The 55,748-nt window shown below is 67.5% G+C and carries 54 protein-coding genes and 2 pseudogenes (1 of these 56 running past the window's edge); 31 read left to right on the forward strand and 25 right to left on the reverse strand.

What is annotated here, in order from left to right; all coding sequences use genetic code 11:
- The 3 genes from VGU03_RS07380 to VGU03_RS07390 form a co-directional block, all read left to right on the forward strand.
- The coding region (locus VGU03_RS07380; protein ID WP_327478489.1) for an IS3 family transposase at positions 1-115 on the forward strand (115 nt) is incomplete at its 5' end.
- 121 nt (positions 116-236) lie between these two features.
- Positions 237-956, forward strand: a complete 720-nt coding sequence (locus tag VGU03_RS07385; protein WP_327479748.1) for an HNH endonuclease — start codon at positions 237-239, stop codon at positions 954-956.
- A 459-nt stretch (positions 957-1,415) separates the two neighbouring features.
- The gene (locus VGU03_RS07390) at positions 1,416-1,886 is read left to right on the forward strand and encodes a DUF1456 family protein (RefSeq protein WP_327479749.1); all 471 of its coding nucleotides are present in this window, start codon (positions 1,416-1,418) and stop codon (positions 1,884-1,886) included.
- Positions 1,887-1,898: 12 nt separating this feature from the next.
- Here VGU03_RS07390 and VGU03_RS07395 read toward each other — a convergent pair whose 3' ends face one another.
- Together VGU03_RS07395 and VGU03_RS07400 are read right to left on the reverse strand one after the other, a co-directional pair.
- Positions 1,899-2,621: an rRNA pseudouridine synthase gene (locus VGU03_RS07395; RefSeq protein ID WP_327479750.1), complete on the reverse strand. Its 723-nt coding sequence runs from the start codon at positions 2,619-2,621 to the stop codon at positions 1,899-1,901.
- A gap of 82 nt (positions 2,622-2,703) precedes the next feature.
- A pseudogene (locus VGU03_RS07400) lies at positions 2,704-2,925 on the reverse strand (IS30 family transposase); the annotation flags it as partial.
- Positions 2,926-3,193: 268 nt separating this feature from the next.
- Between VGU03_RS07400 and VGU03_RS07405 the strand changes: the two are divergent.
- Positions 3,194-5,839, forward strand: coding sequence for a hybrid sensor histidine kinase/response regulator (locus VGU03_RS07405; protein WP_327479751.1), 2,646 nt, complete (start codon positions 3,194-3,196; stop codon positions 5,837-5,839).
- A gap of 393 nt (positions 5,840-6,232) precedes the next feature.
- Here the strand turns inward: VGU03_RS07405 and VGU03_RS07410 are convergent, their stop codons facing one another.
- The 5 genes from VGU03_RS07410 to VGU03_RS07430 form a co-directional block, all read right to left on the reverse strand.
- Entirely contained in the window at positions 6,233-6,649 is a 417-nt protein-coding gene (locus VGU03_RS07410; RefSeq protein ID WP_327479752.1) for a YciI family protein, read from the reverse strand.
- A 159-nt stretch (positions 6,650-6,808) separates the two neighbouring features.
- On the reverse strand, positions 6,809-7,474 hold the full coding sequence (locus VGU03_RS07415) for a hypothetical protein (protein ID WP_327479753.1): 666 nt from the start codon (positions 7,472-7,474) through the stop codon (positions 6,809-6,811).
- 123 nt (positions 7,475-7,597) lie between these two features.
- Complete coding sequence (locus VGU03_RS07420) at positions 7,598-8,584, reverse strand: GlxA family transcriptional regulator (protein WP_327479754.1); 987 nt, start codon at positions 8,582-8,584, stop codon at positions 7,598-7,600.
- Positions 8,541-9,089, reverse strand: a complete 549-nt coding sequence (locus tag VGU03_RS07425; protein WP_327479755.1) for a cysteine hydrolase family protein — start codon at positions 9,087-9,089, stop codon at positions 8,541-8,543. Before VGU03_RS07425 ends, VGU03_RS07420 begins: the two co-directional genes overlap by 44 nt.
- A 246-nt stretch (positions 9,090-9,335) precedes the next feature.
- Positions 9,336-10,178: an energy transducer TonB gene (locus VGU03_RS07430; protein ID WP_327479756.1), complete on the reverse strand. Its 843-nt coding sequence runs from the start codon at positions 10,176-10,178 to the stop codon at positions 9,336-9,338.
- Between the two features lie 207 nt (positions 10,179-10,385).
- On the opposite strand from VGU03_RS07430, the gene VGU03_RS07435 reads away from it, so the two are divergent.
- Positions 10,386-10,826 carry a barstar family protein gene (locus VGU03_RS07435; RefSeq protein WP_327479757.1) on the forward strand — a complete coding sequence of 147 codons (441 nt, stop codon included), beginning with the start codon at positions 10,386-10,388 and terminating at the stop codon, positions 10,824-10,826.
- Positions 10,827-10,868: 42 nt separating this feature from the next.
- Here the strand turns inward: VGU03_RS07435 and VGU03_RS07440 are convergent, their stop codons facing one another.
- The gene (locus VGU03_RS07440) at positions 10,869-11,330 is read right to left on the reverse strand and encodes a hypothetical protein (RefSeq protein ID WP_327479758.1); all 462 of its coding nucleotides are present in this window, start codon (positions 11,328-11,330) and stop codon (positions 10,869-10,871) included.
- Positions 11,331-11,498: 168 nt separating this feature from the next.
- Positions 11,499-13,184 carry a winged helix-turn-helix domain-containing protein gene (locus tag VGU03_RS07445; protein WP_327479759.1) on the reverse strand — a complete coding sequence of 562 codons (1,686 nt, stop codon included), beginning with the start codon at positions 13,182-13,184 and terminating at the stop codon, positions 11,499-11,501.
- A 408-nt stretch (positions 13,185-13,592) separates the two neighbouring features.
- Here VGU03_RS07445 and VGU03_RS07450 point away from each other — a divergent pair, with 408 nt between their 5' ends.
- The 8 genes from VGU03_RS07450 (at position 13,593) to VGU03_RS07485 (ending at position 25,164) form a co-directional block, all read left to right on the forward strand.
- Positions 13,593-14,090: a hypothetical protein gene (locus VGU03_RS07450; RefSeq protein ID WP_327479760.1), complete on the forward strand. Its 498-nt coding sequence runs from the start codon at positions 13,593-13,595 to the stop codon at positions 14,088-14,090.
- 357 nt (positions 14,091-14,447) lie between these two features.
- Positions 14,448-17,474: a TonB-dependent receptor gene (locus tag VGU03_RS07455; RefSeq protein WP_327479761.1), complete on the forward strand. Its 3,027-nt coding sequence runs from the start codon at positions 14,448-14,450 to the stop codon at positions 17,472-17,474.
- Between the two features lie 124 nt (positions 17,475-17,598).
- A complete protein-coding gene (locus VGU03_RS07460) occupies positions 17,599-19,062 on the forward strand; it encodes a glucoamylase family protein (protein WP_327479762.1) in 1,464 nt (487 codons plus the stop codon).
- A gap of 357 nt (positions 19,063-19,419) precedes the next feature.
- The gene (locus VGU03_RS07465) at positions 19,420-21,693 is read left to right on the forward strand and encodes a glycoside hydrolase family 3 N-terminal domain-containing protein (protein ID WP_327479763.1); all 2,274 of its coding nucleotides are present in this window, start codon (positions 19,420-19,422) and stop codon (positions 21,691-21,693) included.
- Positions 21,694-21,996: 303 nt separating this feature from the next.
- Positions 21,997-22,773 (forward strand): hypothetical protein, encoded by a 777-nt coding sequence (locus tag VGU03_RS07470; RefSeq protein WP_327479764.1) that lies wholly within the window; start codon positions 21,997-21,999, stop codon positions 22,771-22,773.
- Positions 22,774-22,867: 94 nt separating this feature from the next.
- The gene (locus VGU03_RS07475; RefSeq protein ID WP_327479765.1) at positions 22,868-23,080 is read left to right on the forward strand and encodes a CopG family transcriptional regulator; all 213 of its coding nucleotides are present in this window, start codon (positions 22,868-22,870) and stop codon (positions 23,078-23,080) included.
- Between the two features lie 275 nt (positions 23,081-23,355).
- A complete protein-coding gene (locus VGU03_RS07480) occupies positions 23,356-23,613 on the forward strand; it encodes an XAC0095 family protein (RefSeq protein WP_327479766.1) in 258 nt (85 codons plus the stop codon).
- Between the two features lie 207 nt (positions 23,614-23,820).
- Positions 23,821-25,164 carry an MFS transporter gene (locus VGU03_RS07485; RefSeq protein ID WP_327479767.1) on the forward strand — a complete coding sequence of 448 codons (1,344 nt, stop codon included), beginning with the start codon at positions 23,821-23,823 and terminating at the stop codon, positions 25,162-25,164.
- Between the two features lie 370 nt (positions 25,165-25,534).
- Here VGU03_RS07485 and VGU03_RS07490 read toward each other — a convergent pair whose 3' ends face one another.
- The 6 genes from VGU03_RS07490 to VGU03_RS07515 all read right to left on the reverse strand — a co-directional run bounded on the left by VGU03_RS07490 (position 25,535) and on the right by VGU03_RS07515 (position 31,283).
- On the reverse strand, positions 25,535-25,717 hold the full coding sequence (locus tag VGU03_RS07490; protein ID WP_327479768.1) for a hypothetical protein: 183 nt from the start codon (positions 25,715-25,717) through the stop codon (positions 25,535-25,537).
- Positions 25,718-25,933: 216 nt separating this feature from the next.
- Complete coding sequence (locus tag VGU03_RS07495) at positions 25,934-26,137, reverse strand: hypothetical protein (protein ID WP_327479769.1); 204 nt, start codon at positions 26,135-26,137, stop codon at positions 25,934-25,936.
- Positions 26,138-26,185: 48 nt separating this feature from the next.
- The gene (locus VGU03_RS07500) at positions 26,186-26,941 is read right to left on the reverse strand and encodes a M90 family metallopeptidase (RefSeq protein WP_327479770.1); all 756 of its coding nucleotides are present in this window, start codon (positions 26,939-26,941) and stop codon (positions 26,186-26,188) included.
- Between the two features lie 175 nt (positions 26,942-27,116).
- A complete protein-coding gene (gene pyrC, locus VGU03_RS07505) occupies positions 27,117-28,157 on the reverse strand; it encodes a dihydroorotase (protein WP_327479771.1) in 1,041 nt (346 codons plus the stop codon).
- A gap of 155 nt (positions 28,158-28,312) precedes the next feature.
- The gene (locus VGU03_RS07510; protein WP_327479772.1) at positions 28,313-29,518 is read right to left on the reverse strand and encodes an HD-GYP domain-containing protein; all 1,206 of its coding nucleotides are present in this window, start codon (positions 29,516-29,518) and stop codon (positions 28,313-28,315) included.
- Positions 29,519-29,783: 265 nt separating this feature from the next.
- Positions 29,784-31,283: a catalase gene (locus VGU03_RS07515; RefSeq protein ID WP_327479773.1), complete on the reverse strand. Its 1,500-nt coding sequence runs from the start codon at positions 31,281-31,283 to the stop codon at positions 29,784-29,786.
- Between the two features lie 148 nt (positions 31,284-31,431).
- On the opposite strand from VGU03_RS07515, the gene VGU03_RS07520 reads away from it, so the two are divergent.
- The 3 genes from VGU03_RS07520 to VGU03_RS07530 all read left to right on the forward strand — a co-directional run bounded on the left by VGU03_RS07520 (position 31,432) and on the right by VGU03_RS07530 (position 33,974).
- Positions 31,432-31,989, forward strand: a complete 558-nt coding sequence (locus VGU03_RS07520) for a DUF3228 family protein (RefSeq protein WP_327479774.1) — start codon at positions 31,432-31,434, stop codon at positions 31,987-31,989.
- 108 nt (positions 31,990-32,097) lie between these two features.
- Entirely contained in the window at positions 32,098-33,402 is a 1,305-nt protein-coding gene (locus VGU03_RS07525) for a Xaa-Pro peptidase family protein (protein WP_327479775.1), read from the forward strand.
- A gap of 17 nt (positions 33,403-33,419) precedes the next feature.
- Positions 33,420-33,974 (forward strand): YdeI/OmpD-associated family protein, encoded by a 555-nt coding sequence (locus tag VGU03_RS07530; protein WP_327479776.1) that lies wholly within the window; start codon positions 33,420-33,422, stop codon positions 33,972-33,974.
- 204 nt (positions 33,975-34,178) lie between these two features.
- On the opposite strand, the gene VGU03_RS07535 is transcribed toward VGU03_RS07530, so the two are convergent.
- On the reverse strand, positions 34,179-36,122 hold the full coding sequence (locus tag VGU03_RS07535) for a CocE/NonD family hydrolase (protein WP_327479777.1): 1,944 nt from the start codon (positions 36,120-36,122) through the stop codon (positions 34,179-34,181).
- A gap of 342 nt (positions 36,123-36,464) precedes the next feature.
- On the opposite strand from VGU03_RS07535, the gene VGU03_RS07540 reads away from it, so the two are divergent.
- Positions 36,465-38,330, forward strand: a complete 1,866-nt coding sequence (locus VGU03_RS07540; protein ID WP_327479778.1) for a hypothetical protein — start codon at positions 36,465-36,467, stop codon at positions 38,328-38,330.
- A gap of 179 nt (positions 38,331-38,509) precedes the next feature.
- On the opposite strand, the gene VGU03_RS07545 is transcribed toward VGU03_RS07540, so the two are convergent.
- The 3 genes from VGU03_RS07545 to VGU03_RS07555 form a co-directional block, all read right to left on the reverse strand.
- Complete coding sequence (locus tag VGU03_RS07545) at positions 38,510-39,442, reverse strand: alpha/beta hydrolase (RefSeq protein WP_414655952.1); 933 nt, start codon at positions 39,440-39,442, stop codon at positions 38,510-38,512.
- Positions 39,443-39,899: 457 nt separating this feature from the next.
- Complete coding sequence (locus VGU03_RS07550; protein ID WP_327479779.1) at positions 39,900-40,445, reverse strand: peroxiredoxin; 546 nt, start codon at positions 40,443-40,445, stop codon at positions 39,900-39,902.
- 157 nt (positions 40,446-40,602) lie between these two features.
- Positions 40,603-41,403, reverse strand: coding sequence for a phosphatase PAP2 family protein (locus tag VGU03_RS07555; RefSeq protein ID WP_327479780.1), 801 nt, complete (start codon positions 41,401-41,403; stop codon positions 40,603-40,605).
- Positions 41,404-41,957: 554 nt separating this feature from the next.
- Between VGU03_RS07555 and VGU03_RS07560 the strand changes: the two genes are divergently transcribed.
- The 4 genes from VGU03_RS07560 to VGU03_RS07575 all read left to right on the forward strand — a co-directional run bounded on the left by VGU03_RS07560 (position 41,958) and on the right by VGU03_RS07575 (position 44,565).
- The gene (locus VGU03_RS07560; protein WP_327479781.1) at positions 41,958-42,344 is read left to right on the forward strand and encodes a PadR family transcriptional regulator; all 387 of its coding nucleotides are present in this window, start codon (positions 41,958-41,960) and stop codon (positions 42,342-42,344) included.
- Between the two features lie 3 nt (positions 42,345-42,347).
- Positions 42,348-43,715, forward strand: a complete 1,368-nt coding sequence (locus tag VGU03_RS07565) for a permease prefix domain 1-containing protein (RefSeq protein ID WP_327479782.1) — start codon at positions 42,348-42,350, stop codon at positions 43,713-43,715.
- Positions 43,716-43,882: 167 nt separating this feature from the next.
- Complete coding sequence (locus VGU03_RS07570; RefSeq protein ID WP_327479783.1) at positions 43,883-44,284, forward strand: hypothetical protein; 402 nt, start codon at positions 43,883-43,885, stop codon at positions 44,282-44,284.
- A gap of 68 nt (positions 44,285-44,352) precedes the next feature.
- The gene (locus VGU03_RS07575) at positions 44,353-44,565 is read left to right on the forward strand and encodes a DUF2945 domain-containing protein (RefSeq protein ID WP_327479784.1); all 213 of its coding nucleotides are present in this window, start codon (positions 44,353-44,355) and stop codon (positions 44,563-44,565) included.
- A 23-nt stretch (positions 44,566-44,588) separates the two neighbouring features.
- On the opposite strand, the gene VGU03_RS07580 is transcribed toward VGU03_RS07575, so the two are convergent.
- A complete protein-coding gene (locus VGU03_RS07580) occupies positions 44,589-45,431 on the reverse strand; it encodes a class I SAM-dependent methyltransferase (RefSeq protein ID WP_327479785.1) in 843 nt (280 codons plus the stop codon).
- Between the two features lie 365 nt (positions 45,432-45,796).
- Here VGU03_RS07580 and VGU03_RS07585 point away from each other — a divergent pair, with 365 nt between their 5' ends.
- Positions 45,797-45,976 (forward strand): hypothetical protein, encoded by a 180-nt coding sequence (locus tag VGU03_RS07585; RefSeq protein ID WP_327479786.1) that lies wholly within the window; start codon positions 45,797-45,799, stop codon positions 45,974-45,976.
- Positions 45,977-45,994: 18 nt separating this feature from the next.
- On the opposite strand, the gene VGU03_RS07590 is transcribed toward VGU03_RS07585, so the two are convergent.
- The gene (locus tag VGU03_RS07590; RefSeq protein ID WP_327479787.1) at positions 45,995-46,702 is read right to left on the reverse strand and encodes a DUF899 family protein; all 708 of its coding nucleotides are present in this window, start codon (positions 46,700-46,702) and stop codon (positions 45,995-45,997) included.
- Between the two features lie 21 nt (positions 46,703-46,723).
- Positions 46,724-47,380: a glutathione S-transferase family protein gene (locus tag VGU03_RS07595; RefSeq protein ID WP_327479788.1), complete on the reverse strand. Its 657-nt coding sequence runs from the start codon at positions 47,378-47,380 to the stop codon at positions 46,724-46,726.
- A 156-nt stretch (positions 47,381-47,536) separates the two neighbouring features.
- Here VGU03_RS07595 and VGU03_RS07600 point away from each other — a divergent pair, with 156 nt between their 5' ends.
- The 3 genes from VGU03_RS07600 (at position 47,537) to VGU03_RS07610 (ending at position 49,300) form a co-directional block, all read left to right on the forward strand.
- Positions 47,537-48,076, forward strand: a complete 540-nt coding sequence (locus tag VGU03_RS07600; protein ID WP_327479789.1) for a hypothetical protein — start codon at positions 47,537-47,539, stop codon at positions 48,074-48,076.
- A gap of 123 nt (positions 48,077-48,199) precedes the next feature.
- A complete protein-coding gene (locus VGU03_RS07605) occupies positions 48,200-48,592 on the forward strand; it encodes a YciI family protein (protein ID WP_327479790.1) in 393 nt (130 codons plus the stop codon).
- Positions 48,593-48,649: 57 nt separating this feature from the next.
- Entirely contained in the window at positions 48,650-49,300 is a 651-nt protein-coding gene (locus VGU03_RS07610; RefSeq protein ID WP_327479791.1) for a glutathione S-transferase N-terminal domain-containing protein, read from the forward strand.
- Between the two features lie 11 nt (positions 49,301-49,311).
- On the opposite strand, the pseudogene VGU03_RS07615 reads toward VGU03_RS07610, so the two are convergent.
- The 3 genes and pseudogenes from VGU03_RS07615 to VGU03_RS07625 all read right to left on the reverse strand — a co-directional run.
- A pseudogene (locus VGU03_RS07615) lies at positions 49,312-49,464 on the reverse strand (maltose acetyltransferase domain-containing protein); the annotation flags it as partial.
- A gap of 29 nt (positions 49,465-49,493) precedes the next feature.
- Positions 49,494-49,784, reverse strand: a complete 291-nt coding sequence (locus VGU03_RS07620) for a hypothetical protein (RefSeq protein ID WP_327479792.1) — start codon at positions 49,782-49,784, stop codon at positions 49,494-49,496.
- Positions 49,785-49,851: 67 nt separating this feature from the next.
- Complete coding sequence (locus tag VGU03_RS07625) at positions 49,852-50,355, reverse strand: hypothetical protein (protein ID WP_327479793.1); 504 nt, start codon at positions 50,353-50,355, stop codon at positions 49,852-49,854.
- 108 nt (positions 50,356-50,463) lie between these two features.
- Here VGU03_RS07625 and VGU03_RS07630 point away from each other — a divergent pair, with 108 nt between their 5' ends.
- The 6 genes from VGU03_RS07630 to VGU03_RS07655 all read left to right on the forward strand — a co-directional run.
- Complete coding sequence (locus tag VGU03_RS07630; protein ID WP_327479794.1) at positions 50,464-50,919, forward strand: SUF system Fe-S cluster assembly regulator; 456 nt, start codon at positions 50,464-50,466, stop codon at positions 50,917-50,919.
- Positions 50,916-52,394, forward strand: coding sequence for a Fe-S cluster assembly protein SufB (gene sufB, locus VGU03_RS07635; protein ID WP_327479795.1), 1,479 nt, complete (start codon positions 50,916-50,918; stop codon positions 52,392-52,394). Before VGU03_RS07630 ends, sufB begins: the two co-directional genes overlap by 4 nt.
- The gene (locus VGU03_RS07640) at positions 52,391-52,810 is read left to right on the forward strand and encodes an ACT domain-containing protein (RefSeq protein WP_327479796.1); all 420 of its coding nucleotides are present in this window, start codon (positions 52,391-52,393) and stop codon (positions 52,808-52,810) included. The genes sufB and VGU03_RS07640 overlap by 4 nt, the downstream gene beginning before the upstream one ends.
- A gap of 38 nt (positions 52,811-52,848) precedes the next feature.
- The gene (gene sufC / locus VGU03_RS07645; RefSeq protein WP_327479988.1) at positions 52,849-53,616 is read left to right on the forward strand and encodes a Fe-S cluster assembly ATPase SufC; all 768 of its coding nucleotides are present in this window, start codon (positions 52,849-52,851) and stop codon (positions 53,614-53,616) included.
- Positions 53,613-54,914, forward strand: a complete 1,302-nt coding sequence (gene sufD / locus VGU03_RS07650) for a Fe-S cluster assembly protein SufD (protein WP_327479797.1) — start codon at positions 53,613-53,615, stop codon at positions 54,912-54,914. The genes sufC and sufD overlap by 4 nt, the downstream gene beginning before the upstream one ends.
- Before the next feature lie 122 nt (positions 54,915-55,036).
- On the forward strand, positions 55,037-55,748 hold the 5' portion of the coding sequence (locus VGU03_RS07655; RefSeq protein WP_327479798.1) for a cysteine desulfurase. The gene runs 545 nt beyond the window's last position; 712 of the gene's 1,257 nt are visible here — the first part of the coding sequence; the start codon lies at positions 55,037-55,039; the stop codon falls past the right edge of the window.

Below are 55,748 nucleotides of genomic sequence, written 5' to 3' on the forward strand. Positions count from 1 at the left end.
CGCCGACGTGTTCGACTACATCGAGATGTTCTACAACCCCAAACGCCGCCACGGTTCAAACGGCGACCTGTCGCCTGTAGAGTTCGAACGGCGCTACGCGCAACGAGGGTCCTGAGTGTCTACGGAACCCTGGGCGATTCAAAGATATCCCTTTAGGCTTCTACAGTTAAGAGAGCGAAGTTAGTTTACGCGCCAAAACAACCAAGCCGTCGCTTTTTTTCGGAGGATGTTGAGCCATGACGATCACAATTTATTGGGACGCCACAGAAGAAGTTTTGGCTGTAGACCCCGGCAAAATTGAACTTCAACGGCCCATTAATTCAACCAGAGAGCTCCTGCTTGAAACTGGATTGTCCGTCAAGTATAAAACTCAAAGCAGTATTACCCGACTGAAAAGTGGCTTATATAGGCTTGTCATTCTTTACCGCAGGGATGCAAACAAGCATTTAGACCCGCAGATAGTCAGGTTCGGAAAATCAACACTTGACATAAGGTCGGCCGAAACATCTGGAAAAGCGCAATGGGACGACGCAGATGACAGCTATTACAATGGCGCCGTCAACTGGGTCTCAAATGGGCTCCAAAAATTTCTGGAGAAAGAAACTATTGAGCGTATAAAAAGGAAGCAGTCAAAATTCAAGGATGCGCTACTGAAGCTGGATAGTCGTTGCGCAATTTCAGGAGAAAGCACCTTAGATGTGCTGGAGGCAGCCCACATTATCCCGTCAAGCCGTCGAGGTGCCGAAACGCCGCGCAACGGAATTCTCTTACGAGCAGATCTTCACCGACTCTTCGACAAGGGGATTTTTAAAATCACCAATAACGGCGAGATAAGGCTAATGCGCAAAGTAAGTAAGCCTTATCAATCGTTACTGGAAGGGGCGTGTCTGGAGAGGGCAGTTACTGAGCGCATCAGCGATGCGCTAATTAAACTCAACAAAAAATCCTCAGGTTAAACAAATTAAAGGGTTCACCATTTCGCTGCCAATAAACACAAAGTTTTTTTTCCCGGCGTACGCATGGCGGGTGTGAGGAGTCCTGGGTTCTTGAGCCCGCCATCCGCTTCGGTCGATCGGCGCCAGGAGCGCGCCAGTCACCGTTCTGGTTAGGGCCGTGGCAGCGGCCTTTTTGCTGCCCAAACACTCGTCTGTTTCCGCGGTGGCCGTCAGAAAATCCGGATCAGAGTGTGCTTCCCGACAACGTGCGGCTGGCCTGACTGATAGCAAGGCATGGGGCGATAGCGCAGTCTTTGGCACTTCGCTCAAGGACGCGCTCAAGCCACCTCAGCCGAGGCTCGATCTACGAGTGTCTCTCACACCTCGCACAGCGAGGCAGCGACACGCAGCCGTGTGTTTGCTGCTTTGCGGTTTCTCCATCCATACACTTGGCGGCTTGCCCCAACCGTCCGGTGATCGATGATCAACAACGACATCCTGCGCAGCATCCGCTACATGCTCGACCTCAGCGACAACAAGGTGGGCGACATCATCGGCCTGGCCGATCCGTCGTTCGCGGTCGAAAAGGACGACGTGCGCGCCTTCCTGCTGAAGGAAGACGAGCCCGGGTACCGGCCCTGCAACGACAAGGTGCTCGCGCATTTCCTCGACGGGCTGATCCTGCACCGTCGGGGCAGGGACGAGAGCGTGCCGCCGCGGCCGGTGGAGAAGCGCGTCAGCAACAACGTGGTGCTGAAGAAGCTGCGGGTGGCCTTCGAGCTCAAGGACGTGGACATGCACGAGGTGTTCGCCGAGGCGGGGTTGCCGGTGTCCAAGCCGGAACTGTCGGCGTTGTTCCGGCAGCCCGGACACAAGAACTACCGCCCGTGCGGCGACCAGCTGCTGCGCAATTTCCTCAAGGGCCTGACGCTGCGCGTGCGCGGTTCCTGAGCCGCGGTTGTCTCAGAAGCGTTCGCCGGCGGGCAGGTAGCGCCAGGCGCCGACGGGCATCTTGGCCAGCGGCACCTTGCCGATGCGGATGCGCCGGATCGCCACCACGTCCAGGCCGACCTGCGAGCACATGTCGCGCAGTTGCCCTTCCTGCACGCCCTTGAGCGCGAAGCGCAGGCGGATCTCGTTCTGCCAGCTGACCTTGCAAGGCCGCAGCGGCCGGCCGCGGTATTGCAGGCCGTGGCCGAGCTTGAACAAGCCATAGGGCACGATCTGGCCGCTGACCTCGACCACGAACTCCTGTTCGATCTCGTCGCGGTCTTCGGTCAGCTGGCGCCGCACGCGGCCGTCCTGGGTCAGCACCATCAAGCCGCTGGCCTCGGTATCCAGCGGCATCAGCGGCACCAGGCGATGGAAGTGGCGCTCGAGCAGGCGCACGCCGGAAGGGTCATCGGGCCAGCGTGTTCCCGGCTGCACCAGACCTGCCGCGGCCTTGCGGCCCTTGATCGCGTCGTAGCCGACCGGCTTGTGCAGCAGGATCGTGGCCGGTTCGACGGTTTCCAGTTTCGCGGCGGGATCGAGCGCAACGACCTGCGTCGTTACCGGATACGCCGGATCTTCGATCACGCGCCCGTCGACCGACACATAGCCGCCCTTGACGTACTGGTCGGCCTCGATGCGCGAGCACCGGGCCAGGTCGGCCAGGTAGGTGGCCAGTCGAACCGGATCGGACATGGATCAGTGCCGGGGGATCAGGGCGGCCAGTCTAGCAATCGCAGGGGCGCTTTCCTGAGCGGCTGACCCGAAAAAGGGGGAGTCAAGTTAGAAGTGCGTCATCGATCGCCTGCGCAAGGTCATGCCGCCCCAGCGCGCGCATGACCATCTCCGCCCGGCAGTGAAACCCCAACGTGGCGCGTGGCCGAGTGTTCATGCCTTGGGCGATCGCGTCGAGTTCGGTCTGCGAATACACCGACAGATCCGTGCCCTTGGGTAGGTACTGGCGCAGCAGGCCGTTGGTGTTCTCATACAGGCCGCGCTGCCGCCATCGAAGCGCAGCTGGGGCGCCGTGCTGGTCCGGCGAAGATCGGCCGCCCAAGGAAGAGCACGGAAAGTGCACTCTGACCTGGCTTCCCCCTTCACGCATACCCAAGCCGCCGCTGCCTAAGATCCCTTCAACTACGTGCCAAGGCTGGGGGAAAACGCCCTTGACGCAGAACCGCAAGCAAGGCTCGACCACAGAGCCGCCTCGGCTGCCGGCCCTTGGGCCTGATGAGGAGAGGGTTGCTCGCGTCCAGGCCGGGCTGCGCGTGCTCGAGAGCGCGGCCGACTGCATCGAGGTGCTCGATCTGGAGGCACGCCTGGAATTCATGAACGATGGCGGCCTGGGCGCGATGGAGGTCGAGGACTTCGCCACCCTGCGCGGCGTGCGATGGACGGATTTCTGGAAGGGCGACGACCACGCCAAGGCGCTTGCGGCGGTGCAGGCCGCCAGGCAGGGCGAGACCGGTCGTTTCGAAGGCTACGCACCGACCCTCAAGGGGACGCCGCGCTGGTGGGACGTGGTCGTCACGCCCATCCGCGGCCCGGACGGGCAGCCCGAGCAGCTGTTGGTGATCTCGCGCGACGTCAGTGCGAGCAAGCAGGCCGAAGCGACCGCCAATGGGGACCAGCGCGAGTTGCAGGCGCTGGCCGATGCGTTGCCGGTGCTGGTGGCCTACGTCGACGCGGATCGCCGTTACCGCTTCACCAACCGAACCTACGAGCGCTGGTTTCCGGATCGCCCGCGCGGCATCGCGGGGCGGAGCGTGCGAGAGGTGGTGGGTGAGGATGCCTATGCCTTGTTCGCGCCGTGGATCGAGCGGGCGCTCTCGGGCGAGGCGGTGAGCTTCGAGCAACTGCTTCCCTATAGCGACGGCCCGGCCAGGCACCTGCGCATGGAGTACGTGCCGCGCATCACCGAGGACGGCGTGCAGGGGTTCTACGGACTGGCCTATGACATCAGCGAGCAGAAGCGCATCGAGGCGGAGCTGCGTGACAGCGCCACGCAACTCTCGGTGATCTTCGCGCAGGCGGCGGTCGGGCTATCGCAGGTCTCGCTCGAGGGGCGCCCGATGCGGGTCAACGACGAGCTGTGCCGGATGCTCGGTCGTGACCGGCAGGCCGTGCTCGTAGGAGGCATCGCCGGGATCACTCACCCCGATGATCTCCCCACGAGCCTGGCCGCCTTCCGGAGCGTGGTCGAGACTGGCCGGACGGTTTCGCTGGACAAGCGCTACCTGCGTCCGGACGGCACCGTGGTATGGGCCAACAGCAGCCTGACCCGGCTGAACGACGAGAATGGACGGCCGCACTCGGTACTCGTGGTCACGGTCGACCTCACCGAGCGCAAGCTCATCGAGGAGCGCCTGCGCGAACTCAACGCCACGCTCGAGGCACGGGTGGCAGCGCGCACCGCCGAGCGCGACCGTGCGTGGAAAAATTCGCGCGACCTGCTGCTGGTGACCGACATGGCCGGCGTGGTCCGCGCGGTCAACCCCGCCTGGACGGACATCCTCGGCTGGCGTGAAGAGGAATTGGTGGGCCACTCGTTCCTCGAGTTCGTCCATCCCGACGATATCGATCCCAGTTTCGACGCGCTGGAGAGGGCCGCCAGCGAGAACCTGGCCGGGTTCCAGAATCGCTACCGGCACCGGGACGGATCGTGCCGATGGATCTCGTGGGTGACCGCGCGCGAGGGGCCGCTGATCTACGCCAGCGGTCGCGACAAGACCGCCGATCGTGCCCGTGACGCGCAGCTGCAGGCGGCACAGGAAGCCTTGCGCCACTCGCAGAAGATGGAAGCGATGGGCCAGTTGACCGGTGGCGTCGCGCACGATTTCAACAACCTGCTGACGCCCATCATGGGTACGCTGGACCTGCTGCAGCACGGCGGCATGGGCACCGAGCGCGAGCAACGGTTCATCGCCGCCGCGATGCAGTCGGCCGAGCGGGCCAAATTGCTGGTGCAGCGATTGCTCGCCTTCGCCCGCCGCCAGCCGTTGCAGGCCACCGCGGTGGACGTCGCCAGCCTGATCGGCGGCATGGTCGACCTGATCGCGCGCGCCAACGGTCCCCAGATAAGCGTGGTCGTGGAAGCCGAGCCCGGCCTGCCACTGGCGCATGCCGATCCCAACGAATTGGAGATGGCGCTGCTCAACCTGGCGGTGAACGCGCGTGACGCGATGCCTCAGGGCGGCTCCCTGCGCATCGCCGCGGAGCTGGAGCAGGTCGGTTCCGGCCACCGCGCCAACCTCACCCAAGGTCGGTACATCCGGCTGTCGGTCACCGATACCGGCGTAGGCATGGACGAGGCAACGCTGGCGCGTGCGGTAGAGCCGTTCTTCTCGACCAAGGGCGTCGGCAAGGGCACCGGGTTGGGGTTGTCGTCCGCGCACGGGCTGGCCTCGCAGCTTGGCGGTGCCCTGCTCATCCAGAGCCAGCGCGGGGTGGGCACGCAGGTGGAGATGTGGCTGCCGGTCAGCTCGATGCCGGTGGAGACGGCCGGCCCGGTCGCCGAGGCCAGCGCAGGCGGGCAGCACGTCGGCTCTGCGCTGCTGGTCGATGACGAGGAGCTGGTGCGCATGAGCACGGCCGATATGCTGGTCAGCCTCGGCTACGCGGTCAGCGAATGCCCTTCAGCGGAGGCGGCGCTGGCGCTCATTCGCGGTGGCCTGCGCCCGGACGTGCTGGTCACCGACCACCTCATGCCCGGCATGACCGGCACCGAGCTGGCGAGGCGGGTGCGGAGCGAACACCCGGAGGTCGGCATCCTGCTGGTCTCCGGTTACGCCGAAGCCGAAGGTGTCGCGCCTCACCTGACAAGGCTGACCAAACCGTTCCGCAAGAATGAGCTCGCACGAGGGCTGGCCGCCGTGCGTCGGGCGGAGCCGCACACGGGGGCCACCAAAAGCTGATGCTGCGGCGGCAGGCGATTGCCCGCGCAGCCAGTGGAGCGGACGACTGCGGTAGGGTTCCGCCTGGAGGGCGGGTCTATTGGTTCCCTCCGTCCCTTGAAGTGGCCAGGCACAGCCGGTCCCAAGCAAGGCCTCGCCCAACAGAGGCAGATAGCGCCGGCGGTCAGCGTTGTCGAGAAAGCAGGGCAACCGGTTGTTGCCGCGCTGGACGACGTGAGCCGGGGTTGTCTGGCCATTACCGGAGCATCGCGTTTAGCTTCGTGGTCTGGTGGCACTCAGGACCGCTTCACGCTGTGGGATCGGCCACGCACGCCTGTCGGAAGTGAAGCCGACCCCGTTCCCGGAACGGGACTTCCCGCAAGGGCTTGCGCGGGCGCATCACCCCGACACCATTCAAGCGACGCCCAGCTTGCCACGCTCCCCGCCGCGCGGTGCCGCGAGTTCCTCGGGCGTCACGAACTGGGCCAGATCCTCCGCCTCGTAGAACGGCAGGATCTCGACCACGCTGCCGGCCGTCATCGGCGAGCGCTTCACCCAGGCCAGGGCCTCGTCCATGTCCTTGACCTGCCAGATCGAGAAGCCGGCCACCACCTCTTTGCTCTCGGAGAACGGTCCGTCGACGACCGCAAGCTCGGTGCCGTCGTAGGTCAGCCGCTTGGCTTCGGCGCCGGTCTTCAGGCCGGCGGCGGCGACGAATACGCCGGCCTCGACCAATTCCTCGGTGAACCGGTCCATCGCCGCGAACGCCTCGAGCTCCTCGGGCGTGGGAGCACTCAGATCGCCGATCTCGGCGACTTTCGCAAACACCATGACTCGCATCGTCTTTCTCCTGGTTTGAGCCCGCCCCCAGTGGCGTCTCTCATCTGAGCGACGAGCGAGCTTTTCCAAAATAGACCCTGCTCAGAAAAATTTCAGATGCTCGGCTGAAGCGGCTGTATTTATTGAAGTAAGCGTCGGCGAAGGGCCGGCTCACTTATTCCTGGACCCAGTGGCGTGCGTCTCCAGCGCTCTCTTCAAGAGAGCGTCGTAGAGCTCCAGCCGGAATCGTTGGCTCAGCAGCAGCATGCACAACCAGTAGAAGAACATGAGTCCCGCGAACAGGGCGATCTGCAACCAGCTAGGGTGTGGCGGCCACTGCATATCCTTGAACTGAACCACGAGCGCGGCCAGAACAGGCAGCGCACCGAGCTTTTCGATACCGCCGGTCATCAAGGGCAGCTTGCTACGAAAGCGCTCGAGCCGATGGTTGGCAAAGGTGCTCATGGCGGCCAGGCGCCCCTGGGGGAAGGAGCGCAGCCAGGCGATCAGGCCGTCATGGTGGGGCAGGTCGAAGTCCAGGGTTTCGGCATATTCCCGACGTTGGTGGGCAAAGGTGAGTTTGAAGCTCGGAAGCTGCGCGGTGATCACGACGATCACCCCTCCGACCTCGATCGCGAGTAGCGCCAGCATCGCGAACGCCACCCAAGGTGTGTGGGACCAAATCTTCCCCAGGAGCAGGGCCAACGTGCCCGACACAGCCACGAGGGCGTAGCCCCACCGCACGCGGTGGGTGGGCATGATTTGATAGGACGGATGCTCGGGCAGTGCTTCGATGCGGTCGTCCAACGAGACGAACGTAAGTGCTGACTCTTCCATGTCGCATGCCCGTGATTGACGTCGAGTGCCTTCCAAGCCTGCCAGAGTCGGCGGGCCAAATGCACCAGCCGATCTCGGGCGCCCGAAAACCGTTGCGCCGCGAGAAGAAGGGATCCGGCCTGCTCAGGCTCTGCGCACCGTCGCTGGCGTGCCGTCGGCGCCGGCCGACCAAAGCCTGCGCAACTGTCGCGCCGAACCCAGGCCCGCCCGCTCCGCGGCGCGTTCGACCGTGTCGCCCGCGGCCAGGGCTTGCCGCGCGAGGGCCAGCCGCAGGCGCGCGTGGTAGCTGTGGATCGACATGCCGCTGGCCTCGCGGAACCGCCGGGTCAGGCTGCGCACGCTCATGTGCCCGACCTCGGCCAGGCGCGCCAGCGGCCAGTCTTCGGCGGGCGCGTGCGCCAAGGCCTCCTGGACCCGATGGATGCGCGCGTCCATGTGGTTGCGCCCCTCCAGCCAGGGCGACAGCGCCGGATCGCCGGGTGCGCGGCGCAGATACACGGCCATCTCCCGTGCCACCACCGCGGCAAGGCGCGGTGAGCCCAGCCCGGCGATCAGGTGCAGCGCGAGGTCGATGCCGGCGGTGACGCCCGCGCTGGTGTACACGCCACGGTCCTCGACGAACACCCGGCTGTCCAGCACGTCGGCCGTGGGCTCCAGCCGCCGGAGCGCATCGAGCAGGGTGTGATGCGTGGTGCAGCAGCGGTCCTTCAGCAGGCCGGCGGCGGCCGCCAGCAACGCACCGGAGCAGACGCAGGCGACGGGCCGGCCGCTGACGCAACGTCGCAACCAGTCCACCAGCTTGCGGCTGCCCTCGTTCGACAGCACCGACCCGCCATCGCCCACCGCGCCGCACACGATGACCAGGACGTCGTCGGCCACTTGTTCGGGCAACGGCTCGACACCGGACAGGCCCACGCCCAGGCCGGTCGAAGCGGACTCGCCCTCGCGCACGGGCGCCACCATGCGCAGCCGCAAGGGCAAGCCCTGCGCGCCGGCCATGCGGAACGCATCGGCGGCGCCGGCGAGGTCCAGCAGGAGCAACGCCGGCGGCAGCACGAAACAGATTTCAGTGATCGGCGAGGACGTCATCGACGGTGCGGATGCGGGCAAAGCGGCCCTCCAGTACGAGTTCGGTGCGCTGCTTGATGTCCTGCGCATCGTAATGCCGGCCGGTGCGGGCGTGGACCATCGGGAAGGTGAGCGTGGCCTCGGTGACGTAATCGACCTCGAAGCCCAGGTCGGAGGCGACCCGCGAAGTGGTTTCGCAACATTGCTCCGAGCGGATGCCGGTGACGATCACCCGGCGGATGCCGCGTTCGCGCAGCCACGCTTCCAGTTCCGTGTCGGTAAAGGCGTTGTGCACGCGCTTGTGGAACACCGCCGCATGCTGCTCCGGCACCCAGTCCAGCGGACGGACCAGGCCAGAATCGGCGCGGAAGTTCTCATCGTCGTCCTCGTGCAGAATCCGCACGATCGGCCAGCCCCGTTCGGCGGCACCGTGGAGCAGTTGCACCAGGCGCTGGCGGAAGGCGGGCACGTCGTCCTCGCGCCAGTAGGGCGCATGCAGGAAGGACTGCTGGACGTCGATGACGAGGACGGCGGGGGTGTCTGACATGGCGCGACTCCAGTGGTTGGGAGTCGCCACTCTAGGTACCGGCCCACGCGCCCACGAGCACGACCACGGACCGCTTGCGGACGAATCGGGCCAACGTGTTCGGCAGCAGGGGCGGGCAGGTGTCAGTGGTTGCCGCCAGGCTCGGCAAGCCGGCCGCCTCGCATTTTCCTGCTTGCGTCGCTGACCGGCCGGGTATCCGCGGGCCACGATGCGCAAACCCGGGTCGGATTGCGCTTCCCTGCCAGCTCAACCGTGGTGGGGCGAAGGCAGCAGCACGGGGTCGGCGCCTTCGGTCCGAACGCCGTCGTTGGCCACGGCGTCCACGCCGCCCATGTCGGGCTTGTCGCTCCAGGGCGCCTGCGTGTAGGGGCCCGGGACATAGGTCTTCCACACGGGGTCGGTAGGCGGCGCGGGCAAGTCGTTCAGAGTGAACGTGACCGGGACGTGCGCCGTCCAGCTGTCCTGGCTGGCCAGCCGGCCCGTCGTGGGCACTTGGTAGGTCCAGCGCCTCGCCGCTTCGAGCGTGGCCTTGGCCATCAGGTCGCGGTATTGCCTGAGGATGCTGTCCCGGCCGATGTTGGCGAGGTTGACTTGCTCGGCGATGGCGTCGGTCACATGGCCGCTACGGTCGACACGCAGGGCGAGGTACACCGTTCCCTGCGCGTGAGCGCGGAGAGCATCCTGGGGATACCTTGGCGGGATGTTTTTGTTGCCTTCGGCGATGCGCAGCGCATCGGTGGACTTCCTGTCCATGTCGCCGAACGTGGCCCCCTTGATGCGTGCGCTGTAGTTGCCGTCCGCTGTCTTTTGGAGCACGACACGGACATGCATGCTGACCCTGGCAGCCACGGGTTTGCCTTCGCGTAGCACGGGGTAGAAGAGCCATTGCGACGCGGCCTTGCGCACCATGTCCGCGATCGGCTTGCCGTACTTGGGTTCGTCCTTGATCTCCGCGGCCTGCACCGTGCCGTCTTTCGCCAGCACGATGGTTCCGTCGACGACGGCGGACGATTCGAGATCCTTCGAAGTGCTGGCGTGGGCCACTACCGCAAAGGCGGCGAGAAGTACTCCGACTATGGCCTTTTTCATGCGTGCTTTCCTTGAGTCGCGATGAAATCGATCGGCTGCGTCGCTTTGGTTGAAAGCGAGCGCGCTCCCGACGCTGTGGCGGGATAACCGGCCCCACTTGAGCCCGGAACCAGAACGGAAGCTTACTTGTAGAACGGCTCCTCTTCGCTCATCCCACACGCTCCTGCGCGTATGAGGCGATGATCCCGGCCGCCCGAGCGCTCGCTCATGACCAGCAAAGTCCTGCAGATCGACCTGCACGATGCCGGACGCGATGGCATCTACCGCGTCGTGCCCGACGACCCGATGACCTTGGTGGATGACGCGGCCCGCGCCGGCCTGCGCCTGAGCCGGATCGACCTGCGCGATTGCGCGAGCCACGCGCGCGCCGTGCAATGCCTGGCCCAGGTGTTCGAGTTCCCCGTGCCAGCGGACGACTGGCCGACGGCCACGGCCGGCCTGCGCGACCTGGGCTGGCTGTCCGCGCCAGGCTACGTGCTGGTGCTCGACCATGCCGATGTCCTGCGCGCCCAGGCGCCCGAGGTCTACGCCGCCTATCGCGACCATCTGGCCGGCGTGGCCCGCGACTGGCACGCGCGGGGCGTGCCGTTCTTCGTTTTCATGGTTTTCCCGGACAACGAAACCCGCGACGCGGCGATCGACGCCTGAGCCGGAGTGCGCCCCTGGCCAGGCGACAACGAAGGCCGGTTCTCAAGCCAATGCGGACAAGGCGTCCTTGAACTCCTTGATGATGCCGCCTGCGCCACCGGCGGCTTCGACCAGCGATCCGAGAATGGCGTCGATGGCGTCGATGATCTTCTTGAGCCAGTCGCGGATCGACAGTTGCGGCTTGAGGCGGGGCCATAGACTGGCCACGGCATTGAGCACCCGCAGCTTGAATCGCAAGGGTCGCCCTTCGAGGCCGTGCGCATGCAGCGCCTCCGATGGGATTTCGTCGATGGCCTGCAGGAGCTCGGGAACCCCACGTTCCGCCACGTCCAGTGCGAAGGTCTCGCGTGCTTGCTCCCGCAGCTCCGGATGGCTCTCCCACAGGAACCCGAAGGCGTCGGTTTGCTCAAGGACGAAGGCCAGGAAATCCCGCACGCTGTAAACGAAGCCCTGCAGCTCCCGCCTGCCGGGCTCGTCGGTCGATGCAATGGAATCGAACCACATGGCCGCGTCCTCCTGGTGCATGCCAGAGGCGCCGAAGGGAGCGCACCTTGATCCCCGCTACGTCGGGCATGCGTGAATGGCGCCGAACGCTGCTCGTCCCGATGACTTCCTTGCGCTTCTCCTGCCAGCCTGGTTGTCGAGCCGGCGGCCGCGCCGTGTCGTCACGCCTCAGTTCAAGCTGGTCAGCAGCGCCTGGAACCGCGGCTTGCCGCGCAGCGACGCCAGGTCGCTGTCGTTCGCCATCCACGCCCGATCGCCCCAGCCGAGCCCTACCGCGCGTTCGAGCAAATCGATGGCCCGGTCGTGTTCGTCCAGCACCGCGAACGTGCAGGCGGCGTTGTAGAAAATCATGGGCTCGTCCTCGCTCGATCGCAGCGCCAGGTTGGCCCATTCGATCGCCTTGGCCTTCTCGCCCAGCGCCGCGAAGCTCGCGGCGCCCATGTAGCGGGCGCGCGCGTCGTCGGGATTCACGCCCAGGGTACGCTCGATCAGTTCGAGCGCCCGCAGGCGCGCTTTCTTCTCGTCATCCTTGCGGCCCATCTCGCTGTACGCCTGGGCCAGGTAGACCTGGGGCAGGTAGTCGGTGGGGCTGACTTCGGCGGCGCGCAGGTACAGCCAGGCGGCTTTCTCGAAGTTGCCCAGCGAGCTGCAGATCATGCCGTACATGAAACAGCCTTCGAGCAGGTTCGGGTTGAGCATCATCGCCGTCTCGAACTGCCGCTCGGCCTCCTTGAACCGCTGGCTGACGTACAGCGCCAGGCCGCGCGAGGCATGCGCCTCGGCCGAGTCCGGATCCATCTGCAGGGCCCGCTCGCTGGCGTCCATGGCGCGGGCGACGTGCTCGGGGTTGCGGTCCAGGAAGCGATGGCGCATGACATAGGCATCCGACAGGCCGGCCCAGGCCGCGGCATATTTCGGGTCGCGTGCGATGGCGCGCTCGTACATCTCGATGGCGCGCAGCGAATCGCGGCGGTTCCAGGCGTAGAAGTATTTGCGCCCGCGCAGGTAGTCGTCGTAGGCCTGCACGTCGGCGGTGGCCACGTACTGGATCGCGCGGCGCTCCTTCGGCGACAGCGTCACCTTCAGCGCATCGACGATGCTCTGGGCGATGTCGTCCTGGATGGCGAACACGTCGCGCAGCTCGCGGTCGTACGTCTCTGCCCAAAGGTTCGAATCGGACGCCACGTCGATCAACTGCACGTTGATGCGCACGCGGTTGCCCGCCCGGCGCACGCTGCCCTCGAGCACCGTGCCGACGTCTAGCTTGGCCGCGATCATCTGCAGGTCGGCCTCCTTGCCCTTGAAGAAGAACGAGGAGGTGCGCGAGGACACCTTGAGCTGCGGCAGCTTGGTCAGCAGGCTCAGGATTTCCTCGGCGATGCCGTCGCTGAAGTATTCGTTCTCGAGCTCGCCGCTCATGTTGACGAACGGCAGCACGGCGATGGTGAGCCGGTCGCGGTCCGTTGGGTGGGGTGGGCCGGGCGCGTCCAGCCTGTCGACGGAGGTGTCCGGTGCGTGTCCTGCCGCGACACGGGCGATCAGCCGATAGCCGAGGCCATGCACGGTCTGGATGTAATGCGGCTCGGCCGCCTCGTCGCCCAGCTTCTGGCGCAACTGCGAGATGACCCGGCTCAGCGTGGCCGCGGTGACGTACTTGTGCCCCCACACGCGATCGAGCAGGTCGTCGTGCTTGATCAGCTCGCCTGGATGGGTGAGGAACTGCAGCAGCACGGCATAGGCCTTCGGCTCCAGGTCGAGCTCGTGCCCGTCGCGCAGCACGCGGTGCGCCGTCGGCTCGACGCGGATGTCGCCGAACGCGTAGTCCACTCGAGGGCTGGTCGGTGGTGGGGCCACGGGCTGGGATTATCCAGCGGTGGGTGTTGCCTGGTGTTGTGAAAGCGTGACTTCGGAGGCGGCGAGGGGACAGGTTCCGACGGGCTAGCGTCCCCGTGTCTGGTTCCTTGTCGAGCGCCAGCGGGGCCGAAGGGCTCAGTGGCCCTCGACGGTAGGCCGCCATCGGTGCTCGTTGGGTCACTCCCTGGCGGGAGCCCTGGCGCGGGTCGGCCTTGCCCGCTCCAGCAGCAACCATCGGATGGTTGGCCCCTCGACCGTGGATGGTTCCAGCGTTTCCGGTTCCATCAGCCGGCGCATCCATGAAAACCTCATCGAATCCACGCACATCCCGCAGGATTTCCTCAAGCTCGCGCCGGGGCTGGAGTCCAGGATCGCTCCACGGACATCGGCGTCCGTCGGGAGGCCTCTGTGAAAAAGCTAATCCTTGCCATGACCAGCGCACTCGGTCTCGCCAGCGTGGGCGGCGTCAGCCTCGCCCAGAACCAGACCACCCAGCTGCAGAACGTCGTCGTCACCGGCGAACGTGCCTACGAGACCTACGTCACCCACCTGGACGCGGGCTTCCAGTTGCAGGCGCTGGTCGGCCATACCCACGGGCAATACGTGCAGGCGCGGCGGGCGGCCGACCAGCTGGAATCCCAGCGCATGCAGGGCCTCGCCCAGCAGCCGGTCGTCTCCGTGGCCATCGACAACTCCGCCGGCCCGGGCGTAGCCCGACAGTTCCAGTTGATCGACGCCAACAGCGAGACCGTGGCCATCGTGAACGTGTACTGCAAGCGGTCCATGCCGTCGGAAGGCTCGCGTTGCCGGATGGCACCCCAGGCAACGGCCAACACGCCCGAGCAGGGTTTGGCATCGGTCCAGGCGAGGGGGCTGCGGGTCGCCATGGTGAATATGCGGAGGTAGATGGGTCCCGTAAGGACGCCTAGGCTCCGCCCACCCCGTTCAAGCGAGCGCCTCATCTGCGGGGCGCTCGCCGGGGATGTCGCGAATAAGCTGATCGCACCGCTCCGCCCGACAGGGATAGAGGAACTTCCCGTGGGGCATAAAGAAGACATGACCGGCCAAGCCCGTCGCGTGCGCCGTGCGCTGCCGCCGGCCACGAGCACATGGCGGCGCCTGACGGGCGTCGGGCCCGCTCGTGGGGGCTGTGCTGGGCCGGTGACGCTTGCCTGATTCGCCCCCTGGCTTGAGGCGTCACGCCGGCTTCGTCATAACTTTGAGTTAATATTCGTCGCACCCCGATCCTCAAGGTAGGCAGCGATGAAAAAGACCTTACGTTTGGCGAAAAAAGGCCTGTTGGCGAGCCTGATCGCCGGTTCGCTCGCTACGTTGGCCACCGCCCCGGACATCGCGTGGGCACAGACGGCCAACGCCACCCTGCGCGGCACCGGCCCGGCCAACGCCCAGGTCACCGCCCGCAATGTGGCTACCGGCGAGGTGCGCCGTACACGCACCGGCGCCGACGGCAGCTATGCGCTGCCCGGCCTGCAGCCCGGCACCTACCAGGTCGACGCCGGTCCCGGCTCGGAGCGGACGGTCACCCTGACAGTGGCCTCCACCGCCACACTCAACCTGCAGGCCGCACCGGCGGCGCCCGCCGCACCCTCGGTCGCGAATGCGGCCAACCTCGGCGCCGTGTCGGTGACCGCGACCACGCTGCAGGAGGTCAAGACCTCCGAAGTGGGCAACACCATCTCGCTGCACCAGATCCAGACCATCCCGCAGGTGTCGCGCAACTTCCTCGAGTTTGCCGACACCGTGCCGGGCATGGTGTTCCAGGTGGATTCCTCCGGCCACACGCAACTTCGCGGCGGCGCGCAGAACACCAGCTCGGTCAACGTCTACATCGATGGCGTCGGCCAGAAGAGCTACGTCAAGGAAGGCGGCGTCAGCGGCCAGTTCAACAGCCAGGGCAACCCGTTCCCGCAGCTGGCGATCGGCGAGTACAAGGTCATCACCTCCAATTACAAGGCGGAGTACGACCAGATCTCCTCCGCCGCGGTGACCGCGCAGACCAAGTCCGGCACCAATGATTTCCATGGCGAGGTGTTCGGCCGCTACACCCATGATGCCTTCCGCGCGCGCACGCCCGCGGAGGACGCCGCCGATCACAAGACGCCCTCGCACGAGAAGGAATACGGCTTCGCGCTGGGCGGCCCGATCATCCGCGACCAGATGCATTTCTTCGTCACGTACGAGGCGAAGCGGTTCGACACGCCGGTCACCATCGTGCCCGGCTCGATTCCCGGTGCGGCCAGCTTCCTGCCGCCCGCCGCCGCCGCCCAGCTCGGCCCTGGCGACCTGCCGTTCAAGGAAGACCTCTATTTCGCCAAGCTCGACTGGGAGCCGACCGACCGCGACCGCTTCGAACTCACCGGCCAGGTCCGCAAGGAAAACCAGTACGACAACATCGGCAACCAGACCGCGGCCTCGGCCGGCATCGATGCGATCAACAACGACACCCGCCTGACGCTGCGCTGGCAGCACAGCGGTGAGGCGTACTTCAACGAGCTGCTGCTGACCCACGAGCGGGCCTACAACAATCCCACGCCGCTCAACTTCGGCAACGGCCAGGCGTACACCTTCGGCCCCGACAACGACGCTGCCATCCTGTTCACCGGCGCGGCCAACGCGCTGGCGACGCAGAAGAAGGGCCAGAAGGGCCCGGCGATCCAGGACGACCTGACCTTCAACGACTTCGAGTGGCACGGCGACCACGTCATCAAGCTCGGCGCCAAGTACAAGGAGGTCACGCTCAACGCGCAGGACGCCGGTCTCAACAATCCGCAGTTCTTCTACAACGTCGACCCGACCGGTACCGGCGCGACGCCGTACAAGGCGTTCTTTCCCAATCCCGTGCCGGGCCTGAACCCGGTCGCCACGTCCAAGGACAAGCAGTTCGGCGTCTACGTGCAGGACGACTGGGCCGTCAACGACAAGCTCACCCTCAACCTGGGCGTGCGCTGGGACTACGAGCGCAACCCGTCCTACCTCAACTACGTCACCCCGGCCAACGTCGTCGCGGCGCTCAACAGCCAGGACCCGAATGCCCCGGCCGGGCAGACCTACGCGCAGTCGCTGGCGGCCGGCGGCGTGAACGTCAACGACTACATCAGCACCGGCCACAACCGCAAGGCAGACAAGGGCGAGGTGCAGCCGCGCCTGGGTTTCTCCTATGACTTGAACGGCGACCAGCAGCACGTGATCTTCGGCGGCGTCGGCCGCGCCTACGACCGCGACCTGTACGACTACCTGCAGGTGGAGCAGACCAAGTCCGCGCTGCCCGAGGTGAACGTGTTCTTCCAGGATCCGGCCACCGGGCTGTGCCACAAGGGTGGCACGCCTTGTTTCGCCTGGAACCCGGCCTACCTCAACGGCCTGGCCAACCTGCAGGCGCTGCTCGCCTCCAGCAACACCGGGCAGGAAGTGGACATGGTCAACAACAAGCTGCGTGCGCCGCACTCGGACCAGTTCAGCCTGGGCATGCGCAACCAGGTCGGCGATTGGAACACCAGCGCCGCGGTCAGCCGGATCCTCAGTTACGACGGGTTCGTCTATACGCTCGGCAACCGCCGCCCGGACGGCAGCTTCTGGCAGGGCGGCAGCCAGCCGTGGGGTAACGGCATCCCCGGTTTCGGCAGCCTGATCATCGGCAACAACGGCATCGAGACGCGCACCACGCAGGTGCTGCTGTCGGCCGAGAAGCCCTACACCAAGGAATCGGGCTGGGGCGCGACCTTTGCCTACACCTACACCCACGCCAAGCAGAACCGCGACGTCAACGAGCACTATGCGTTCGACGAAGAAACCATCGGGCAGTACCCCTTCATCCTCTCCAACGCGGCGGCCAAGCATCGCTTCGTCGCCACCGGTTCGCTGGACGGCCCGTGGGGGCTCACGCTGTCGGCCAAGCTGACGCTGGCCACGCCGATCCCGGGCAACTTCATCGGCTGCTACCCGGACGTGGTCTTCCCCAACGGCAGCACCTGTTCGCCGCAGGGCGTACAGCCGCAGGGCACCGGGCGGTTCCTGATCGGCGGCAAGATATTCGGCTACCGCGATGTCGACTTCCAGGCGACCAAGGACTTCGACCTCGGCCACGGCGTCACGCTGTACGGCCGCTTCGACGTGCTCAACGTGTTCAACTGGAACAACTACACCGACATCCTCTACACCACCCGCTCGGCCAACGGCCAGCCGCTGCCGACCCTCGCGTCCTATGACCCCGTAGGCAACATCACCTACGTACCGCGCACGGTGAAACTCGAGCTCGGCCTGCGCTTCTAGCTCTCCGATGCCCACGCCGCACCGGCGGCGTGGGCGAGGCGGCCGGCCGATCCCGGGCCGGCCAACTCTTCATCGCCGTCCCCCCGTATCGAGCGACGGCGACATCGACACGATCGCTGACCGGATGACCCTCACACACCTGCGCACCTTCTGCCTGGCCGCCCTGGCGGCGGCTGCCGCCGCTACCGCGGTGCCTTCGCGCGCCGCCACCACGGCGACCATCACCCACTACAAGAACCTGCCGGTCGCGCAGCAGCAGCTCATCGACGACCTGCAGCGACGCACCTTCGACTGGTTCTGGGACAGCGCCAACCCGGCCAACGGCCTGGTGCCCGACCACTATCCCTCACCCGAATCCTTCGCCAGCATCGCCGCGGTGGGCTTCGGCCTGACCGCCTATGGCGTGGGCGTGGAGCGCGGCTACATCAGCCGCGAGCAGGCGATCGAACGCACGCTGGCGACGCTGCGCTTCTTCAAGGACGCGCCGCAGAACGCGAGCGAGGACGACGCAACGGGCTACCACGGTTTCTTCTACCACTTCCTCGACCTGCATACCGGCAAGCGCGAGGCCCGCTGGGTAGAGCTCTCCTCCGTGGACACCGCGCTGCTGCTGGGCGGCGTGCTGTTCGCGCAGTCCTACTACGACCGCGACACGCCGGCCGAGCGCGAAATCCGCGCACTGGCAGACACCATCTACCGGCGCGTGGACTGGCCCTGGCTGCAGGCGCGCAAACCGCTCATCAGCATGGGCTGGACGCCGGGCGGACAGTTCATCCCGCACGACTGGCAGGGCTACAACGAGGGCATGCTGATCTACGTGCTGGCGCTGGGTTCGCCCACGCATCCGGTCGGCGACGATGCGTGGAAGGCCTGGACCGCCACCTACGATCGCACCTGGGGCAGCTTCCAGGGCGTGACCTTGCTGAACTTCGCGCCGCTGTTCGGCCACCAGTACAGCCACGTGTGGATCGACTTCCGTGGCATCCAGGACGACTGGAACCGCGCGCATGGCCTGGACTACTTCCAGAACAGCCGCCGCGCCGTGTATGCCCAGCGCAACTACGCCGTCGCCAACCCCGGCGGCTGGACCGGCTATGGCGCCAACGTGTGGGGCCTGACCGCCTGCAACGGGCCCGGCGGCATCGTGGTGGAGCAGGGCGATCGGGAACGCAGCTTCCAGGGCTACACGGCACGCGGTGCCGGGCTGGACTACATCTCCGACGATGGCACCATCGCGCCTACCGCGGCAGGCGGCTCGATCGCCTTCGCGCCGGAGCTCGTGGTTCCCGCGCTGGCGACGATGAAGCAGCGCTACGGCAAGTACATCTACGACCGCTACGGTTTCGTCGACGCCTTCAACTTGAGCTTCCACACCAAGACCGAGCTGCGCACGGGCCGGCTCGTACCCGGGCTGGGCTGGGTCGACACCGTGCAGTTGGGCATCGACCAAGGCCCGATCGTGCTGATGATCGAGAACTGGCGAAGCGATTTCGTGTGGAAGGTGATGCGGCGCAATCCCTACATCCGCAAGGGCTTGCGGGAGGCCGGCTTCTCCGGCGGCTGGCTGGACGCGCCGGCGGCGCGATAACGCAATCCCGTCGCAGCCGCCGGTGCCATCAAAATCGCGCTGCTGCTCGGGCCTGAGCCAACGCTCCACACAAGCTTGGCTGTCGCGCCCGATACTTTTAGGTCAGGGGACAGGCGTGTGGCGAGACGTGCGGCCTCGGTCGGAAGGGAGCTCCGGTCGGGTCTGGATCTTTTCACGGCCGGTCCTGTAAACGGTTTCCACGCTCAAGCGGGCGCTGCCGCTCGCATACCCTTCTTGCCCATGAAACGATCATCGCTCCTTCGTCTGCGTCTGCTTGTTGCCGCACTGCTGTGCACAGGCGCGGTTGCCTGTGTCGGCGCCCGTGCCGATGCGGTCGCCGCGCCGGTGCAGCACGCCGTGGCGCCGTCGAACGCGCAATTGGCCTCGCCCGGGGTCGAGCAGCGCGTCGACGCACTGCTCAAGCAGATGACGCTGGAGGAGAAGATCGGCCAGCTCGTGCAGTACAACGACCAGGGCAGCAGCGCGCCGACCGCCGCCAACGGCGACCAGGCGCTGGCCGCCAACCCCGAGACGCAGACCCGGGTCGACGCCATGGCGCTGGCCAGGCAAGGCCGGCTCGGTTCGATGCTCAACGTGATCGGCGCGCAGAAGACGCGCGCCTTCCAGGACGCGGCGCTGCACAGCCGCCTGCACATTCCGATCCTGTTCGGCGCGGACGTGATCCACGGTTACCGCACGATCTATCCGGTGCCGCTGGGCCTGGCCGCGTCGTGGGATACCGCGCTGGTCCAGCAGCTCTCGCACATGGCCGCGACCGAAGCGACCACCGCCGGCGTGAAGTGGTTCTATTCGCCGATGGTGGACATCTCGCGCGACGCGCGCTGGGGCCGCTCGACCGAAGGTGCGGGTGAGGATCCTTACCTGGGTTCGGCGATGGCGCGCGCCTACGTGCGCGGCTACCAGGGCACCGACCTGTCCCGGCCGGACAGCGTCGCCGCTTCGGTCAAGCATTTCGCCGCCTACGGCGCGGCCGAGGCCGGGCGCGAGTACAACACCACCGACATGTCCGACATCCGCCTGCGACAGGTCTACCTGCCGCCTTACAAGGCCGCGGTCGAGGCGGGCGCGGCGACCATGATGAGCTCGTTCAATGCGCTCAACGGCGTGCCGGCCACGGCCAACCCGTATCTGATGGACGAGATCCTGCGCAAGGAATGGGGCTTCGACGGCTTCGTGGTCAGCGATTACACGGCGGTGATGGAACTGACCCATCACGGCATCGCGCTCGACGCCGCCACGGCGACGAAAAAGGCGCTGGAGGCGGGCGTGGAAGTGGACATGATGTCCCACTTCTACGACACGCAGATCCCCAAGCTGCTGGCCGAGCACAGGCTCTCCATGGCCACCGTGGACGAGGCGGTGCGCCGGGTGCTGCGGGTCAAGTTCGCGCTGGGGCTGTTCGAGCACCCCTACGCGTCGGGCACCGAGGTGACGCACGCGTTGCCCGCAAACCGCCCGCTGGTGCGCCGTGCGGCCGAGGAATCGTTCGTGCTGCTGCGCAACGCGCCGGATCAGGGGCGGCCGGTGCTGCCGTTGGACCCGGGCGTGAAATCGGTGGCGCTGATCGGCCCGCTCGCCGACGCCGCCAACGAGATGCAGGGCGCGTGGGGCGGCGCAACGCAGGTACCTGACGTGGTGACGCTGCGCCAGGCGCTGGAGCGGCGCATGCAGCAGCACGGTGGCCGCGTGCTGTTCGCGCACGGCACCGACATTCTGACGGAGTCGACGGCCGGCTTCGACACCGCCGTGCAGGCGGCGCGCCAGGCCGACGTGGTGGTGATGGCGTTGGGCGAGTCATCGGAAATGAGCGGCGAGGCCGGCTCGCGCGTCCACCTCGACCTGCCGGGCAACCAGCAGCAACTGTTGGAGCAGGTCGCCGCGACCGGCAAGCCGGTGGTGCTGCTGGTGTTCTCCGGCCGGCCGCTGGTGCTGGACTGGGCCGCCAAGCACGTGCCGGCGATCATGGCGGTGTGGTTCCCTGGCACCGAAGCGGGCCATGCCCTGGCCGACGTGTTGTTCGGCGACGTGGCGCCCAGCGGCAAGCTGCCGATGAGCTTCCCGCGCGCGGTCGGGCAGGAGCCGCTGTATTACGACCAGTTCCCGACCGGGCGCCCGGCCGGCGATGCCGACCTGTCCAGGCCGCCCAGTGGCGGCGATACGCGCTTCGTCTCGCGCTACATCGACGTGCCGAACGATGCGCTGTTCCCGTTCGGCCACGGACTGAGTTACACCAGCTTCGCCTATTCCGACGTGCGCGTGTCGCGCAGCACGCTGCCGCTCGCCGAGGCCAACCGGCCGGATGCGCGGGACCTCGTCACGGTCACCGCTACGCTGACCAATACCGGCAAGCGTGAGGCCACCGAGGTCGCCCAGCTTTACGTGCGCAACCTCGGCGCCAGCGTCGAGCAGCCGGTGCGCAGCCTGAAGGGCTTCCAGCGCGTGACGCTGAAACCCGGCCAGTCGCGGCAGGTGCGCTTCGAGCTCGGCTTTGCGGAGTTGTCTTTCTATGACGTCCACAGCCGCCAGGTCGTGGAGCCCACCCGCTACACGGTGTGGGTCGGCGGCAGCTCGCAGGCGCCTGGGCAGGCGCAGTTCGACATCACGCCCTGACCGCGGCGCGCGGACGTCCGGCCGAGCGCATGTCTGCGCCGGCACAGCTTCCCGGCGTGCACACAGGCGCTCCATCGGGACCCGTCCAGGCTGAGCGTCCCCGCTCATCCGGGCGGCCGCGCGTTTCATCTGCGCGTTCCGTTTTATGCTGCCCGAGCTGACTCAAGGGGAAGACTCATGCCTCGTGCAGGTTTTCGGCTTGGCCACGCGGTCGCGCTGGCGTGCTTGCTGGTTGGGATGGGGCTTGCCGGGCCGGCTGCGGCCGCCACAACCGATCAAAGCGATTCCACGGTGGCGTGGTCCGTGGTTCTCGATCCGCAGCAGCCGCTGGCCGAGCGCCAGCAGGCGCTCGCGAAGCTCGAGAAGGACGCGCAGAACGACGGCCAGAGCGAGCTCTATCTGCTGGGATCGCTGTACCACATGGGTCCGCACGCATCGGGCGGCCCCGTGCCCCAGGACCTGGAAAAGGCGACCTTGTACCTGGGCAACGCCGCGCTGCGCGGCAGCCTGCTCGCGATGGCCAAGATGGCGGAGATCAAACTGGATACCCGCAAGTATCGCGAGGCCATGATCTGGGCGCAGGTCTTCGCCCACTACGCCACGCTGTTGCCTGACGGCCAGCGTCCGCCGGAGGGGTACACCGCCGAGCTGGTGCAGCGGATCCTCGACAAGCTGGGGCGCTCGAGCATTCCGCAGGTGATGCCGGACGTGGCCGCCTTCATCGCCCAGCACGACGCGGACATCCGCGCGGGTACCGGCAGCCACTTCGACGGCAAGGCGGCGCGGCCCAAGCTCAAAGAGAGATCCGTGGTCATGCCGAATGGCCGCTTTGCTCCGCAGTCGGGTTTTGCCGACTACCTGCTGGCCTTCGGGCCGGACGGATCGGTCGTGCACGCATGGTTGCTCGATTCGGTACCCGACCCCGCGCTGGGAGAAACCCTGCGCCACTACGTGAGCGAGATGGCCATCCCGGCGCAGCCAGCGGGCACGAGAGCGAGGCTGCGCTACTCGTGGTTGCCGGCGATGTTCGACGACCACCGGTATCGAGCGGCACCGGGCGCATCCAGCCACGGGCCGTGAGACGCGGGGAGGCGGCGGGCATCCTCGCATTCGGTCATGTTCCATTTCGCACCATTGTGGTGTAACGTGGTGCAAAGACCGATGAGGCGATGACATGCAGAAGACTCGAGTCGTGGCCAAGCCTCGCATCGGTACGGAAGACATCACCCGGGCGACCGTGAGCTTTCCTGCCGATATCTATGCAGAGCTGGAACGTATTGCAGCCACCAAGAAGGTGTCCGTCGCTTGGGTGGTCAGGGAGGCGGCCGAGCGCTACGTCGCCGGCGAGGCTGACCCACCGGCGGCTAACTCACGAAGCAGGAAGTGAGTCGGTCGTGGATTCACCGTGATTCCCGCGACCGAGGACCCGGCAAAGCTGGCTGACGCGTGCTGATCCTCTGGGATGCGGCTCGTCCGGCGCATCGAGACTCCAAGGTCTGTTCGAGGTTCGCAAGCCCGAGGACCGTGCCGTGGGCGGCGGGTGATCCGATAGGTGCTCAGCCACAGCCTGGGAGGCTGTCGACTGGCGCCGCTCCTCGCAGTTCGCCACGGAAGACAGGGCCGAATGCCGCCCGTCGGTAGGCCGCATCAAGGGAGTACTCCATGCCCAAGCGCAAAGGAACCGAACCGCCCCGATTCATGCCCGAGGGCTATCTGCTGCCCGAGGACGCGCACCTGGCCCTGCTCCAGACCCGCGACCAGTTGCGGTTGCTTGCCCTCCTGGCCGATCCCCGCGGCATCGACGAGCCCGAGCTGAGGTTGTCATCGGGCGCCCTGGCCGAATGTTTCTGGCGCCTGGCCGGCGACCTCGACGGAGTGGCCAAGGCCGCAGTGTGGCCGGCAACGACGGGCGCAAAGTAAGCGGGCACCCAGAAGGCCGGCTCGGGCGGTGTCCCAGCTTGCGCACGTGGGGATTGCGGGTCCCGTGCAAGTGAATACAGGACCTTCCATTCCTGGGGAGCTGCCGGCGACAGTAGTGTGCGCTCGGTTCACCGCGCACGTATTCCAAAGGCGTGCAGCAGCGAGCGTTACCATCGGTGCCACGTCTACTCGAGGCGATTTGCCCGCATGACCTGGACCGACCAGCAAGGCGCGCCCGCGGTCTCGCGCGGCTCGATGGCGATCGCGGCGCTTTCCACGGTGGTGGAGTGGTACGACTTCACCCTTTATCTGTACCTGGCGACCGTGCTGTCGCGGGTGTTCTTCGGCGGTGGAGACAGTTCATTGCTGGCCACGCTCGGCGGCTTCGCGGTGGCCTATGGCATGCGGCCGCTGGGCGCGATGGTGTTCGGGCACATCGGCGACCGCATCGGACGCAGGCGCACGCTGCTGCTGTCGATGATGCTGATGACATTGGCCATGCTAGCCACCGCGCTGCTGCCCGGCTACGCCACCCTCGGGCCGGCGGCGGGTGGACTGCTGATGCTGCTGCGCTGCTTCATGGCGTTCTCGGTGGGCGGCGAATACACGGGCGTGGTCGCCTACCTGCTGGAAGGCGCGCGGCGTGACCGGCGCGGCCTGGTCACCTCGCTGGCGGCGGCCTCCAGCGAGGTCGGCGCGTTGCTGGCGGTGGCGCTGTCGGCCTTGATGGTGGGTACCCTGAGCCCCGCGCATCTGGATGCCTGGGGTTGGCGCATCCCTTTCTTCGTAGGCGCGGTGCTGGCCGGCGGCGTATGGTTCGCGCGCTCGACCATGGACGAATCCCCGGACTTCCTGCGCCAAGTGGCGCAGCGCAGCGTGCCCGACTCGCCGCTCGGCCACACGCTCGCCCACTACCGGCCGGCCTTGTGGCGCACGTTCGCCGTCTCGGCGCTGGGCTCCATCACGTACTACGTGGGCATCACCTACGTGCCGGCGTTCCTTAGTTCGTCGGGCCTGGCGGCCGAAGGCCGTTCGCTGGGGCTGTCGACCCTGGCCGCGGTCGCGGTCATCCTCGTCACGCCGATCACCGGCGCGCTCGCGGACCGGGTCGGGCGCAAGCCGGTGCTGGTCGGACTGGCGCTCGCGGGCACGCTGCTGCCGCTGGGCATGTTCGGCCTGATGACCGGTGGCGCACAGCAGCAGATCGTGGTCGGCGCCGTCGTGCTGGCCTGCCTCGCCGGCGGCGTCAGCGCGGTCGGCGCCCCGGCGACTGCCGAGCAGTTCCCCGGCGAAGGACGGCTCAGCGGCCTGGCGCTCGGGGTGACCGTCTCGACGGTCATCTTCGGAGGCCTCACGCCTTTTCTCGCTGCGCTCCTGATCCGACTGACGGGCTGGCCGCTCGTGCCCGGCGCGATGATCGCGGTGGTTGCGCTGGCAGTGCTGCCGGTGTTCCTGACGATGCCGGAGACCCGGCCGTCACGGGTCTCGGAGGCCGGGCGGACCGCCGGCGTCGAGGTGGCGCGCAGCGATTCCGACACCGCAGGGAAGTAGGCCGGGCCGCCCGTCGGGCGCGGCTGCCATAGGCTACGACCTTGCGGAAAAGTCCCGCGCACGAACGCCGCCTGCTCAGTCGAGGGCGTCAGGGTCCGGTCCGATGCGCTGTCCCCCAACATGGCTGCGATCGTCTGCAGGTCGTGCGCATCCAGCGCGAAGTCGAACACGTCCCTGTTCTCGCGGATGCGCCCGGGGGAGCGCGAGCGCGGGATCACCACGTAGCGGCACTGGAATGGACTTGTTCTTTGCCCTTTCGCGCAGCCGAACGCCCGCCCATTCCGGAGGCGGCTGCTATGCAGGCGACTTGGTCGAGGTGCTGCGGCCGCAGCGGCACGGAAGTGCGCCGATGGCCCGCCCCACCTTGCGGCTAGCGGCGCACCTTGCTCTTGATCGGTGGGCGCTCCGGCGTGCGGCCCGGATGCCCTTCGTCGCGCGGCGAAAAGGGAACCCGCTTATAGGCGAGGGCCTGATCTGCGGAGCGGGCGGGGCGTGCGCCCTGGTAGATGTCGTGGATGTCGGACAGGGATGTGGCAGGTTGCTTATGCGACACGGTACGGCTCCTGGGCCGCACTCGGGCGGCGATGGCGCTAGGGCATCGCGCTCGGAAAAAAAGCCTCCTGTCTGCGCGAAGGGCTGACAGCCTCGACACCATGCGCTTGCAGTCGTTAGCTGAGGGTTATCCGCGTCTGGCCGGCGGGGCCTGGCATGGACGAGCACCAAGCTTGCTAGGGCAAGGGTTCCGCGGATCGCTAGAGCCATCGGTACGTCAAGCCACCTGGTCGGGCCCGCATAAGAGGGATCCAGGCGGCGCGCGGTCTTCCACGATCGTTGCGGCCATACCGCGGTAGCGGCACGGCGCGAACGTAACCAGGTGACTCAAGCCCTCATCCAGACGGGACCGGTTTCCTCCGTCGCGTTTTTTCTCGCCGCCGCTCCAGAGCTTCCCCACGACTTTCAGGGCCAGTTCCATGGCCTCCTTCTTCGCGACCGGAAGCGTCGACGTATCTATCGAGCATCCTCAATAGGGGTGTTGCCGATAGAACAGCTCGAGCTGCCGATACACCTGCGGCAGATGCTCGCGCAGGCTGGCCGGCGCCTCGAAAAACTGCTCGCTGACCACCGCGAAGAACTCCGCCTCGCTTTCCAGGCCGTACGGGTCGATCGGCAGGGGCAGCCCGTCACGGTGATCGTCGCGCAGGCGGTTCCACGCCTCGGAGAAAATCTGCGTCCACGCGCGGCGATCCATGCGGCGGTGCAAGGGCGGAAAGCCGTTGGCCTCGCCGTTGAGCATGTCGAGCTTGTGGGCCATCTCGTGGATGACCACGTTGCGGCCGGGCTTCCTTCCCGCATCGAGCACGTCGGCCCACGACAGGATCACCGGCCCGCGCCCCCAGGCCTCGCCGGCCATCACGCTGCGGGTCTGGTGCACCACGCCCGCCGCGTCGGTGCGCGTGCGGCGGGGAATGAAGGCGTCCGGATACACGATGACGCTGCGCCAGCCGTCGTACCAATCCAGTCCCAGGTTCAAAATGGGTATGCAGGCGTGGGCCGCGAGCAGGACGCGGTCGGCATCGTCCAGTTCAAGCCCTTGCACCGGTTCCAGCGACTTTTCCTCGAGAAACAGCGTAACCAGTACGCGCAGCGCCGCCTGGTCGGATGCGCCCAGCCGGCGCGCCGGCGCACATCGGCGCAGCGCGTCCTGCCATAGCGGTTCAGCGATGGGGCGGCGGTCGACGATGCGCCGCACGCGCCAGTTTCTGAGGGTGTCGAGCATGGCCCCTGCGGGAGGAAGTCTTGGCACTCCCAGCATCTGGGCGATATGCGCTTTCTCAAGAAGCGTTAACGGGGCGCCGCGCAAGTTCTCGACGATGTGCCCCGGATGCTCGGGGAGAGAGCGCTATGAACGGCTTCAGTGGCCCGGCGGATATTGCACTCCGCAGCGAGTCGGTTCAGGCCTCCAACTGCCAGCCGACGGTTTCGCCCGCGCGCATCGGCACCCCGGGCACGCCGCCGAAATCGAGTTCCTCGGGCACGGTCCATGGACGCTTGCGCAGGGTGATGGTGCCGGTGTTGCGCGGCAGGCCGTAGAAATCCGCGCCGTGGAAGCTGGCGAAGGCCTCCAGCTTGTCCAATGCACCGGCGGCCTCGAAGGCTTCAGCGTAGAGCTCGATGGCGGCATGCGCGGAATAGATGCCGGCGCAGCCGCAGCTGCTTTCCTTCGCGTGGCGCGGATGCGGCGCACTGTCGGTGCCCAGGAAGAAGCTCGGATCGCCGCTGGTGGCCACCTCGACGAGCGCCTGGCGATGGGTTTCGCGCTTGAGCACCGGCAGGCAGTAGCTGTGCGGCCGCAGGCCGCCGGCGAAAATGGCGTTGCGGTTCATCAGCAGGTGTTGCGGGGTGACGGTGGCGCCGACGTGCGCCGGCGCGTCGCGCACGAACTGCGCCGCCTCGCGCGTGGTGATGTGCTCGAGCACCATGCGCAGCGCCGGGAAATCGCGCAGCAGCGTGGTCAGGTGGCGCTCCACGAACACCGGCTCGCGGTCGAACACGTCGACTTCCGGATCGGTGACCTCGCCGTGCATCAGCAAGGGCAGCTTGTGCTTCTGCATCGCCTCGAACACCGCATAACAGCGGCGCAGGTCGTTGACGCCGCTGGCCGCGTTGGTGGTGGCTCCGGCCGGGTAGTACTTGACCGCGTGCACGAAGCCGCTGGCGCTGGCCTCGGCGATGTCGTGCGGCGTCGTGGCTTCGGTGAGGTACAGCGTCATCAATGGCTCGAACGCCATGCCCGCGGGCAACGCGGCCAGGATGCGCTCGCGGTAGGCGCGGGCCAGCGCCACCGTGGCCACCGGGGGCTTCAGGTTGGGCATCACGATGGCGCGCGCGAAGCGGCGGGCGGTATGCGGCAGCACGGCGGCCAGCAGGGCGCCATCGCGCAGGTGCAGATGCCAGTCGTCGGGACGGGTCAGGGTGAGGTGGTCGGCGGTCATGCGCGCAGTCTAGCGTGGCGAGGCACAGCTCGACGACGGTGTCCGGGGCGGCGGGCACTGCATCGGGCCTGCAGCCGAGCGCGTGCATCTGCCGCGGGCGCCTGGTGCGCCATGTCCCGCCGAGCCATCGCTGCCGGTCGGCTGCCGGGGGGCGATCACGCCCGCAGCAGCTGCGGCACCTGGAAGTTCCATTGGGCCGGGTCTTCGATCCCGACGATCCGGTCGTCGCCGTCTTCCAGTTCCATCTCCATGGAGTCCAGCGGCTCGCCGTCGGGCAGGGTGCAAAGCAATCGCACGGTCGGCGTGAGCGAGCTGCCGCCACTCTGGCTGAGCACCATGGCGAGGCGGTCGGAGGCCAGCCGCACCAGCGTGCCGGTGGGGTAGATGCCGATCAGCTTGACGAAGGCGTGGAAGATGGCCCGGTCGAAGTGGCCTTCCTGCCATTCGGCCATCCGGCGGATGGCCTCGGCCGGCTCCCAGCCGCGCTTGTAAGGGCGGTCGGAGGTGATCGCGTCATACACATCGCAGATCGCGCCCATGCGCGCGACGCGGCTGATCGCCTCGCCGCCGAGCTTGTGCGGGTAACCGCTGCCGTCGGTCTTCTCGTGGTGGTGCAGGCACACGTCCAGCGCCATCGGGCCGGCCGCGGACTCGCGGCGCAGGATGTCCCAGCCGATCTGCGGATGCTGCCGGACCGAGGCCCATTCCAGCGGATCGAGCCGACCCGGCTTGTTGAGCGTCGCATCGGGGACGCCGACCTTGCCGATGTCGTGCAGCAGGCCGGCGAGGCCCAGCTCGGTCAGCTCCGCGCCTTCGAAGCCGAGCCTGCGGCCCAGCGCCATCATCAACGCGGCGACGGCGACCGAGTGCAGATAGGTGTAGTCGTCCTTGTTCTTCAGGCGGACCACGCTCAGCATGGCCGCCGGGTTGAGCGCGATCGCGTTGTCCACTTCCTCGATCACGCTGGGGAGGTTTTCCATCCGCAACGCACGGCCCATGCGGGCGTCCTCGAACAGCGCCTTGGCGGCGAGCTTGGCGCGGTCGCGAATGGCTTCGGCACGGACGATGTCGTCGCCGAAGTCGGAGCGCGCGACTTCCGGCGCGGAGGGTGCGTCGGGTGTGGCCGGGGCCAGCTCGGGGCTGGGCTGGGGCGATGCCGGCCCCTCCTCGTCCAGGCCCTTGTGCGTGTCGATCCAGATCTCCTGTCGGCCAAGCGCGCGCAGCAGCTTCAGGGCCTCGGCATCGGCCACCAGGAAGGAGCGCCGCCAGAAGGGGTGGTCCCGCCACTTGCCCTCGATCCGGCGCACGTACATGCCCAGCATGGCCCGGGAGGCAGGAATCTTCTTGAGTGGTGAGCCCATGTTTTGTCGTGTTCTCTACCGCTGGCCGGACGGGGGATACGGCACAACCCGCCGTGGTGCGCGGGATGGCAGGCGTGTATCGGCAGCGGGTAGGGAGACTTGAGCGGTTTTCGCGTCGTACGTTGCGTGCGGGCCATCCGCGCACCGGAGGGCATCCGGCGGATCGCCGCCAGGGGTGTTGGATGTCCCGGTCGCAGCGCCGATCGACTCCGGCGCGCGTCCTCCGACAGCGGATAGGCGCGGGCGGGGACCCGCGCCCTCCTCTTCAGCCCTCGCCCATGCCCTCGGCCGGCTCAGTCGCGCGCCCTGCGCGCACCTTGTCCTCGATCCGCCGGCCGATGTCCGCATCGACGCTCTTCCAGTAGGCGAAGGCGCGTTCCAGTACCGGGCTGCGCACGCCGCCGAGCAGGCTGCCCGCGACCTGGTCCACGAACTGTGCGCGCTGGGCGTCGTTCCACACCTTGCGCACCAGCGTACCGGCCTGGCCGAAGTCGTCGTCCTCGGCATGCAGGGTGTAGGCGCTGCGCACCATCGCGCCGTCGGCCTCCCAACCGTCGGCCACCGGTCCGGTCTGGTCTGACCAGCTGCGCCCGCCGCTGTTGGGCGCGTACACCGGCGCGTCGCCGCTGTGGTGATAGGCCATCTGGCCATCGAACAGGTAGGTGTTGAGCGGCACTTTCGGCTGGTTCACCGGCAACTGGTGGAAGTTCGTGCCGATGCGGTTGCGCTGCGCATCGGCGTAGGCGAACGCGCGGCCGAGCAGCATCCTGTCCGGTGACAGGCCGATGCCCGGCACGGTGTTGCCTGGCGAGAACGCAGCCTGCTCGATCTGGGCGAAGAAGTTCTCCGGGTTGCGGTCGAGCGTCAGCGTGCCGACCTTGATCAGCGGGTAGTCGCCGTGCGGCCAGACCTTGGTCAGGTCGAACGGGTTGAAGCGGTAGTCCCGCGCCTCGGCGTAGGGCATGACCTGCACCGACAGATCCCAGGCGGGAAAGTCGCCGCGCCCGATCGCGTCGAACAGGTCGCGCCGATGGTAGTCGGCGTCATGCCCGGCCATGGCGGCGGCCTGAGCGTTGTCAAAGAAGGCCATGCCCTGGCGGGTGTGGAAGTGGTACTTGACCCAGAACTTCTCGCCCGCGGCGTTGATCCACAGGTAAGTGTGCGAGCCGTAGCCGTTCATGTGGCGCCAGGTTCGCGGCAGGCCGCGCTCGCCCATCACGTAGGTGACCTGGTGCGCCGTTTCCGGGTTGGACGTCCAGAAATCCCATTGCATGTGGTTGTCGCGCAGGCCGGAGTCGGGCAGCCGCTTCTGGCTGCGGATGAAGTGCGGAAACTTCATCGGGTCGCGCAGGAAGAAGATCGGCGTGTTGTTGCCAACCAGGTCGTAGTTGCCCTCGTCGGTGTAGAACTTGAGCGCGAAGCCGCGCACGTCGCGCCAGGTGTCGGGACTACCCATCTCGCCGGCCACGGTGGAGAAGCGTGCCAGCACGTCGGTCCGGGCAGCCTTCTGGAACAGCGCCGCCCGGGTGTACTTGGACACGTCTTCGGTGGTCTCGAACACGCCGAACGCGCCGGCGCCCTTGGCGTGCGGCTGGCGTTCGGGAACCTTCTCGCGGTTGAAGTGCGCCATCTGTTCCAGGAAATGCACGTCATGCAGGACGATCGGGCCATCGGCGCCGATGGTCAGTGCGTTGCGGTCGCTCACGGCCGGCGCGCCGGCGCCCGTGGTCGAATCGGCTTGGGGTTTCTTTCCGGATGCGGACATGGTCGTTTCCTCCAGTGGCAAAGCATCGTGCGGATTTGTAGCCAGTCTGACGGGGCGGCTGCGTGTAGGCCATTTGCTTTTTCCGATCGCGGCGATAGGCACCGTCTTGCGCGGATAATGCGGGGGGTCCGTCCATGCCATCACGCCCATGACCATCGTCCTCAGCGACTTCGCCCTGCCACGACTGTTCCCGCGCGAACCTCGCCGCAACACCATCCAGGACTGCACGCCCGAGGCGTTCGAGCGCCGGCTCAACCAGGAGCCGCCATTGAAGGTGATCGACGGCTACGCGCCGTTCTGCAAGCTGCATGTGCATCGCAACTGGACCTCGACCCGATGCCTGGCCGTGCCCATCACCGACGACAACCGCCACCTGCTGCGCTCGGACTACGAAGCGCGCACGCGGGAGGAGCTGCCGGTGCTGGTGCGCTGGTTCGAAGGGCTGGAGCCGCCGGTGGCCGGCTACCTGATCCCGATCCTCTACAGCCGCGAACAACTGGCGAAGGAAGGCTCGCCGATCAAGGGCGATTGGGGCGTGGTCGGCTGCATGTATACCGCCGAGCCCGAGGAGACGCCGATGGCGCCCATCACGATGATGCGCAACGCGCTTGGCGTGGAGGAGGGCGGCTCGGGCGTGCCGCTGGATCGGGAGGCCTATCGGCGCAGCGTGGAGTTCTGGCGCGCGCATGCCAACTGGCGCGGGTGAGAACGGAGTCGGCTGGGCCGGACGCAGCGGTCAAGGTAGATTCCCCGGGGCGAAACAATGGCTGGATGCTCCTGATCCGCCGTCATCCCCCTCCACTGCGAGAGAACCATGGACAACTGCCCTGACACCGCGAGCCCCGGCCGCCGCCGTTTCCTGCAATCCACGGCCCTGGGCGTTGCCGCACTGCCGGCGGCGATGCTCGGCGCTACCGCCAGTGCGAAGGACGCTGCGGCGGACGCCATCAAGCTGCCGCCTTCGATCCTCGCGCTGCAGCCGGTCGCCTCGCAGGTGGTGCCGATCACGGACGCCGAGCGCCGCGCCCGACTGGCCAGGGCGCAGGAGCTGATGGGCCGGTTCCGGATGGATGCGATTTACCTCGACGGCGGCACCACGCTGGACTACTACACCGGCATGCGCTGGTGGACCAGCGAACGGCTGATGGGCATGGTGCTGCCGCGCTCGGGCGATCCGGTGTACGTCACGCCTGCATTCGAACGCAGCCGCGCGCTGGAACAGATCCGCTTCGGCCACGACGTGCGCACCTGGCAGGAGAACGAAAGCCCCTACGCGCTGGTCGCCCAGGTGATGCGCGAGAGGCATGCCGGCACCGGCGTGCTGGGCATCGAGGAAAAGGTGCCGTTCTTCCGCGCCACCGGCCTGGCCGAGGCCATGCCGCAGGTGAAGCTGGTGCCGGCCACACCGGTCACCGCCGGCTGCCGTGCGATCAAGAGCCCCGCCGAGCTCGCCCTGATGCAGGTGGCGTGCAACGCCACGCTGGCTTTGTACAAGGCGATCTGGCAGGGGCTGGAGCCGGGCATGACCCAGCAGTACATCGCGGCGTGGGTGGAGGCCGGCTACGCGCGCATGGGCCTGCGCGGCGATGCCAGCATCAACGTGGGCGAGTTCACCGCGCAGCCGCACGGCTCGCGCGAACCGCAGGTGATCCGCGAAGGCACGCCGGTGATGCTGGACGATGGCTGCTACGTGGAAGGCTACATGAGCGATCTCACCCGCACCTTCACCCTGGGCAAGGCCAGCGACAAGATGAAGCGGGTGTTCGACATCGTGCGCAAGGCGCAGCGGGCCGCGCTGACCGCGGCGCATCCGGGCGCCACGATGGAATCGGTGGACGCCGCCGCGCGCAAGGTGATCACCGACGCCGGCTACGGCCCTGGCTACACCTATTTCTCGCACCGCCTCGGCCATGGCATCGGCATGGACATGCACGAGTGGTACTACCTCGTGCAGGGCAACACGCGCCGGATCGAACCGGGCATGACCTTCAGCGACGAGCCCGGCATCTACATCCCCGGCGAGTTCGGCGTGCGGCTGGAGGACGATATGCACGTCGGCGCCGATGGCGCGCGCTGGTTCACGCCGCAAAGCCCGTCCATCGAGCAGCCGTTCGGCTGAGCTGCGGGGAGCCCGATATGGCCAAGAAAGCCGACGCTTTCCGATTCGCTGCCAAGCTGCTGCGCCCGGCCGAACCCCGGAACGCGTCGTGGGCGTTCGTCGTGCTGCCCGCGGAAGCCAGCGCCGCGCTGCCGCGGCGGGGAAGGACGAGCGTGCAGGGCACCCTCAACGGCCACGCCTTCACCGCCACGCTCGAGCCGGATGGCCGATTGAGCCACTGGCTCAAGGTGGACAAGGCGCTTCGCGAAGCCGCTGGGGTCGCCATCGGCGACACGGTCGCGCTCGAGATCGCGCCTGTGGCCAGGGAACCGGAGCCGGAGCTGCCGCCGGACCTGCGCCGGGCGCTGGACGACACCCCCGGGGCGTGGACCACCTGGGAAAGCACGACCACCCTGGCGCGCGTGGACTGGATCCACTGGATGACCTCCGCCAGGCAGCAGGCGACCCGCGCGAAACGGGTCGCCGATGCCTGCGACATGCTCGCCTCGGGCAAGCGGCGGGTCTGCTGCTTCGATCCTTCCGGCTATTACAGCAAGGCGTTCAAGGCGCCGGAGGCGGCGGACGAGGCGTAGTCACGCCCGCCCTTATTCGGGCCATCCATGGCGCCTCGTCCGCGACCCGGCTTTCGCAGCGTGTCGCCGCTCTGCGTAGGCAGGTCGCACCTTGCCCTACGGATTGGGGAAGGACCGGCGAGCCCGTGCGGGCTCGCTGGGTCCGCGTTGCGCGGGCGCTGTCACCGTTGACGACGCGGGACGCCGTCGCGGATCGGCCCCACTTCAGCCGCCGTGCGTCGCCCCCGACACCACCGGCAACAGCACCGCGCTGCGCCCATCCGCCCCATGCTCGATCGTCACCGTCGCCTTGCGGTAGTCCGACGGCTTGGCGAACAGGATGTTGGGCACATAGGTCTGCGGGTTGCGGTCGTAGAGCGGGAACAGGCTGGACTGGATCTGCACCATGATCCGGTGGCCCGGCAGGAAGGCGTAGTTCACGGTCGGCAGGCGGAACCGGTATTCCTGCACCTGGTTGGCCGGGATCGGCGAGGGCTCCGCGAAGCTCTTGCGATAGCGGCCGCGGAAGATGTCCAGCGAGACCGGCAGCTCGTAGCCGCCCATCGCCGGATCGGCCGGATACGTGCCCGGATAGACGTCGATCAGCTTGACCACGAAATCGCCATCGGTGCCGGTGGTGCGGGCGAACAGGTCGGCGATCGGCGCGCCCTGGACGGTCACGGACGTCGTCAGCACGGGCGTGACGTAGGAGAGCACGTCGGGCCGGTCCACCACGAAGCGCTGGTCCTGCACCAGCCAGGTGCGCCAGCGGTCGTTCTTCTGCGGGATCGGGCGCGGCAGGTAGGGCACCGGCTTGGCCGGGTCGGAGACGTAGCTGTCGCTGCCGCCGGCGGGCGCCTGGAAGCCCAGACCCAGGTCCGACTGCAGGTAGAGCGGGGTGAGCCGCTGTTCGCTGGCCGGCTTCCAGTCGGAGAAGCTGTCCCAGCGCTGCGCGACCGGGTTGTAGATCATCGCCTCGGGCAGCGGCTTGGGCAGCGGCGTGCCGCGCAAGTAATGCTGGAACCAGGGAATCAGCACCTGCCGGCGAAACTGCGCCGTGGTGTCGCCCGGCCACTTGAGCGGCCCGATGGCCCAGCCGTCGCGATTGATCTGGCTGTGCCACCACGGGCCCATCACCAGATGATTGTTGGGGCCGTGCCCGGCCTTCTGCAGCGCCTCCCAGGCATGCACGGCGCCGTAGATGTCCTCCTGGTCCCACAGGCCCTGCAGCCACATGGTCGGCACGCTGGAGGGATGGGCGACGAGCAGCTTGTCGAGCGCCTGCAGTTGCCAGAACGCGTCGTAGGCCGGGTGCGCCGCGAAGCGGTTCCACCAGGGCAGTTGCCTGAAGCCGTGGGCCTCGGCGTAGGCGCCGGCCGAGCCGGCCTCCAGGAAGTTGGTGTAGTCGTCGTAGTTCTCGCGCGGGACGCTTTCACCTTCGCCCTTCACCGTCGTCTGGCCGGTGAAATAGTCCAGGTTGACCTGGCGCAGGGCGCCGTAGTGGTACCAGTCGTCGCCCATCCAGCCGTCTATCATCGGGCTCTCCGGCGCCGCGACCTTCAGCGCCGGATGCGGATGGAGCAGGGCCATGGCCACGGTCCAGCCGTCGTAGGAGGAGCCGATCATGCCGACGTTGCCGTTGGACTCCTTGACGTTCTTCACCAGCCAGTCGATGGTGTCCCAGGCGTCGGTGGTGTCGTCGGTCTTGCTCGGGTTGAGCGGCCCCATCGGTGGGCGCGTCATGACGTAGTCGCCTTCGGAGCCGTATTTGCCGCGCACGTCCTGCCAGACCAGGATGGTGCTGCCGTCGGCCCAGTCCTTGTTGCCCGACCACACGGCATCGGCCAGGTGCGGGCTGTTCTCGGGCATGAAACCGCTGGCCTTGTAGGGCGTGCGCTCGAGCAGCATCGGCAGGCCGCGTGCGCCCTTGGGGATCGCGATCACGGTGTGCAGCTTCACGCCGTCGCGCATCGGAATCATGACCTCGCGCTTGACGTAGTCGAAATCGCCCTGTGGCGCCTTCCATGCGGCCGGGATGTCCGACCCGGTCTGGACCATGTCGGGCGTGACCTTGGCGGCATCCTGGCCCATCGGCGGGCGGGCGAATGCGGCGGCGGACAGCAGGCAGGCGAGCGAGACGAGCGCTGGAGCCAGGGCGGCTTTCTTCATGGACGGAAAATCCTCTTGGTGATCGCACCTGTCGTGGTGCATTGCCGACTATGGGAATGCCCGCCGGGAATTTGCAAGACATCGAAAGGCCTGGGCGATCCCTCGTTGGGCCGCCGGGGACGGCGCCGGCACGCCGGCCCTCCGTCGGCGAGCAGCCGCCAAAACCTTCTCGCCACCTTCACGCAATAACCGATGACAAGGATTTGCCGGCGCGAGTATCGTGGCGCGCGCGCATGGTTCCATGCGCGTACTTGCGTAGACGCTCGTCGGCCTGATCGACGGCGGCGCCTTACAGGGGGACGCGGTCACCTAACCGATTAAGGGACGACAAGGAGACCGTTTATGAAGACGCGACTGATCATCGCCCTGGCGGCGATGGCGTTTGCTACCTGCGCCCTGGGGACGACCGCTCCCACGACGTTGAAGCTGCAGAAAGGCGCCACCACGGTGCCCGTCAGCAGCACCTTGGGCGGGGCGCCCTTGACCAGCCTGGAACAGGATCCGGCGATGACGGCAGGAAATGCCGACTCGGGCGATGGCGCAGGCGACTTGGGCAAGGGCCCGGTCGTCAATCGCACCATCTCGCATGGGCCCCATGCCGGCCTGAACAGTGGTGGACAAGCCTGGCGCGCCAAGTCCAACCCGGAACTGGCGGGCGGCTTCGATGGGCTGGACTTCCACGACCAGCGTTACGCCAACAACGGCAACCAGTTTTCGGTGGAGCCGCCGGATCAGGGCCTGTGCGCCGGCAACGGCTTCGTCGTGGAGAGCGTCAATGACGTGCTGGCGATCTACGACCGTTCGGGCCACGAGCTGGTCGGCCCGGTCGACCTCAACACCTTCTATGGCTACCCGGCGGCGATCAACCGCGCCACGGGCGCCTACGGGCCGAGCATCACCGATCCTTCGTGCTACTACGACGCCGATACGCAGCGCTGGTTCCAGGTGGTGCTGACGCTCGATCGCGTGGGTACGACGTCGGCGCTGTCGGGCACCAATCACCTGGACATCGCGGTCAGCCAGACGGCCGATCCGACCGGTGCGTGGAACATCTACCAGCTGCCGGTGCAGAACAACGGCACGCAGGGCACGCCGGACCATGGCTGCAACGGCGGCTTCTGCCTGGGCGACTATCCGCACATCGGCGCGGATGCCCATGCCATCTTCCTCACCACCAACGAGTTCGCGCTCTTCGGCCCCGGCTTCTACGGCTCGCAGATCTACGCCATCTCCAAGCAGGCGCTGGTGGCGGGCGCCTCCTCGCCCAACGTGGTGCTGTTCGACGCCGGCGATCCCAGCGTGCCGGCACCGGCGTTCACGGTCTGGCCGGCGGTTTCCTCGGGCGGGCAATACGCCGGTGCGCACGGCGGGACCGAGTACCTGCTGAGCTCCGACGCGGTGTTCTACAACGATGGCATGTCCAATACGGTGTGGCTGTGGGCGGTGTCGAACACCAAGGCCATCGACAGCGCGCCGCAGGCACTGGCGCTGGACGTCTCGCCGGTGACCGTGCAGACCTACGCCGTGCCCACCAGCCTGGCCCAGCAGAAGCCGGGCAGCACGCCGCTGCGCGACTGCTTCGCCACGGCGGGCTGCGCACCGAACTTTCTCGGCTATCCGAACATCGTGTATTCGGCGCCGCGCAAGCTGGCGGTGAACGACTCGCGCATGCAGCAGGTCAGCTTCGCCAACGGCAAGCTGTGGGGCACGCTGGATACCGACGTGCTGCTGGGTGACGGCAGCCACGGTTCGGGCGTGGCCTACTTCGTTATCGATCCCAAGAACGGCGGCGTCTTCGCCAACGGTACGCTGGCCCTGCCGGACGCCAATCTGACCTACGGCAGCTCGGCCGTGACTCAGAGCGGGCGGGGCGTGATCGCCTTCACCGTCGTCGGCCCGAACGACTATCCGAGCGCGGGTTACGCCAGCCTCGACGCGAAGAAGGGCGCCGGCGACGTGCACATCGCCGCGGCCGGCGCCGGTCCGTGGGACGGCTTCACCGGCATCCCCTACCTCGGCCGCGGCCGCCCGCGCTGGGGCGACTACGGCGCCGCGGTAGCCGAAGGCAACACGATCTGGACCGCGTCGGAATACATCGCGCACTCCTGCACGCTGGCCGAGTACCTGACCTCGCCATTGTTCCAGTGCGGCGGTACGCGCGGCGCCCTCAGCAACTGGGCGACGCGCATTTCGAACTTCCAGCTCTGAAGTTCGGGTAGGCAGCGAACGGGCGCGGTGTTTCCACCGCGCCCTTCCCCTCGGGGACGGTCATTTGATGACGAGGGCGCCACCGGCTGATGGGTTTTCGGGTGCGCTGGCGTCGTGCCCAGAACCCGATCAGCGGCGGCGCACTCATGCGCGTTCGATGCTCTCGCAATGGACATGAGTTACGGCACCATGCCGATGCCATGCAGCCACGTCTTCATCAGCTCGGGCCAGGACGAGATGGGGAGTTTGGTACGGCGGAGCCCGAACGCATGGCCGCCCTGGGCGTACACGTGCAGTTCGGCGGGCACGCCGGCCTTCACCAGCGCCGTGTAATAGACCAACGCCTGGTCCACGCCATCCACGTGGTCGTCTTCGGCCTGCAGCACGAAGGTCGGCGGCGTGTCGCGGGTGACCGGCACGTTCGGGTTCAGCTTGCCGTCTTTCGCCAGATGGCCCGGATAGATCGCAGCGGCGAAATCCGGACGGATGCTTTCCTGGTCGGCCGCATCCACTGGCTTGTACAGGCGCCGCTTGTAGAGCGTGCTTGCCTCGGCCACCAGGAAGCCGCCCGCGGAGAAGCCCATGACGCCGATCCGGTGTGGGTCGATGTGCCATTCCCTGGCATGGTGGCGGACCAGGCCGATGGTCCGCTGGGTGTCTTCCAGCGCCATCGTCGGCACCATGTAGTTGTGCGGGCGGCAATCGCAATGCCAGTCGTAGGGCGGCCCCGGCACGCGGTACTTGAGGAGTACGCAGGTGATGCCGTTGGCGGTGAGCCAGTCGCAGGCCTCGGTGCCTTCGAGGTCGATGGCGAGAATCTGGAAGCCGCCGCCGGGGAGCACCACGACCGCGGCGCCGGTGTTCTTTCCCCTCGGCGGATAGACGGTCATGGTCGGTCGAGTGACGTTGGTGACCGCGGTGGCCGGCCGGCCAGCGATCAAGCCCGTGCTCACCGTCATCTTTTCCGGTCCGGGCACCGGTAGCCGGTCGGGGACCGCACCTGGCCAGATCGGAATCTGCTCGCGGCCCGGTGCGGGCTGCCAGGTTTCGCGGTTCGCCCGCGCGCTGGTGGTGGCAAGCATGGCGCACAGCACGATGAACAGCGCTTTCATCCCGGTGATTCCTTGCGTGTTGGGGAGCAAGCCACCCATCTTGGCCCGCTCCCGGGGCGAAGTGCGGGCGGTAGCGGGCGGTTTTCGCGTCGCCTGACTGATCGATTCGGTGGCGCGGACCTCTGCCACCGCTGCGCGATGGTCACGCCGGGTTACCCGGCCGAGTGGGGTCGCTGCCCGAGGTGCGGGCAGGCGCAATCGAGGATGGTGTCATCGGGAACCCGCGCCGGCTGGCATCAGCCAGACCAACCCCCGACGGGCTCGCTGGTCAGGCGTTTGGCGGGCATCGGCCTCAGGGTCGCAAAAGCGTGCGCGGCCAGGCGGCGGTTCGATCGCCGTGCCGCGCAGGCTCATGGCCGATTGCGTTGGCGACTGCTGCGAGCCGATGGGCTGGGCGGACCGGCGATAGGCCGGTCGACCCGACGCGGGTAGCGTGCGCCGTCGTGGTGGCGGGCAGCTACTTCTCCAGCGCCTTCACCGCGTCCAGCGTCTCCTGCACGTGCTTGTTGGGGCTGAGATTCGAATAGACGTGGGTGATCTTGCCCGAGGGGGCGATCACGTAGGAGGTGCGGTCCGACCAGCCCGGCCGCATCGGCAGCAGCGCGTCGTAGCGCTTGGCGATCGCCGCGCCGGGATCGGCCGCTACCGGAAACTTGCCGCTGCAGTGCTCGGTTTCCTTGGAGAACGCGGCCAGTTGGTCGGTGTTGCCGGCGGTCACGCCGATCACCGTGGCGTGCTGCGCCTTGAACTTGTCGATGGCCACCGAGAAGAGGTGGGCTTCCAGGTTGCAGCCGGAGGTGTGGGCGGCGGGGAAGAAGTACACCACGACGGGCCCCTGCTTGAGCGCGTCGGCGAGCTTGAAGGTGAAAGGCTGGCCGGCGAGGTAGGCCGAGGCGGTGAAATCGGGCGCCTGCGTGCCTTCCTTCAGGGCGGCGATCGCCGGCGAGGCGAGGGCGGCGCCGGCGAGGAGGGCGAGCGTGGCGAGCTTGGTCGAAGGCTTCATGGCATGGCTCCCTTGGTTTGCGGTAGAGGCAAAGGATGCGCCGAAAACATCCTGGCGGGTGCAGCCGCCCGATCTGACCACTCGTCCGCCTGCGCAGACATGCAGGAGGACAAGCTGCGGCGCCCCGCACGGTGCCCTCTGCGCGGGTTGCCGCGCGTCAGCCTTTCTGGAAGCCCATGTCGTGCGCGAACCCGGAGGCGATCACGCGGATGTCGATGAAAAGGTCGGCCAGGCCGAAGGTGATCACGAAAGCGCAAAGATAGAACAGGCCGGGATGGGTCGTTTCGTAGCGCAGCACCCAGCGGCCAGCGGCCAGCATCGGCGGGTTGAGCATCAGCGCCACGCCCAGCACGCCCAGCGCGGTGCCGCCGATGACGTCGGAGGTGTAGTGGTAGCCCAGATAGATGCGGGCGAAGTCGAACAGCAGTGCGGCCGCTGCCGCGATCAGGCCGGCCCTCGGGTTGCTGCGGTAGAGGATGTAGGCGAGGCCGGCAAAGACGGCGGCATGGTCGCTGGGGAACGAACTCCAGCCGCTCAGCTTGCTCGGCTCCACGCCTGCGGTCAGCTGGAACGCCAGCAACGGGTCATGCAAGGGCCGCAGGTGGGAGGGAAGCAGCAACTGGAACAGCCGGCTGGCCAGCCCGCAACCCAGCGCGGTCAAGGTGCCGACCATCAGCTGGGCGCGCTCGTGGATCGCGGGGTACTGGAACCAGCAGTACCAGACCAGCCCCACCAGGATCGAGCCGGACAGGAACGGGCCTTCGTCCAGCGCCAGGAAGAAATGGTCCAACAGGCGATGGCCGCGGGTCGCCAGGTTGATGGCGGAGGTTATGGAGCGATCGAGACCGCCGTCGGATGCGGCCGAATACGCGGTCATCGCGGCCAGTACGCCGCCGCTCGTCAGGGCCGCGGACAGGCCCCTCCCAAGGGGCAGTCGGTGCACTACTACCTGGCTCATGAGGCTCCCTCAGGCTGTGTCTGTTTCCGGCGCCAAGCCCGCGAAGGCCGGCCAGGCCCGCAGGCTGCCATCGGGAATGTGAAAACGGGCTCCACTGTGGGAGTGCCGCGCCTTCCAGGCTGCACCGCAGAATCGGCCCTGGGGCCATGTCCGCGATCATCGGCCTGCCCGTCCCGGGAGGCAATGCACGGCGCTTGAGCCCGCATCCGTGGGGTTCATCTACACGGGAAGCGGCCGGTGGATGCAAACGATCCGGTCGATGCACGCGCCTGAAGTGATGTCGGCGATCGCGGCCACGATAGGTGTGGCGGGCATTGCGCGGCCAAGAGCGGCCCCATCCTCTGTTGGTCCCCCCGCAAGCGGAGAAGGGACGTCCTGGATATAGCGATCGAATGGGGACTCACCCGGTCCTTCCCGCTGAGGAGAGACGTAAGGCGGATGGCCTTGCGGAGCGCGAGGGTCACCGTCAACGCGATCCGTTGCATGCATAGTACTTCGATGTATAGTGCCGCGAGGTAAAGCGGGTATCCCGACCCCGCTGCAGCGGACCGTCCATGGCGATCAACAAGGACCTGGTAGCCGCCTCCTCGACCCCGATCGTGCTGGCGATCCTGGCCGAGGGCGACAGCTACGGCTACGCGATCATCCAGCGCGTGCGCGAACTCTCCGGCGGCCACATGGAGTGGACCGACGGCATGCTTTATCCCGTCCTGCACAGACTGGAACGGCTCGGCCACATCCAGGCACGCTGGGAAACCGCCGAAAGCGGCCGCCGCCGCAAGTACTACCGCCTCACGCCGCCGGGCCGCGAGCAACTGGCCGAGGAGCGCCGCCAGTGGCTGGCGGTGGACGCGACGCTGCACGCCATCTGGAACGCGCTCGCCGTCGCCGACCCGGCCGGCCCTCGGGCGTTCGCCGCACCGCTGCCGCAGGGAGCCTGACCCATGCCTACATCCGCCCAGGCTTCATCGCTCGAGGCGCAGATCGAGCAATGGCGCAGCTACCTGCGCCGGCGGCAGGCGATCCACGCCGTCGACGTCGCCGAACTGGAAGACCACCTGCGCGAACAGGTGGCGGGCCTGGCCGACGCCGGACTGGCCCCGGACGAGGCCTTCCTGGTGGCGGTCAAGCGCATGGGCGACCTGGACGCCCTCTCGCGGGAATTCGCGCGCGAACATTCCGAGCGCCTGTGGAAACAGCTGGTGGTCGCCGCGCCGGACGGTGCGTCGCCCGCCCGCGTGCGCACGGATGCGCTGGCCGCCTTCGGGCTTGCGCTGGCCGCCGCGGCCGCGATCAAGCTGCCGGCGCTGTTCGGGATGCGGCTGGACCGCGACGTGGGCTTCTACGCCCGCAACCTGGGACTGTTCGTGCTGCCTTTCCTGGCCGGCTATTTCGCCTGGAAGCGCCAGCTGGGCTGGCGGATGCTCGGCGGGCTGGCGGTGGCTTTCGCCGCGGCGGCGGTGTTCGCCAACCTTTACCCCTTCAGGCTGAACGGCGCCACCGAAGCGCTGACCGTGCTGCACCTGCCGATCGCGTTGTGGTTGCCGGTCGGCATCGCCTACGCCGGCGGCCGCTGGCTCCAGGGCGGCGGGCGGATGGACTTCATTCGTTTTTCCGGCGAGCTGTTCATCTACTACGTGCTGATCGCCCTGGGCGGCGGCGTGCTCACTGCGTTCATGGCGATGATGTTCGAGGCGATCGGGCTCAAGGCCGAGCCGGTGTTCGCCACCTGGCTGCTGCCGTGCGGCGCCGCCGGTGCCGTGCTGGTCGCTTCGTGGCTGGTGGAGGCCAAGCAGAGCGTGATCGAGAACATGGCGCCGGTGCTGACGCGCCTGTTCGCGCCGATCCTCACCGCGGTGCTGCTAGTGTTTCTGGGCACGGTGCTGTGGACCGGTCGCGGCATCGAGATCGAGCGCAACGTGCTGATCGCCTTCGACCTGCTGCTCGTACTGGTGCTGGGCCTGCTGCTATATTCGCTTTCCGCGCGCGATCCGCAGGCTCCTCCCGGCGCCTTCGACGTAGTGCAGGTCGTGCTCCTGGCGAGCGCGCTGCTGGCCGACGCGCTCGCCCTGTGGGCGATCGTCGCGCGCATCGGCGAGTTCGGGTTCACCCCCAACCGCGTGGCCGCGCTGGGCGAGAACGTGATCCTGCTGGCCAACCTGGCCTGGTCGGCCGTGCTCTACCTGCGCTTCCTGCGCAGGCGCGCGGCATTCGCCAGCCTCGAGCGCTGGCAGACCCACTACCTGTACGTGTATGCCGGTTGGGCGGCGGTGGTCGTGGTGCTTTTCCCGCCGCTGTTCGGATACGTGTGAGAGGCCCGGCCAGCGGCTTCGTGCAAGGCATCCGCTGCTTGGGGCGTGGCGGCTTTACGGCGCCGCCCCGGGGCAGGAAAGCCTGGGCCGTGCATGCTTCCTCTTTGCCCTGGCAGGACTATGCTCCAGCGGTCGCGGCGGATGCCGTGTTGTCCCGGAGGTGTGTCATGGCGATGAAGTCGATTCGATGGATACCCGTGTTCCTGCTGGCGGCCGCGCTGCCGGTCGCCACCCAGGCGAAGAGTGATGCCGTAGCCAAGCAGGTTGCCACGGCCAACGCGCATGCCGGCATGGCGCTCGGCGCCGCGGATCTGAAGATGGCGCACGCGCACCTGCACCACGTCATCAATTGCCTGGCCGGCCCTTCCGGCGCGGGCTACGACGCGCAGGAAGAGAATCCGTGCAAGGGCATGGGGCAGGGGGCGATCGTCGACGCCAAGGGCGACCAGGCCGCCGAGACCCGCCTGCGCGAGGCGCTCGACCAGGCCGAACATGGAACGAAGGCTACGACGCTGGCCGACGCCCACGCGGATGCGCAGCGGGTCATGACCAGCCTGCAGGCGAAATAGCGCCCACGGCCGCGGGCGCCTTGCGCTCCGCGGCCAACCCGCCTGGCGCACATCGCAAAGGGGTCCTCATGAAGCATCCGTTCAAGGTTGGCGACCACGTGCGCTGGAACTCCGAGGCCGGCCACGTCACCGGCAGGATCATCAAGGTGCACACGCGCGACACCGACTACAAGGGCCATACGCGGCATTGCAGCGAAGAAGACCCTCAGTACGAGATCCGCAGCGACAAGACCGAACATGTCGCCATGCACAAGGGTTCGGCCTTGCACAGGATCGATTGAAGCGACCCGCACGAAACCACCACTCAGCGCCGCGTCGCCAGTACGCCATCGAGCGCCAGCTGCGCCTTGAAGCCAGAGGATTCCAGCCGCCGGGCCACTTCGCGCGGTACGTCGCGGCCGCTGGTGAGCTTGTTCGGGCTGCCGGTGTAGTGGAACAGCCGCCCACCGCGCCGGAGCACGCGCGCGAGCTCGCCATAGAACGCCTGCGAATAAAGTTCCCCGGCGATGCCGAAGCGCGGCGGGTCGTGCAGCAATGCGTCCGCCGAGGCATCCGGAATCTGCGCGATCGCCTGCGACACGTCGCCGTGCACGAGCTCGAGGCGTCCGCCGCTGGCTGGCGCATCGGGATCGGGCGACCATGGGTTGAGCGTGCGCAGCCACAGTACGTCGGCGTTCTTCTCGAACGAACGGACGAGCGTTGCGCCCGCCTCCAGGCAGCACGCGGCGAAGTAGCCCAGGCCGCCGCAGGTATCGAGCACCACCTTGCCCCGCGGCTGGACCAGTTCCACCTTGCGGCGCGCATCATCCAGCGGCGATGCCTTGGACGTGGGCAGCATCTTGATGCCGTCGATCTCGAAGGTCGGTGGTCCCCACTCGGTGGGCACCAGCTTGATCAGCGAACCGGAGTAGCGCGACACCGGCTCGAACGCCTCGCCATCCCAGCAGTAGACCGTGCGGTCCTTCAGCCCGGACGGGTAGGGATAACTGCGTCCGCCCCACTGCCATTGGTCCGCGTGAAGCCGGGCGATGCCGTTCGTGCGGCCCAGGTCGAGCGAGCCGCTCCATTCGCCCGTGCCGGCATCGCGCGCGTCGAGCAGCGAACCGGCGACGGGTCGCGTCAGCAGGGGACCGTCATAATGCGCCACGGTGGCGGCTGTCCTTGGCGAAGGGGGCGGCATCGTAGCGCACCGCAACGCGACTGCAGGAGCGCCGCACGCAATCCGGGCCGGTGCGCTGGGCGAACTGCTGCATGAGTTGGCCGCGGCGATGAGGTCGGAGGCCGCCATCGGACGACGATCACCCATCGCCTTCCTGAGCGCGTGAAGACGGACGACATAGGGTGCCGCGCGCACGCATCCATGGCCGGCGCATGTGCCTTGGTGCCGTCGATGCCGGCTCACGTGGTGATGCGCGAACCCTAACGCGCGCTCGCCTAGCCTGGCGGTGCGGTACGCCGGGTGGCCGGATCCGGCGTGCCGATCCGCATCATCCGGTTGTAACAGGAGGAGCCATGCGCCCCGATCAGCAGAAGCTCAACGCCCAGCACAAGGAAGGCATGAAGAAGGACGCCAAGGACATCGAAAACCGGCGCCAGCCGCAGGCGGCATCCAAGCAGGGTTACCACGAGCAGGCCAGCGGGCAGGGCCTGGTGCAGCGGCACGATGGCGATCACGACGGCCGAGGCCGGTAGCGCGCGGCGGTCGGTCGTTCAACCGCGATAGTCCAGGCTGGGGTACCAGTCGGTGCCGCGTCCTTCCGGCGTGCAGTCGAGCACGGTCCATAGCGGCATCAGGTCGGGCGCGCCGCGCGGATCCTGGCCAGGGTCCGCGCTTTCGGGTCCCATCTCGCCGCTCCAGAAATGCCGGATGGTGCCGTCGCGGCGGGTGAACACGTTGAACGCCGCCTGGTCGCCATCACCCCCGTCGGCATCCACGCCGAAGTAGTCGCGGCTGTAGGCGCCGTCCAGGTCCGAGTACAGCTTCAGGTGCCGCCAGCCACGTTCATCCTTGAAGGCAGCGAGGCGCTCGATGGGCGAGCGGGCCACCACGGCCAGGGCGACGCGCTGTTCCATGTCGGGCGCCTCGCCGTCCCAGGCGCTGAGCAGCGAGGTGCACATCGGGCAGGGACGCAGGCGCTGCGGGCCGAACATGTAGCTGTAGACCACCAGCGTCTGCTTGTCGCCGAACAGGTCGGCGAAGCGGAGCGGCCCGGCCTCGCCCTCGAAGCGGTAGTCGCCGGTGACCTCGCCGCCGGGCGGCAGCGCGCGGCGTTGTTCGGCCACGCGTTCCAGATGGCGGCGCAGTTCGATCTCTTCGACCAGCAGCGCCTGGCGGGCGCGGCGGTAGGCCTCGCTTTCGTTGGGAAAGCGCAGGCGGTTGCGCTGGGCCAGTTCGGCGGCAGGAGTGAGCGAGGTCATGTCGGGTCTCCGCAGGATCGGTCAGTCGCGATCGGGCGCGCCGAGCGGGAAATAGGCGCGGTAGGGCCTGGCCTCGTCCACCGCGCGGGCGAACGACGGCCGCGCCAGCAAGCGGCTGCGATAGGCGCGCACGCGGGAAAAGGCCGGGGCGACGGGATGGGTCCAGTCGGCGTAGAACAGGAAGGGCGCGGCGGCGCAGTCGGCCAGGCTGAAGTCCTCGCCCGCGGCCCACTCGCGCCCGTCCATATGGTGGTCGAGCCAGGCATAGGCGCGTTCCAGCTGGGCCTTGGCTTCGCTCACGCCATAGGGGTCGCGGCTGCCCTCGGGACGTAGCGCATCGAACACGACCTTCTGCTGCGGCGTCGCGACGTAGTTGTCGAAGAAGCGGTCGAGCATGCGCACTTCCAGCGCGGCCTTCGGTTCCGCCGGGACCAGCCGCTTCGGGCCGGGATAGTGCACGTCCAGGTATTCGATGACGCAGCTGGCCTCCAGCACCACGCGCTCCTGGTCGACCAGGATGGGAAAGCGTTGCAGGGGCCACATCGCAGCCAGCTCTTCACGAGCCAGGGGATCTTCCAGCGAGCGGTACTCGAATGGCGTGCCGTGTTCGTACAGGGCGATCAGGGCCTTCTGGCTGTAGGAGGAGAACGGGTGGGCATAGAGCCTGGGCGAGGGCATGGCTGCATTCCGGGAGGACTTGCCTAACGACGCACGGGCGGAGAGGAATTCGACACAGCCGTTACGGATGCGGCCGATTGCGTTGATTGTTCGCTGGCGGGGCCGCTGCTACAGGACTACGATCGTCAGGCGGGGTGGCAAACCAAGGAGGTTTCCATGAAACGGCATTGCGCATTGTTGCTGCTGGGTACGCTGTCGGCCGGCCAGGGTGCGATGGCGGCACAGATGTCCATCAACCAGTTCACGCCCCGGGTGATGCCGGTGCTGGTGCAGGTCAACAGGGATGGCAAGGTCACCGACGTTTCGCCTGCGGTCGACCTGGCTCCGCGGTACGACCGGTTGCTGCGAAGCACGCTGGACCAGATGATCACCCATCCGGCGAACGATCACGGCCGCGCGGTCGCGAGCCAGTTCGTCATCAACCTGGGCCTGCAGACTTCGCCGCGCGCGGACGGGAAGTACGACGCCCGCTTCGTCTACGTGTCGACCTCTCCGGTGCCGCCCGGCCAGTGGTATTGGGTGCACATCGACGGCCACCGGCTCGCGTTGAGGAACCGCAACGAGTTCACGCCGCACCAGCGGTATTTCGAACGCCGGACGGATCCTTCCTGGTACGAGCGCCTCGATCGCACCGAGCCGCCGGTGCAGAACGCTGCGCAGAGCGCGCCGGCTCCGCTTCCGCGGAGGCGGCAGTAGCGCTTCTTGGTCTCGTCGAGGACGGCCCGTGACATCCGGTGCGTGCGGTGTCGATCCCGCACGCGCCGGTACGTCGCACCGTGAGTCGCGCCGCGGCGGCGCGTCCACCACGGAGAACCCACCATGCGCTTCCTTTCGATGATCCGGATCCAGGAGTCCGGCAGGCTGCCCAGCGAGCAGCTGATGGCCGACATGGGCAGGCTGATCGAGCAGATGACCCGTGAAGGCACACTGGTCGATACCGCCGGGCTTCGCCCCACCGCCGAAGGCGTCCGGGTGCGACTGCAGGGCGGCCGGCTGTCACGCACGGACGGCCCGTTCGCCGAGGCGAAGGAAGTCATCGGCGGCTACGCGATCCTGCAGGCCGATTCCATGGCGCATGCGATCGAGTTGACCCAGCGCTTTCTGGCGCTGCACGGGGACGAGTGGGACCTCGAGTGTGAAGTGCGGCAGATCGAGGGGCCCGACAGCGAGCACTGCGCTGCGGCAAAGGCAATGGCGGCGGCCGCCGTCTGAGTGCACGGTGGGCAGGCAAGCCATGCCTTACATTGGCATGGCCACCGGAGGATGCCCATGAGTTCCGATCGCGATCCACGGCCGCGCCTGGTCGGCCGCAGCAGCTCGCACTTCACCCGGCTGGCGCGGCTGTTCGCCGCGGAGCTGGGCGTCGCCTGCGCGTTCGTGCCCGTGCACGATCTGGCCTCGCGCGATCCGGCCGACTATGCGGGCAACCCCGCGCTGAAGTTGCCGGTGCTGGTGCTGAGGGAGGGGCCGGTGTTCGGCGCGGAGAACATTTGTCATGCGCTGGTCCCGCTGGCCACCAACGGCCTGCGCATCGTGTGGACCGACCAGTTGCCCGACCTGCGTGCGCGCAACGCGCAGGAGCTCATCTGGCACGGCATGGGCGCACAGGTGCAGCTGGTTTTCGGCATGCAGCTGGCGCGTTTGCCGGCGGAGAACGTCTACTTCGCCAAGGCGGCCGAGGGTTTCCGCAACGCGCTGGCCTGGCTGGATGCCAACCTGGCAGCGGTGCTGCAGGGCCTGCCCCCGCGGGACTTGAGCCTGCTGGAAGCTTCGCTGTTCTGCCTCCTCGAGCACCTGGTATTCCGCGATACCCTGCCGGTGGCGCCCTATCGGCACCTGGCCGCATTCGCCCAGGCCTATCGTGAGCGGCCCGCCGCGCAGGCCACCGGCTACGCATTCGACGTCGCAACGGCGCCTTGAGATTTGCCTTCGCCCACCGCGGCGAGCCGCTCCTTGATCAGCGCATGCCATCGGGCCGGACCCTCGGCGAGCGCGGCGTTGTAGCGCGCCAGCCAGTGGTGGTTGGCGGCCTGGTCCGCCTGCAGTTCGGGGTCGCTGGCGTCATAGAGCTCGCCGGCGAGCATCCTGTCCTTCTCGCTGTGCTCGCCGGGCGTCACTGGCCCGGCGTCTCGTCCTGCGCATCGGTGGCTTCGTAGTCCGGGTCCTCGGCGTCGTGCGGGTGCTTCAATGCCTGGCGCATGGCTGGCGGCAGGTGTTCCATGTCCAGGATCACCTTACCTTCGTGCACGTCGCGGATGGCCTTGGCCGGTAGTGTGAAATCGCCGCCGTTCTCGATGTTCACGACCAGCTCCCTGCTGTCCGCATGGACCTCGCGCACGGCGCCGACGCCGACATCGCCATCGGCGACGAAGACCATGTAGCCGGGTTCGATCGGTTCTTGCATGGGGCTCGCCCTCAAGTTCGCTGGACGGCGCGAGTGTGCGGCCGCGGCCGTGCGGGGCGGGTGATGGTCAGGGCACGACCGCGCGCACCAGCAGCCGGTCCAGAGCGCGGACGTGCGGCACGCCGATGCCGTTGGGGTCGCCACGCACGAAATGCGTCACGTGCGGCACGGGATCGTCGAAGACCGGTCCCAGTGCCTGGGCCAGTACCGTGCGGAAGGAGCGCATCGCCGGGAACTGCAGGTGCTCGATCAGCGACCAGCACTCGAGCAGGCCGCTGCCGCTGCGCTTGGTTTCGTGCAACAGCGCGTAGCGGCCGGTGCGCCGCGGCGTCCACTGCAGCGTTGCGTAAAGCGCGCGCAGCTGCGGCTCGCCGTAGCCGGCCGCGGCGCGGGCCATCTGCCGGTCGAGCAGGGTGACGTGGAACTCCTGCTTGCGCGCAAGTCGCACGCCGTCGATCTGGCAGCGTTCGCCGAACGGCGTGGCCATGAGTCCAGCCAGCAGCGGCAACACCAGGGCGCGCTCGGCGTCGAAGCCGGGCCAGGCGATTGCAGGGTGGGCGGGCGAGTCCATGCACGCGCAGTGTGCCGCCAGGCGGCCTCGATGCCGAGCGAAAGCGGATTGACGCCGGCACGGCTAATCCGTACCATTTTGGTCTGAATTAACGAGGCTCGACTCCCCATGCTCCGCGTCAGCCGCCTGACCGACTACGCCACGGTGGTGATGACCTGCATCGCCACCCATCCGCAGGACGTGCTCAGCACCGCGCAGATCGCCGAGGAGACCCGGCTGGAACTGCCGACCGTGAGCAAGCTGTTGAAGTCGCTCGGCCATGCCGGGCTGGTGGAATCCTTCCGCGGCGTCAACGGCGGCTATCGGCTGGCGCGGCCGGCGGGCCAGATCAGCCTGGCGCAGATCGTCGAGGCGATGGAAGGGCCGATCGGCATGACCGAGTGCAGCGTCGAGGGCCAGTGCGAGCGCGAGGCGCAGTGCGGCGTGCGCGGCAGCTGGCGGCGCATCAACAACGTACTGGACAGTGCGCTGCGCGCGGTGAGCCTGGCGGACATGTTGCAGCCGCTGCGCCCGACGGTCGCCACCGTGGCGCTGAGCGAGTTGAAAGGCAGGACCCACGCATGAGTGCTGAATCCATCGAAACCCGGACCGACGGCGCCGCGCGGCGCGACAACGCCGAGGTCGCCGAAGCGCTCGGCCGCAACTACGCGGCCGGCTTCGTCACCGACATCGAAAGCGTCAGCCTGCCGCCGGGCCTGGACGAAGACACCATTCGCCAACTCTCGGCGATCAAGCGCGAGCCGGAGTGGATGACGCAATGGCGCCTGGAGGCTTTCCGCCACTGGCAGGCCATGCCCACGCCCGACTGGGCCAAGCTCAAGATCAGCCCGATCGACTACCAGGCGATCAGCTACTACTCCGCGCCCAAGAAGGCGCCCAAGTCACTGGACGAGGTCGACCCGGCGCTGCTGGAGACCTACGAGAAGCTGGGCGTGCCGCTGCACGAGCGCGCGGCGCTGGCCGGCGTGGCGGTCGACGCGGTGTTCGACTCGGTCTCGGTCGGCACCACCTTCCGCAAGCAGCTGGCCGACGCCGGCGTGATCTTCTGCTCGATGAGCGAGGCGATCCGCGAGCATCCGGAACTGGTGCGCAGGTACCTGGGCAGCGTGGTGCCGCAGGGCGACAACTTCTTCGCCGCGCTCAATTCCGCGGTGTTCTCCGACGGCAGCTTCGTGTTCGTGCCGGCCGGCGTGCGCTGCCCGATGGAGCTGTCCACCTACTTCCGCATCAACGCGCAGAACACCGGCCAGTTCGAGCGCACGCTGATCGTCTGCGAGGACCGAGCGCACGTCTCCTACCTGGAAGGCTGCACGGCGCCGCGGCGCGACGAGAACCAGCTGCATGCGGCGGTGGTCGAACTGGTCGCGCTGGAAGGCGCCACCATCAAGTACTCCACCGTGCAGAACTGGTATCCCGGCGACGAGAACGGCGTCGGCGGCATCTACAACTTCGTGACCAAGCGCGGCGACTGCAGGGGCGCCGACAGCAAGATCAGCTGGACGCAGGTCGAGACCGGCTCGGCGGTGACCTGGAAATATCCGTCCGTGGTGCTGCGCGGCGACCGCTCGGTGGGCGAGTTCTACTCGGTGGCGCTGACGCATCACTTCCAGCAGGCCGATACCGGCACCAAGATGATTCATCTGGGCAAGGACACCAAGTCCAAGATCGTCTCCAAGGGCATCTCCGCCGGGCGCAGTTCCAACAGCTACCGCGGCCTGGTCAAGGTGGAGAAGGGCGCCGAGCGCGCGCGCAACTACACCCAGTGCGACTCGCTGCTGATCGGCAAGAAGTGCGGCGCGCACACCTTCCCCTACATGGAAGTGAAGAACCCCACCGCCATCGTCGAGCACGAGGCGACCACCTCGAAGATTTCCGACGACCAGCTCTTCTACTGCCGCAGCCGCGGCATCGGCGAAGAGGACGCGGTCTCGATGATCGTCGACGGCTTCTGCAAGCAGGTCTTCCGCGAGCTGCCGATGGAGTTCGCGGTGGAGGCCAAGAAGCTGCTCGAGGTTTCGCTGGAGGGCGCGGTCGGATGACCACTGCCGCCACCAGCACGCATCCCGGCGGCACCGACCTGCGCGCTCTGCTGGCCGGATTGAACCCACGCCTGCATCCGGCGCCGCGCCGGTTCCTGTTCGTCGCGCACGACCAGGCTGCCGCGCGCATCCCCGAGGCGCTGATGATGTTCCGCGAGGACGAGGGCGTCACGCTGATCGTCGACCACGACCTGGAGGGCCGGGAGGTCGTCGCCGACCGTTTGCTGTGGGCGCAGATCACCCTGGGCGTCGAGTCCAGTCTCGACGCGGTGGGCATGATGGCCGCCGTCTCGGCCGCGCTCGCCGCGCGCGGCATTTCCTGCAACCCGGTTTCCGCGTTCCTGCACGACCACGTGTTCGTGCCTTGGAACCGCCGCGAAGACGCGCTTGCCGCGCTCGCGAACCTGTCTTCCTGATGGACCCGACCATGCCTACGCCGAACCTGCCCACGCCCCTGCTCAAGATCGACAACCTGCACGCCCGCGTCGAGGGCAAGGACATCCTCAAGGGCCTCTCGCTGGAGGTGAAGCCAGGCGAGGTGCACGCGATCATGGGCCCCAATGGCGCGGGCAAGTCCACGCTGGGCAACGTGCTGTGCGGGCGCGAAGGCTACGAAGTGACCGCAGGCTCGGTGCTGTTCGAGGGCCGCAACCTGCTGGAACTGGAGCCCGAGGAGCGCGCCGCCGCCGGCGTCTTCCTGGCCTTCCAGTACCCGGTGGAGATCCCCGGCGTGAACAACACCTATTTCCTGCGCGCGGCCTTCAACGCGCAGCGCAAGGCGCGCGGCGAGGCCGAGCTCGACTCGATGCAGTTCCTCAAGCTCGTCCGCGAGAAGCTCAAGATCATGCAGCTCTCGCCGGAGCTCCTGAACCGTGCGGTCAACGAGGGCTTCTCCGGCGGCGAGAAGAAGCGCAACGAGATCTTCCAGATGGCGCTGCTGGAGCCGAAGCTCGCGATCCTGGACGAGACCGACTCGGGCCTGGACATCGATGCGCTCAAGCAGGTGGCCGAGGGCGTCAATGCGCTGCGTTCCCCGGAACGCTCGTTCATCGTGGTGACGCACTACCAGCGCCTGCTCGACTACATCGTGCCGGACTTCGTGCACGTACTGGCCGGCGGGCGCATCGTCGAGAGCGGCGACCGCAGCCTCGCGCTGAAGCTGGAAAAGAGCGGCTACGCATGGATCGGCCAGCACAGCGAGCCGGCTGGAGCCTCGGCATGAGCCAGCCGGCCCGCACGCCGTTCGTGGCCGCGCTGGCCGAGGCGCCGTTGCCGGCCAGCGCCACCGCCTGGCTGGACCAGGCGCGCCGCCGGAACCGCGATGCCTTCGTCGATGCCGGGTTGCCCGATACCCGCGTGGAGGCCTGGAAGTACACCGCGCTGCGCGCCCTGGGGCAGCGCCGTTTCGCCAGCGGCGATGCGCTGGCGCTCGAGCGGCCGGTGGAAGCCGGCCTGCTCGCGTTGCCGGGTTCGGAAGGGCCCGCGCTGGTATTCGTCAACGGCGTCTTCCGCGCCGATCTTTCCGTATTCGACGGGCTGCCCGAGGGCGTCGATCTGAGGCCTCTGTCGCGGGCACTGGCTGAGGCGCCCGAGCCCTTGCGTTTCGCCTTGTCTCGCCATTACCGCGAGGCGGGCGATGCGTTCGCCCGCCTCAATGCCGCCTTTGCCTCCGACGGCGTGGTGCTGCGCATCGGTGCCGGCATCCATGTGTCGGCCCCGGTACGCCTCGTGTTCGTCGGCGCCGGCGCCGAAGGCGATCTGGCCTGGCACGTGCGCAACCTGGTCGAACTGGGCGAGGGCGCCGAGCTGACCCTCGTCGAACAGCATCTGTCCGGCGGCGGGCAGGCGCATCTGGGCACCGGCGTGGCCGACTTTGCGCTGCAGGCCGGCGCGAAGCTGCATCACCTCGTGCTGCAACAGGCGGACACGGGCAGCAGTCTGGTTCGCCGCAGCCACTATCGCCTCGATGCGCGCGCCCAGGTCCACCTGCACGCGCTGGAACTGGGTGGCGCGCTGGCGCGCCACGACCTGCGCGCCGAACTGGTGGGTGATGGCGCGGCGTTCCACACCGATGGCGCGTTCCTGCCGAACGGACGCCAGCACATGGACACGCAGCTGGCGATCCACCACAAGGCGCGCGACACCTCGTCCTCGTCGACCTGGCGCGGCGTGGCCGGCGGCCGCGGGCGTGGCGTATTCCGCGGAGCGATCGTGGTCGAGGCCGGCGCCGACGGCAGCGACGCCACGCTCAGCAACAAGAACCTGCTGCTGTCGTCGCAGGCGGAAATCGACACCAAGCCCGAACTCGAAATCTACGCGGACGAAGTCAAGGCCGCCCACGGCGCCACCGTCGGCCAGCTCGACGAAAGGGCGCTGTTCTACCTGCGCTCGCGGGGCATTCCGGGTGAGCAGGCCCGCGCGCTGCTGACCGCCGCCTTCGCCCGCGTGCCGTTCGAATCGTTGCCCGACCAGGCGCTGCGTAGCCATGTAGAACAATTGCTGGCGCAGCTTCCCGGGTGACCAGCTCCACTGCCGGAGGGGGGGGCGGCACCCGGCTAGGCGCGGTCCGACGCAAGCCCAGCTTTTCTTCACATTCGGCAGGCTAAAACATCGTGATCAATCCTTCACAAAGCGAGACACCGATGGCCGCCACCGCCGCACACGTACACAGCGCGCCTGCCGCCTTCGATGTCGAGCGCGTGCGTGCCGACTTTCCGCTGCTCGCCCGCAGCGTGCACGGCAAGCCGCTGGTCTATCTGGACAACGCCAACACCAGCCAGAAGCCCGCGGCGGTGATCGAGGCGATGAACGCGCACTATCGCCTGCACAACGCCAATGTTTCGCGCGCCGTGCACCAGCTCGGCGAGGAGGCCACGCTCGCCTACGAAGGGGCACGCGACAAACTCGCCCGCTTCATCAACGCGCCCTCACGCAATGAACTGGTGCTGACTTCCGGCACCACCCAGGCGATCAACCTGGTGGCCTACAGCTTCGCGTTGCCGCAGCTCAAGCCCGGCGACGCGATCCTCACCACGCTGATGGAGCACCACGCCAACATCGTGCCCTGGCAGCTGGTCGCCCAGCGCAGCGGCGCCACGGTGAAGTTCGCGCCGATCGACGAGCGCGGCGAGCTCATCGTCGAGCGCTACCTGGAGATGCTCACGCCGGAGGTCAAGCTCGCCTGCCTGGCGCACGTCTCCAACGTGCTGGGCACGGTCAACCCGGTGCGCGAGATCGCGCGCGAATGCGCGCGCCGCGGCATCCCGCTGCTGGTCGACGGCTCCCAGGCGGTGCCGCACCGGCCGGTGGACGTACAGGCGCTGGGCTGCGACTTCTACGCCTTCACCGGGCACA

It is taken from the genome of Frateuria sp. (assembly GCF_035944355.1).
Classification (GTDB): Bacteria; Pseudomonadota; Gammaproteobacteria; order Xanthomonadales; family Rhodanobacteraceae; genus Frateuria_A.

Bases quoted from the DNA above. Each gene is read 5' to 3' on its own strand.
- VGU03_RS07480 (WP_327479766.1), top strand. From the start codon at position 23,356: ATGCCCAAGCGCAAAGGAACCGAACCGCCCCGATTCATGCCCGAGGGC.
- sufB (WP_327479795.1), top strand. From the start codon at position 50,916: ATGAGTGCTGAATCCATCGAAACCCGGACCGACGGCGCCGCGCGGCGC.
- VGU03_RS07575 (WP_327479784.1), top strand. From the start codon at position 44,353: ATGAAGCATCCGTTCAAGGTTGGCGACCACGTGCGCTGGAACTCCGAG.
- VGU03_RS07640 (WP_327479796.1), top strand. From the start codon at position 52,391: ATGACCACTGCCGCCACCAGCACGCATCCCGGCGGCACCGACCTGCGC.
- VGU03_RS07435 (WP_327479757.1), top strand. From the start codon at position 10,386: ATGACCAGCAAAGTCCTGCAGATCGACCTGCACGATGCCGGACGCGAT.
- VGU03_RS07630 (WP_327479794.1), top strand. From the start codon at position 50,464: ATGCTCCGCGTCAGCCGCCTGACCGACTACGCCACGGTGGTGATGACC.
- VGU03_RS07415 (WP_327479753.1), bottom strand. From the start codon at position 7,474: ATGGAAGAGTCAGCACTTACGTTCGTCTCGTTGGACGACCGCATCGAA.
- VGU03_RS07510 (WP_327479772.1), bottom strand. From the start codon at position 29,518: ATGGGCTCACCACTCAAGAAGATTCCTGCCTCCCGGGCCATGCTGGGC.
- VGU03_RS07410 (WP_327479752.1), bottom strand. From the start codon at position 6,649: ATGGTGTTTGCGAAAGTCGCCGAGATCGGCGATCTGAGTGCTCCCACG.
- VGU03_RS07595 (WP_327479788.1), bottom strand. From the start codon at position 47,380: ATGCCCTCGCCCAGGCTCTATGCCCACCCGTTCTCCTCCTACAGCCAG.
- VGU03_RS07550 (WP_327479779.1), bottom strand. From the start codon at position 40,445: ATGAAGCCTTCGACCAAGCTCGCCACGCTCGCCCTCCTCGCCGGCGCC.
- VGU03_RS07430 (WP_327479756.1), bottom strand. From the start codon at position 10,178: ATGAAAAAGGCCATAGTCGGAGTACTTCTCGCCGCCTTTGCGGTAGTG.
- VGU03_RS07540 (WP_327479778.1), top strand. From the start codon at position 36,465: ATGAAGACGCGACTGATCATCGCCCTGGCGGCGATGGCGTTTGCTACC.
- VGU03_RS07500 (WP_327479770.1), bottom strand. From the start codon at position 26,941: ATGCTCGACACCCTCAGAAACTGGCGCGTGCGGCGCATCGTCGACCGC.
- pyrC (WP_327479771.1), bottom strand. From the start codon at position 28,157: ATGACCGCCGACCACCTCACCCTGACCCGTCCCGACGACTGGCATCTG.
- VGU03_RS07495 (WP_327479769.1), bottom strand. From the start codon at position 26,137: ATGGAACTGGCCCTGAAAGTCGTGGGGAAGCTCTGGAGCGGCGGCGAG.
- VGU03_RS07590 (WP_327479787.1), bottom strand. From the start codon at position 46,702: ATGACCTCGCTCACTCCTGCCGCCGAACTGGCCCAGCGCAACCGCCTG.
- VGU03_RS07520 (WP_327479774.1), top strand. From the start codon at position 31,432: ATGACCATCGTCCTCAGCGACTTCGCCCTGCCACGACTGTTCCCGCGC.
- VGU03_RS07395 (WP_327479750.1), bottom strand. From the start codon at position 2,621: ATGTCCGATCCGGTTCGACTGGCCACCTACCTGGCCGACCTGGCCCGG.
- VGU03_RS07585 (WP_327479786.1), top strand. From the start codon at position 45,797: ATGCGCCCCGATCAGCAGAAGCTCAACGCCCAGCACAAGGAAGGCATG.
- VGU03_RS07605 (WP_327479790.1), top strand. From the start codon at position 48,200: ATGCGCTTCCTTTCGATGATCCGGATCCAGGAGTCCGGCAGGCTGCCC.
- VGU03_RS07455 (WP_327479761.1), top strand. From the start codon at position 14,448: ATGAAAAAGACCTTACGTTTGGCGAAAAAAGGCCTGTTGGCGAGCCTG.
- VGU03_RS07600 (WP_327479789.1), top strand. From the start codon at position 47,537: ATGAAACGGCATTGCGCATTGTTGCTGCTGGGTACGCTGTCGGCCGGC.
- VGU03_RS07545 (WP_414655952.1), bottom strand. From the start codon at position 39,442: ATGAAAGCGCTGTTCATCGTGCTGTGCGCCATGCTTGCCACCACCAGC.
- VGU03_RS07485 (WP_327479767.1), top strand. From the start codon at position 23,821: ATGACCTGGACCGACCAGCAAGGCGCGCCCGCGGTCTCGCGCGGCTCG.
- VGU03_RS07525 (WP_327479775.1), top strand. From the start codon at position 32,098: ATGGACAACTGCCCTGACACCGCGAGCCCCGGCCGCCGCCGTTTCCTG.
- VGU03_RS07620 (WP_327479792.1), bottom strand. From the start codon at position 49,784: ATGCAAGAACCGATCGAACCCGGCTACATGGTCTTCGTCGCCGATGGC.
- VGU03_RS07475 (WP_327479765.1), top strand. From the start codon at position 22,868: ATGCAGAAGACTCGAGTCGTGGCCAAGCCTCGCATCGGTACGGAAGAC.
- VGU03_RS07440 (WP_327479758.1), bottom strand. From the start codon at position 11,330: ATGTGGTTCGATTCCATTGCATCGACCGACGAGCCCGGCAGGCGGGAG.
- VGU03_RS07530 (WP_327479776.1), top strand. From the start codon at position 33,420: ATGGCCAAGAAAGCCGACGCTTTCCGATTCGCTGCCAAGCTGCTGCGC.
- sufD (WP_327479797.1), top strand. From the start codon at position 53,613: ATGAGCCAGCCGGCCCGCACGCCGTTCGTGGCCGCGCTGGCCGAGGCG.
- VGU03_RS07390 (WP_327479749.1), top strand. From the start codon at position 1,416: ATGATCAACAACGACATCCTGCGCAGCATCCGCTACATGCTCGACCTC.
- VGU03_RS07555 (WP_327479780.1), bottom strand. From the start codon at position 41,403: ATGAGCCAGGTAGTAGTGCACCGACTGCCCCTTGGGAGGGGCCTGTCC.
- VGU03_RS07610 (WP_327479791.1), top strand. From the start codon at position 48,650: ATGAGTTCCGATCGCGATCCACGGCCGCGCCTGGTCGGCCGCAGCAGC.
- VGU03_RS07460 (WP_327479762.1), top strand. From the start codon at position 17,599: ATGACCCTCACACACCTGCGCACCTTCTGCCTGGCCGCCCTGGCGGCG.
- VGU03_RS07625 (WP_327479793.1), bottom strand. From the start codon at position 50,355: ATGGACTCGCCCGCCCACCCTGCAATCGCCTGGCCCGGCTTCGACGCC.
- VGU03_RS07570 (WP_327479783.1), top strand. From the start codon at position 43,883: ATGGCGATGAAGTCGATTCGATGGATACCCGTGTTCCTGCTGGCGGCC.
- VGU03_RS07560 (WP_327479781.1), top strand. From the start codon at position 41,958: ATGGCGATCAACAAGGACCTGGTAGCCGCCTCCTCGACCCCGATCGTG.
- VGU03_RS07515 (WP_327479773.1), bottom strand. From the start codon at position 31,283: ATGTCCGCATCCGGAAAGAAACCCCAAGCCGATTCGACCACGGGCGCC.
- VGU03_RS07565 (WP_327479782.1), top strand. From the start codon at position 42,348: ATGCCTACATCCGCCCAGGCTTCATCGCTCGAGGCGCAGATCGAGCAA.
- VGU03_RS07535 (WP_327479777.1), bottom strand. From the start codon at position 36,122: ATGAAGAAAGCCGCCCTGGCTCCAGCGCTCGTCTCGCTCGCCTGCCTG.
- VGU03_RS07385 (WP_327479748.1), top strand. From the start codon at position 237: ATGACGATCACAATTTATTGGGACGCCACAGAAGAAGTTTTGGCTGTA.
- VGU03_RS07425 (WP_327479755.1), bottom strand. From the start codon at position 9,089: ATGTCAGACACCCCCGCCGTCCTCGTCATCGACGTCCAGCAGTCCTTC.